51 protein-coding genes, 2 tRNA genes and 1 pseudogene (2 of these 54 only partly in view) are annotated in these 57,671 nt (G+C 65.9%); 32 read left to right on the top strand and 22 right to left on the bottom strand.

Features of this window, described 5'->3' with window-relative positions:
• The 4 genes in view from OK015_RS21950 to OK015_RS21935 are tightly spaced (at most 2 nt apart) and all read right to left on the bottom strand, a layout consistent with a single transcriptional unit that may run on beyond the window.
• Positions 1-67 carry the 5' end (the start) of an acyl-CoA dehydrogenase family protein gene (locus OK015_RS21950; RefSeq protein ID WP_268126096.1) on the bottom strand. Its footprint begins 869 nt before the window's first position, so the window shows 67 of its 936 coding nt (coding positions 1-67); it begins with the start codon at positions 65-67; the stop codon falls past the left edge of the window.
• Complete coding sequence (locus tag OK015_RS21945; protein WP_268126095.1) at positions 64-1,212, bottom strand: acyl-CoA dehydrogenase family protein; 1,149 nt, start codon at positions 1,210-1,212, stop codon at positions 64-66. Before OK015_RS21945 ends, OK015_RS21950 begins: the two co-directional genes overlap by 4 nt.
• A gap of 2 nt (positions 1,213-1,214) precedes the next feature.
• Positions 1,215-2,336, bottom strand: coding sequence for an acyl-CoA dehydrogenase family protein (locus tag OK015_RS21940; protein WP_268126094.1), 1,122 nt, complete (start codon positions 2,334-2,336; stop codon positions 1,215-1,217).
• The gene (locus OK015_RS21935; protein ID WP_268126093.1) at positions 2,333-3,397 is read right to left on the bottom strand and encodes an acyl-CoA dehydrogenase family protein; all 1,065 of its coding nucleotides are present in this window, start codon (positions 3,395-3,397) and stop codon (positions 2,333-2,335) included. Before OK015_RS21935 ends, OK015_RS21940 begins: the two co-directional genes overlap by 4 nt.
• Before the next feature lie 70 nt (positions 3,398-3,467).
• On the opposite strand from OK015_RS21935, the gene OK015_RS21930 reads away from it, so the two are divergent.
• Positions 3,468-4,352 (top strand): LLM class flavin-dependent oxidoreductase, encoded by an 885-nt coding sequence (locus tag OK015_RS21930; protein ID WP_268126092.1) that lies wholly within the window; start codon positions 3,468-3,470, stop codon positions 4,350-4,352.
• Here the strand turns inward: OK015_RS21930 and OK015_RS21925 are convergent.
• Together OK015_RS21925 and OK015_RS21920 are read right to left on the bottom strand one after the other, a co-directional pair.
• Positions 4,324-5,034, bottom strand: a complete 711-nt coding sequence (locus tag OK015_RS21925) for an SDR family oxidoreductase (RefSeq protein ID WP_268126090.1) — start codon at positions 5,032-5,034, stop codon at positions 4,324-4,326. The genes OK015_RS21930 and OK015_RS21925 overlap by 29 nt on opposite strands.
• A 16-nt stretch (positions 5,035-5,050) precedes the next feature.
• Positions 5,051-5,872, bottom strand: coding sequence for a FadR/GntR family transcriptional regulator (locus tag OK015_RS21920; RefSeq protein WP_268126088.1), 822 nt, complete (start codon positions 5,870-5,872; stop codon positions 5,051-5,053).
• Between the two features lie 130 nt (positions 5,873-6,002).
• Between OK015_RS21920 and OK015_RS21915 the strand changes: the two genes are divergently transcribed.
• Genes OK015_RS21915 through OK015_RS21905 form a run of 3 tightly spaced genes read left to right on the top strand, consistent with a single transcriptional unit; the run spans position 6,003 to position 8,760 of the window.
• Positions 6,003-8,387: a CaiB/BaiF CoA-transferase family protein gene (locus tag OK015_RS21915; protein ID WP_268126086.1), complete on the top strand. Its 2,385-nt coding sequence runs from the start codon at positions 6,003-6,005 to the stop codon at positions 8,385-8,387.
• 11 nt (positions 8,388-8,398) lie between these two features.
• Positions 8,399-8,590, top strand: coding sequence for a ferredoxin (locus OK015_RS21910; protein WP_268126085.1), 192 nt, complete (start codon positions 8,399-8,401; stop codon positions 8,588-8,590).
• A 17-nt stretch (positions 8,591-8,607) separates the two neighbouring features.
• Positions 8,608-8,760 (top strand): nuclear transport factor 2 family protein, encoded by a 153-nt coding sequence (locus tag OK015_RS21905; protein ID WP_268126084.1) that lies wholly within the window; start codon positions 8,608-8,610, stop codon positions 8,758-8,760.
• A gap of 1 nt (position 8,761) precedes the next feature.
• On the opposite strand, the gene OK015_RS21900 is transcribed toward OK015_RS21905, so the two are convergent.
• The gene (locus OK015_RS21900) at positions 8,762-10,060 is read right to left on the bottom strand and encodes a cytochrome P450 (protein ID WP_442791145.1); all 1,299 of its coding nucleotides are present in this window, start codon (positions 10,058-10,060) and stop codon (positions 8,762-8,764) included.
• A gap of 104 nt (positions 10,061-10,164) precedes the next feature.
• Here OK015_RS21900 and OK015_RS21895 point away from each other — a divergent pair, with 104 nt between their 5' ends.
• The 5 genes from OK015_RS21895 to OK015_RS21875 all read left to right on the top strand — a co-directional run bounded on the left by OK015_RS21895 (position 10,165) and on the right by OK015_RS21875 (position 14,344).
• Positions 10,165-11,274, top strand: a complete 1,110-nt coding sequence (locus OK015_RS21895) for a Rieske 2Fe-2S domain-containing protein (RefSeq protein ID WP_268126081.1) — start codon at positions 10,165-10,167, stop codon at positions 11,272-11,274.
• Between the two features lie 9 nt (positions 11,275-11,283).
• The gene (locus OK015_RS21890; protein ID WP_268126080.1) at positions 11,284-12,870 is read left to right on the top strand and encodes an AMP-binding protein; all 1,587 of its coding nucleotides are present in this window, start codon (positions 11,284-11,286) and stop codon (positions 12,868-12,870) included.
• Between the two features lie 61 nt (positions 12,871-12,931).
• Entirely contained in the window at positions 12,932-13,357 is a 426-nt protein-coding gene (locus tag OK015_RS21885; RefSeq protein WP_268126078.1) for a nuclear transport factor 2 family protein, read from the top strand.
• 70 nt (positions 13,358-13,427) lie between these two features.
• Positions 13,428-13,901, top strand: a complete 474-nt coding sequence (locus OK015_RS21880) for an FAS1-like dehydratase domain-containing protein (RefSeq protein ID WP_268132979.1) — start codon at positions 13,428-13,430, stop codon at positions 13,899-13,901.
• Positions 13,898-14,344 (top strand): MaoC family dehydratase, encoded by a 447-nt coding sequence (locus OK015_RS21875; protein WP_268126076.1) that lies wholly within the window; start codon positions 13,898-13,900, stop codon positions 14,342-14,344. The genes OK015_RS21880 and OK015_RS21875 overlap by 4 nt, the downstream gene beginning before the upstream one ends.
• 100 nt (positions 14,345-14,444) lie before the next feature.
• Here OK015_RS21875 and OK015_RS21870 read toward each other — a convergent pair whose 3' ends face one another.
• Positions 14,445-15,923, bottom strand: coding sequence for an aldehyde dehydrogenase (locus OK015_RS21870; protein WP_268126075.1), 1,479 nt, complete (start codon positions 15,921-15,923; stop codon positions 14,445-14,447).
• Positions 15,924-16,051: 128 nt separating this feature from the next.
• On the opposite strand from OK015_RS21870, the gene OK015_RS21865 reads away from it, so the two are divergent.
• Complete coding sequence (locus OK015_RS21865) at positions 16,052-17,404, top strand: lipocalin-like domain-containing protein (RefSeq protein WP_268126073.1); 1,353 nt, start codon at positions 16,052-16,054, stop codon at positions 17,402-17,404.
• Here the strand turns inward: OK015_RS21865 and OK015_RS21860 are convergent.
• A complete protein-coding gene (locus OK015_RS21860) occupies positions 17,387-18,538 on the bottom strand; it encodes an aromatic ring-hydroxylating oxygenase subunit alpha (RefSeq protein ID WP_268126071.1) in 1,152 nt (383 codons plus the stop codon). The genes OK015_RS21865 and OK015_RS21860 overlap by 18 nt on opposite strands.
• A 40-nt stretch (positions 18,539-18,578) precedes the next feature.
• Between OK015_RS21860 and OK015_RS21855 the strand changes: the two genes are divergently transcribed.
• The 5 genes from OK015_RS21855 to OK015_RS21835 all read left to right on the top strand — a co-directional run bounded on the left by OK015_RS21855 (position 18,579) and on the right by OK015_RS21835 (position 31,853).
• Complete coding sequence (locus OK015_RS21855; RefSeq protein ID WP_268126069.1) at positions 18,579-19,466, top strand: MerR family transcriptional regulator; 888 nt, start codon at positions 18,579-18,581, stop codon at positions 19,464-19,466.
• Between the two features lie 56 nt (positions 19,467-19,522).
• On the top strand, positions 19,523-20,242 hold the full coding sequence (locus OK015_RS21850; RefSeq protein WP_268126067.1) for a DUF1906 domain-containing protein: 720 nt from the start codon (positions 19,523-19,525) through the stop codon (positions 20,240-20,242).
• Between the two features lie 561 nt (positions 20,243-20,803).
• Positions 20,804-30,088, top strand: a complete 9,285-nt coding sequence (locus OK015_RS21845; protein WP_268126066.1) for a type I polyketide synthase — start codon at positions 20,804-20,806, stop codon at positions 30,086-30,088.
• Positions 30,089-30,116: 28 nt separating this feature from the next.
• Complete coding sequence (acpS, locus tag OK015_RS21840; RefSeq protein WP_066815041.1) at positions 30,117-30,509, top strand: holo-ACP synthase AcpS; 393 nt, start codon at positions 30,117-30,119, stop codon at positions 30,507-30,509.
• Positions 30,510-30,527: 18 nt separating this feature from the next.
• Positions 30,528-31,853, top strand: a complete 1,326-nt coding sequence (locus tag OK015_RS21835) for a dipeptidase (protein WP_268126064.1) — start codon at positions 30,528-30,530, stop codon at positions 31,851-31,853.
• On the opposite strand, the gene OK015_RS21830 is transcribed toward OK015_RS21835, so the two are convergent.
• Positions 31,850-32,224 (bottom strand): nuclear transport factor 2 family protein, encoded by a 375-nt coding sequence (locus OK015_RS21830; RefSeq protein WP_268126063.1) that lies wholly within the window; start codon positions 32,222-32,224, stop codon positions 31,850-31,852. The two genes, OK015_RS21835 and OK015_RS21830, sit on opposite strands and share 4 nt — an antisense overlap.
• A gap of 105 nt (positions 32,225-32,329) precedes the next feature.
• Here OK015_RS21830 and OK015_RS21825 point away from each other — a divergent pair, with 105 nt between their 5' ends.
• Positions 32,330-32,689 (top strand): DUF732 domain-containing protein, encoded by a 360-nt coding sequence (locus tag OK015_RS21825; RefSeq protein WP_268126062.1) that lies wholly within the window; start codon positions 32,330-32,332, stop codon positions 32,687-32,689.
• Between the two features lie 71 nt (positions 32,690-32,760).
• Positions 32,761-34,134: a cytochrome P450 gene (locus OK015_RS21820; RefSeq protein ID WP_268126061.1), complete on the top strand. Its 1,374-nt coding sequence runs from the start codon at positions 32,761-32,763 to the stop codon at positions 34,132-34,134.
• 6 nt (positions 34,135-34,140) lie between these two features.
• Here OK015_RS21820 and bcp read toward each other — a convergent pair whose 3' ends face one another.
• Positions 34,141-34,614: a thioredoxin-dependent thiol peroxidase gene (gene bcp, locus OK015_RS21815; protein WP_268126060.1), complete on the bottom strand. Its 474-nt coding sequence runs from the start codon at positions 34,612-34,614 to the stop codon at positions 34,141-34,143.
• 91 nt (positions 34,615-34,705) lie between these two features.
• Between bcp and OK015_RS21810 the strand changes: the two genes are divergently transcribed.
• The 5 genes from OK015_RS21810 to OK015_RS21790 all read left to right on the top strand — a co-directional run bounded on the left by OK015_RS21810 (position 34,706) and on the right by OK015_RS21790 (position 38,659).
• A complete protein-coding gene (locus OK015_RS21810) occupies positions 34,706-34,933 on the top strand; it encodes a DUF3618 domain-containing protein (protein ID WP_268126059.1) in 228 nt (75 codons plus the stop codon).
• 61 nt (positions 34,934-34,994) lie between these two features.
• Positions 34,995-35,597: a TetR/AcrR family transcriptional regulator gene (locus OK015_RS21805; protein ID WP_268126058.1), complete on the top strand. Its 603-nt coding sequence runs from the start codon at positions 34,995-34,997 to the stop codon at positions 35,595-35,597.
• Positions 35,598-35,940: 343 nt separating this feature from the next.
• Positions 35,941-36,660: an ABC transporter ATP-binding protein gene (locus OK015_RS21800; protein ID WP_268126057.1), complete on the top strand. Its 720-nt coding sequence runs from the start codon at positions 35,941-35,943 to the stop codon at positions 36,658-36,660.
• Positions 36,657-37,826, top strand: a complete 1,170-nt coding sequence (locus OK015_RS21795) for an ABC transporter substrate-binding protein (protein WP_268126056.1) — start codon at positions 36,657-36,659, stop codon at positions 37,824-37,826. Before OK015_RS21800 ends, OK015_RS21795 begins: the two co-directional genes overlap by 4 nt.
• The gene (locus OK015_RS21790) at positions 37,823-38,659 is read left to right on the top strand and encodes an ABC transporter permease (RefSeq protein WP_268126055.1); all 837 of its coding nucleotides are present in this window, start codon (positions 37,823-37,825) and stop codon (positions 38,657-38,659) included. Before OK015_RS21795 ends, OK015_RS21790 begins: the two co-directional genes overlap by 4 nt.
• An 8-nt stretch (positions 38,660-38,667) precedes the next feature.
• On the opposite strand, the gene OK015_RS21785 is transcribed toward OK015_RS21790, so the two are convergent.
• On the bottom strand, positions 38,668-40,407 hold the full coding sequence (locus OK015_RS21785; protein WP_268126054.1) for a DUF3556 domain-containing protein: 1,740 nt from the start codon (positions 40,405-40,407) through the stop codon (positions 38,668-38,670).
• Between the two features lie 122 nt (positions 40,408-40,529).
• Positions 40,530-42,521 (bottom strand): flavin-containing monooxygenase, encoded by a 1,992-nt coding sequence (locus OK015_RS21780; RefSeq protein WP_268126053.1) that lies wholly within the window; start codon positions 42,519-42,521, stop codon positions 40,530-40,532.
• A gap of 82 nt (positions 42,522-42,603) precedes the next feature.
• Here OK015_RS21780 and OK015_RS21775 point away from each other — a divergent pair.
• Positions 42,604-42,968 (top strand): annotated as a pseudogene (locus OK015_RS21775) (epoxide hydrolase N-terminal domain-containing protein); the annotation flags it as partial.
• Positions 42,969-43,040: 72 nt separating this feature from the next.
• On the opposite strand, the gene OK015_RS21770 reads toward OK015_RS21775, so the two are convergent.
• The 3 genes from OK015_RS21770 to OK015_RS21760 form a co-directional block, all read right to left on the bottom strand.
• Positions 43,041-44,861 (bottom strand): N-acyl-D-amino-acid deacylase family protein, encoded by a 1,821-nt coding sequence (locus tag OK015_RS21770; protein WP_268126052.1) that lies wholly within the window; start codon positions 44,859-44,861, stop codon positions 43,041-43,043.
• Between the two features lie 123 nt (positions 44,862-44,984).
• On the bottom strand, positions 44,985-46,064 hold the full coding sequence (locus OK015_RS21765) for an NAD(P)H-dependent amine dehydrogenase family protein (RefSeq protein WP_268126051.1): 1,080 nt from the start codon (positions 46,062-46,064) through the stop codon (positions 44,985-44,987).
• A 48-nt stretch (positions 46,065-46,112) separates the two neighbouring features.
• The gene (locus OK015_RS21760; protein WP_268126049.1) at positions 46,113-47,141 is read right to left on the bottom strand and encodes a Rieske 2Fe-2S domain-containing protein; all 1,029 of its coding nucleotides are present in this window, start codon (positions 47,139-47,141) and stop codon (positions 46,113-46,115) included.
• A 136-nt stretch (positions 47,142-47,277) separates the two neighbouring features.
• Between OK015_RS21760 and OK015_RS21755 the strand changes: the two genes are divergently transcribed.
• The gene (locus OK015_RS21755; RefSeq protein ID WP_268126047.1) at positions 47,278-47,937 is read left to right on the top strand and encodes a TetR/AcrR family transcriptional regulator; all 660 of its coding nucleotides are present in this window, start codon (positions 47,278-47,280) and stop codon (positions 47,935-47,937) included.
• Between the two features lie 50 nt (positions 47,938-47,987).
• Here OK015_RS21755 and OK015_RS21750 read toward each other — a convergent pair whose 3' ends face one another.
• Positions 47,988-48,668 (bottom strand): TetR/AcrR family transcriptional regulator, encoded by a 681-nt coding sequence (locus OK015_RS21750; RefSeq protein WP_268132978.1) that lies wholly within the window; start codon positions 48,666-48,668, stop codon positions 47,988-47,990.
• Between the two features lie 167 nt (positions 48,669-48,835).
• Here OK015_RS21750 and OK015_RS21745 point away from each other — a divergent pair, with 167 nt between their 5' ends.
• The 5 genes from OK015_RS21745 to OK015_RS21725 all read left to right on the top strand — a co-directional run bounded on the left by OK015_RS21745 (position 48,836) and on the right by OK015_RS21725 (position 51,194).
• Positions 48,836-49,285 (top strand): hypothetical protein, encoded by a 450-nt coding sequence (locus OK015_RS21745; protein ID WP_268126045.1) that lies wholly within the window; start codon positions 48,836-48,838, stop codon positions 49,283-49,285.
• Positions 49,286-49,359: 74 nt separating this feature from the next.
• Entirely contained in the window at positions 49,360-49,533 is a 174-nt protein-coding gene (locus OK015_RS21740) for a CsbD family protein (protein WP_268126044.1), read from the top strand.
• Positions 49,534-49,585: 52 nt separating this feature from the next.
• On the top strand, positions 49,586-49,765 hold the full coding sequence (locus OK015_RS21735; RefSeq protein ID WP_268126043.1) for a DUF6131 family protein: 180 nt from the start codon (positions 49,586-49,588) through the stop codon (positions 49,763-49,765).
• A gap of 123 nt (positions 49,766-49,888) precedes the next feature.
• The gene (locus OK015_RS21730; protein ID WP_268126042.1) at positions 49,889-50,299 is read left to right on the top strand and encodes a hypothetical protein; all 411 of its coding nucleotides are present in this window, start codon (positions 49,889-49,891) and stop codon (positions 50,297-50,299) included.
• 64 nt (positions 50,300-50,363) lie between these two features.
• Complete coding sequence (locus tag OK015_RS21725; protein WP_442791144.1) at positions 50,364-51,194, top strand: DUF1206 domain-containing protein; 831 nt, start codon at positions 50,364-50,366, stop codon at positions 51,192-51,194.
• A 304-nt stretch (positions 51,195-51,498) separates the two neighbouring features.
• Here the strand turns inward: OK015_RS21725 and OK015_RS21720 are convergent.
• Positions 51,499-51,571, bottom strand: a tRNA-Lys gene (locus OK015_RS21720).
• A gap of 244 nt (positions 51,572-51,815) precedes the next feature.
• On the opposite strand from OK015_RS21720, the gene OK015_RS21715 reads away from it, so the two are divergent.
• Positions 51,816-53,027 (top strand): L,D-transpeptidase, encoded by a 1,212-nt coding sequence (locus tag OK015_RS21715; RefSeq protein WP_268126041.1) that lies wholly within the window; start codon positions 51,816-51,818, stop codon positions 53,025-53,027.
• 9 nt (positions 53,028-53,036) lie between these two features.
• Here OK015_RS21715 and OK015_RS21710 read toward each other — a convergent pair whose 3' ends face one another.
• The 3 genes from OK015_RS21710 to orn form a co-directional block, all read right to left on the bottom strand.
• Positions 53,037-53,699 (bottom strand): cyclic nucleotide-binding domain-containing protein, encoded by a 663-nt coding sequence (locus tag OK015_RS21710; protein WP_268126039.1) that lies wholly within the window; start codon positions 53,697-53,699, stop codon positions 53,037-53,039.
• A gap of 403 nt (positions 53,700-54,102) precedes the next feature.
• A tRNA-His gene (locus OK015_RS21705) sits at positions 54,103-54,178 on the bottom strand.
• Between the two features lie 37 nt (positions 54,179-54,215).
• Entirely contained in the window at positions 54,216-54,863 is a 648-nt protein-coding gene (gene orn / locus OK015_RS21700) for an oligoribonuclease (protein WP_268126037.1), read from the bottom strand.
• Between the two features lie 98 nt (positions 54,864-54,961).
• Here orn and OK015_RS21695 point away from each other — a divergent pair, with 98 nt between their 5' ends.
• On the top strand, positions 54,962-56,521 hold the full coding sequence (locus OK015_RS21695; RefSeq protein ID WP_268126036.1) for a helicase HerA-like domain-containing protein: 1,560 nt from the start codon (positions 54,962-54,964) through the stop codon (positions 56,519-56,521).
• A 111-nt stretch (positions 56,522-56,632) separates the two neighbouring features.
• Here the strand turns inward: OK015_RS21695 and cmrA are convergent, their stop codons facing one another.
• Positions 56,633-57,439 (bottom strand): mycolate reductase, encoded by an 807-nt coding sequence (gene cmrA / locus OK015_RS21690; RefSeq protein ID WP_268126035.1) that lies wholly within the window; start codon positions 57,437-57,439, stop codon positions 56,633-56,635.
• A 90-nt stretch (positions 57,440-57,529) separates the two neighbouring features.
• Here cmrA and OK015_RS21685 point away from each other — a divergent pair, with 90 nt between their 5' ends.
• Positions 57,530-57,671, top strand: the 5' end (the start) of a protein-coding gene (locus tag OK015_RS21685) for an MFS transporter (RefSeq protein ID WP_268126034.1). Its footprint extends 1,196 nt past the window's final position; the window shows 142 of its 1,338 coding nt (coding positions 1-142); the start codon lies at positions 57,530-57,532; its stop codon lies beyond the right edge, outside the window.

The following is a 57,671-nucleotide window of genomic DNA, read 5'->3' as shown; positions in this document are numbered from 1 at the left end:
GTCGGTCGAACCGCTTGGCGGCGACCGCTGCGAAGTCGATAATATCCTGTGGCAGTGTGGTTTTCACCGATGCTCTCCCAGAGCGTCTCGTGCCACGAGCATGCGCTGCACCTCGATGGTGCCGGATGCCACGGTGGCCGCTTGTGCGTAGCGCCAATGGTCTTCGATCGCTCCGTGTAGTGCCGCCGAGGCGCCGCTGTCCAGCGCGGTCGGACCCAGTACGTCGAACAGCAGCTCGGCGACCTGTTGATCGCAGGTGGTGGTGGCGATACGGGCGGCGCTTGCCGCCGCCCCGGCCGCCGGGTCATCCTGCAGGGACACGGCGCGATAGGCCAGCAGCCTGGCCACCCGCAAGTCGACAAGCGCCCGAACCCAGCGGGCCCGAAGCGATTCGGGCAGCCGGTCCCAGTCCGCGCCGAGCTCGCTCTGCATTCGATGCAGCAGCGACTCACAGCGCGCGTAGCGCGCGATGCCAACGCGCTCGAACGCGAGCGCTTCGCGCATCACCCGCCAGCCGTCGCCCGGCTCACCGAGAACGTCGCCGGGGAATGCCCGCACATCGTCGAGGAACATCTCGTTGAGGTGGTGCGGACCCAGCATCGACGGTATTCCCCGCACCGTGAAACCCTGGCGGTCCATCGGAATCAGAAAGAGAGTGAGCCGCTTGTGCTTTGGGGCGTCGGGGTCGGTGCACGTCGCCAGCACGCACCACGATGCCATCTGCGCGTACGACGTCCACACCTTCTGGCCGGTGATGCGCCAGCCGTCCCCGTCCGGCACGGCGCGCGTGCGCAACGAGACGAGGTCGGTTCCGGCCTCCGGTTCGGAGAAGCCTTGGCACCAGATCACATCGCCGGACGCGATGGCCGCCAGGTGCTTTGCCTTCTGTTCCTCCGTCCCGTACCGCATCAGCGCCGGGCCGACCCAGTTGACGCCCATGTACTGCGGGCCGCGCGGCTCATGCTGGGCCCACATCTCCTCGCGCAGCACCGTCTGCTGCCAGACCGAACCACCGCCGCCGCCATGCTCTTTCGGCCAGGCCAGCGCCAGCAGCCCCTCGGCGGCCAGCAGCTTGCAGAACGTCTCGGTGGTGGCGAGGTCTTGCGGATCCTCCGTGCAGGCACCGAGGAAATCGGGCGGCACGTGGTGGGCGATCAACTCCCGCAGGCGGTGTCGCAGTTCGACGGCGTCGTCGCCGAGGTCGTAGTCCATCGTTATCCCTTCGGCAGCCCGAGCAGTCGCTCGGCGATGATGTTGCGCTGTACCTCTGACGTTCCGCCGTAGATGGTGGCGGCCAGCGCGTCCTGGCGTTCGAACAGCAGATCCGGGTCGCTGGCCGAGCGCGGCCCTTCAGCGGCTGCCGCCAGTTCCCAAACACGTTGCAAGGTAACCGATCCGAGCAGCTTCATGATGTCGGCTTCCGGGCTGGGCCGGCCGGCGAGTTCGTTGCCCAGCGCGCGGTACCCGGTGGCCCGTAGCGCTTCGGCGTCGGCGAGTAGCGACCCGAGCTCGGCGCACAGATCCTGGCCGTCCTCGGGGGCGCCCTGACTCGCCCCGCGTACCGCATCGAGCCCACGCTTGATCTCGACCCAGTTCATGATCCAGATCATCTGGCGTTCGTGGTGCAACGACGACAGTGCGACGTTCCAACCGCCGTTCACCGGGCCCAGCAGGTTTTCCGCCGGGATTTCGGCGTCGTCGAGGAAGACCTCGCAGAATGTCTCGTCGGAGATCGAGGACATCCGGATGGGTTCGATGCGCACGCCGGGGGAGTGCAGATCGAGGATCAGGCACGACATGCCACGGTGTTTCGGCGCGTCCGGATCGGTGCGTGCATAGAGTGTGCACCACCGCGATTCGTGCGCCTGCGTGGTCCAGATCTTGTGACCGTTGACCCGGAAGACGTCTCCGTCCCGCTCGGCGCGGGTGCGCAGACCGGCGAAATCCGAGCCGGCTTCCGGCTCGGACATACCCAGCGCCCACCACTCGTCGCCACGCAGCAGGGGCACCAGCAAGCGGTCGATCTGAGCCGGTGTGCCGAACTGCCGGATGCCGGGTGCCGCGACGCCCGGCCCCTGGATGTTGGGCAGCTTGGGCGCCGAGCGCACCGCCCCCTCGATCCGGATCTCCATCGCGTCGCGCAAACCCAGCGAGCGGCCGCCGTGTTCGCGCGGCCAGGTCGGCTGCAGCCAGCCCGCTTCGAAAGCGGCGCGCTGATAGTCGCGGCGCAGCGGGATGTCCCAGCGATACCTGCGGTAGTTCTCGTAGTAATCGTCGGGCAGGAAAGCGGCCAGCCAGTCGACGAACTCGGCGACCACCACGGATGGAGTGGTCATGCGGCACCTCCCGCGTAGCGGCGGCCCACCTGGTGATAGAGCGAGCGGCTGTCTCCCAACAGCGCCGCACCCTGCCACGCGTGCCGCACGTAGAGGTGCATGTCGTGCTCCCAGGTCTGCGCGAGCGCACCGTGCACCTGAACCGCGGTACGCGCACAGCCGGCCGCGGCGTCGCCGGCCGCCGCCTTGGCCAGTGCCGCGGCGGTCCAGGCATCCGCGGGTGCGGTGCTCGGGTCGGCGAGGCGAGCCGCGGCCGCGTAGGTCAGGCTCCGGGCCCGCTCCAGGCCGACATAGTTGTCGGCCAGCGCGTGCTTGATTCCCTGAAAGGCGCCGATCGCGGTGCCGAACTGACGGCGTGCCTTCGCGTGCTCGACGGACCGGTGCAGGGCCGCGCCGGCCACCCCGACCAGGTCGGCGGCGACGGCCACCAACGGTGCGGTCAGCGCTGATTCGAGGTCGACGGGCGCCGATGCCAGGGGCGCGGTGTCGATCTCGACATCGGCCACCGGTTGGGCGGGATCGGTGGACTCGCCCGCAGTGATCGTCACGCCGTCGCCGCTGCGGACGACCACGGCGACATACCCGTCGACGGACCTGGCCAACGTGACGATCAACTCTGCCCGCGACACGTTGGGGACCGCGACCGCCCGGCCGCGCACCCGTCCGTGGCGCAGCGTCATCGGTGCTCCCGCGGTCCGAGATCCCTTGGCGTGCACCGCAAGGGTGGCAACGACCCCGCCGGTGATATCGGTGAGCACCGAGTCCAGCCCGCACGCGCGCAAGACGCCCGCGGCCAGCCCGACGCTGCTGAGCAATGGAATTGGCGCCAGCGCTGCGCCGCACTCCTCGAGAACCACTGCCAGCTCGACGGGCCCGTAGTCCCCCACCCCGGGTGCGGCCAGCTCGGTCCAACCCAGGTCGACTACCGTTTTCCACAGAGTGCGCCAGCGGTCCGGATCGGTGAAGGCCTGCCGGGCGGCATCGGGAGGGCATTCGGTGCGCAAGATGCCGCGCACGGTGTCGCGCAGCGACAGCTGATCCGAAGTCAGTCCGACGTCCATAAGACCCCTAACATAATAAAGATAGTAAACTAGCGGCGCGGTGGCAATCGGGACGAGCATAGGTGGGCGGATGGTCGAGTGGTATCTGTTCCTGCCGCAGGTGCGGTTGTCCGTGGGCGATATCAGCGACCGGGCCCGTCATGCCGAGGCCAGTGGTTTCGATGGGATGGCGTTTATCGATCACCTCGAGGCGCCTGGGTTGCCCGGCGAAAGTATTTGGGAGGCAATGGCCGTCGCCACCTGGGTGGCGGCCAAGACCGAACGGCTGCGGATCGGTCATCTGGTGCTGTGCGACGCCTTCCGCCATCCAGCCGTGCTCGCCAAACAAGCTGTCACTTTGTCGGACGCCTCGGGCGGCAGGTTCGATCTGGGTCTCGGTTCGGGGTCGTGGCCCGCCGAATTCACCAGATTCGATGTCGGTCAGCAGGATCCGGTGGCCCGCGTTCAGCAGCTCGGCCGTCACCTGGCCGTGATCAGGCAGTACTGGGGCGATGAAACCAAAGAGGCCTCCGACGAGGACGGCGCGGTTCAGTTGCCGAAGCGCAACCATCCGATACCGCTGGTTCTGGGTGGCAGCGGTCCGCGACTGATGGAACTCGTTCGCAATTACGCGGATTGGTGGAACCTGCAGGCCAACCACATCGACCGGTTGCCCAAGCTGGCCCCGGCTGCGGGCAGCGCCCGGATTTCGGTTCAGCAGATGATCGGCTTCGTCCGGTCGGGCGCCGATCCCGACACGGTGCGTGAGGTGAGCACGCGCCGATTCGGCAACCTCGGGGCGGGATTGGTCTGCGGCGACGCCGACGAGCTGACCCGGCACTTCGCAAGTCTGGCCGCCCAGCGGGTCGAGCGCTTCTACGTGTGGTTCGCCGATTTCGCGAACCCGGAATCCTTACACGAGTTCGGCGAAACGGTGATCAAGGCGTTCACTGGCGCCGCCGACGGGCTTCCGTAGGCACCACCGGCGGCCGGGCGAACGGACCCCGCTGGACCGCGGCCAGCCGGATCTCCGGCAGGTCGACCGACGGGTCGACGGTGTCCAGCCAGGCGACCGCCTCGGCGACGTCGGCGACCTGGATCGCGTACATCTCGAAGGGAACATCCTGCAGCATCTCGGTTTCCACCGGGCCCGGCGTCACGATGTGCACGGCGATGCCATCCCGGTCGACTTCGAGTGCCAGGGCCCGGGCGAACGCGTTCATGCCGGCCTTAGACGCGGAGTAGGCGGTACGGGCCGGCATCGGCTCGTGGGCAGCCGACGACGAGATGAACACCAGCCGCGAGCCGGCCCGCATGCGCGGCAACGCCGCCGCGGTGACCACGAAGCAGGAATCCAGGTTGGCCGAGATGATGGTCTGCCACTGCGCAAAAGTCTGCTTGCGTGCATAGGTTCCGCCCAGCGCGCCGGCGGCGTGGACGACCAGGTCAATCGTCTCCAAAGCGCTTATCGCAGCGGCGAATCCATCCGGATCGGACGCGTCGGCCACGATGTGACGGGCGCCGATCTCCTCGGCGGCCGCGCGCAACGGGCCCTCGCGCCGGGCGGCCAGCACCACGTCGTAGCCCAGCTCGGCGAGCTTGCGGCCGCAGCCCTTTCCGATCCCGCCGCTGCCGCCGGTGACCAACGCGGTTCGCATGGAGTGAGCGGCTCCCTCAGGAGTGGCGGATATCCCGCGGGCGCGACAACGCCTGCGGCGATAGCGCGTAGATGCGTTGGGAGGGCCGACCGGCCAGCACATAGGTCTGCGTGTCGGCGAGGTGGCGGCCCGCGATGCGCCGCGCCCGATCGACGTCGCCCTCCGCGATGGTCTCGGCCAGCTTGGTGTGGGTGTTGAGCACCGCGCGTCGCTGGGCCAGCGAGGGATAGGTCCCACGCGCCGCGCTCTCGTCGGCCCACTGCTTTTCGTGGCTGGACCACAACGTCTCCAGGCTGCCGACGACCGCGATGATGGTGTGATTGCCGCAGCCCTGAACGATGAGATCGTGGAACTGGCGGCCGATTTCGGTGAACAGCCGGCCGTCGTCGAGATGCTCGGCCATGGCGTCGTTGATCTGCTTGAGTTCCGGCACCAGGGTGTCGGCCCGGTCCGGCCGCTGAGCCGCCAATGCGGCGCAGGCGGGTTCGAGCTCTTGCAACGCCATGCCCAGGTCGGCGACCTCAACGGCCTCGCTCTGCAGCAACAGCCCCAGCATGTAGGCCGCGCTGGTTTTCGCCGGTGCATGCACGACGGCGCCGCCACGGTTGCCCCGCCGGACCGAGACCAGGCCCTCGGTTTCCAGGATGCGCAGTGCTTCGCGCAGCGAGACCAGGCTGACGTTGAATTGTTCGACCAGTACTTCCTGGCGCGGCAAGAGATCGCCGTCGGCAAGGTCGCCATCGATGATCTGCCGACGTAATTCGTCGGCTACGATTTCGGCGATCCTCGGCGCCGACAGGCGGCGACGAGCATCGGGACCAATTCCCAGAGCGGGCATCCAATCCTCGCAGTCGCGGCAGGGAGAGCGGCGCGGCACCACGCGCGCATGCTCAGCTGGCTTAGCTATTTTAGCAGTAATGATATAAATAGCATCTCTGGTCGCGTGTCGATCGGAAGGGCGGAAGCAATTGAGCCAGGGGTCTGATGACCGTCCGACACCGCTGCACGAGTTGCGTGTCGTCGAGATCAGCGACCGGATAGCTGGCAGCTACTGTGGGAAGTTGCTGGTCGACGCCGGGGCGCAGGTGCGCAAAATTGAACCATCGCAAGGGGATTGGCTGCGCCGGTATTCCGCCACCTGTTCGCCGATGCCCGACGGCCAGGCGTCTCCGTTCTACAGCTACCTCAACGCCGGCAAGCGCAGCATGACCTTCGCGCCCGGCTCCGATCGGTTTCGCGCCGAATTGGCCGGCGCGGACGTGATTATCCTCACGGCCGGCCCGTCGCGGTCCGCCGCGCTGGGCATCGATCCGCGGCAGCTACTGGCCGATGCGCCGCAAGCGATCGTGGTGACGATCTCCGACTTCGGCTGGACCGGACCGTATGCCGACCGCGCGGCCAGCGAATTAACCCTACAGGCCTGGGCGGGCTCGCCCGGCTTCCGCGGCGATCCGGCCGGACCGCCCATCTCGATCGGCGGCGACCTCGGGGAGTACATGGGCGGTGTGTTCGCCGCGTTCGGTGCGCTGGCCCTGCGCCGCCGCGTCGAGCACGGCGGTCCCGGTGAGCATCTCGACCTGTCCATGCTCGAGGCGATGACCTTGATGCAGAGCAGCGAATGGCTCCATTCGCAGCTGCTGCGGGTGCCGCCGATCAGCCGCACCACCGAAGTTCCTTCGATCGAGCCGGCCAAGGACGGCTACGTCGGGATCACCATGGTCACCGGTCAGCAATGGCTCGACTTCCTGGCGATGGTCGAGTGCCCGCGGCTCGAAGAGATTGAGCAGCTGCGCTTTCAGATCGGCCGCTGGGGCTACCGCGACCTGATCCGCGAGGAGATCGGCCCGTGGCTGGCCGAACGGACCGTCGCCGAGATCGTCGAGCTTGGCCAACTGTTCCGGCTGCCGATCGCGGCACTGGGCAACGGCGCCACGATCCGCGAGGTGGAATACGCCGTCGAGCGCGGGGTGTACCTGGAAAACCCCGCCGGCTTTCACCAGCCCCGCCCACCGTGGCTGATGTCGGCGTGCGCGGCCGCAGCGCCGGGCGACACCGCCGCCCCCGGCGCCGACAACGACGAATCGGCCTGGCGCACAAGCACACCCATACAGGATCTGGGCTCTCCGACACGGCCGCTGGAAGGTGTCCGAATCGTCGACCTGACCGCCTTCTGGGCCGGGCCGGCCGCGACCCACCTGCTGGCGGCGTTCGGCGCCGAGGTGATCAAGGTGGAGTCGATTCAGCGTCCGGACGGCATTCGCTACTCCGGTGGCATGCGCAAAGACGTGGACGACTGGTGGGAGTACGGCTGGGTATTCCACGCGATGAACACCAACAAGCGGTCCGTCACTTTGGATTTGAACTCCGATGAGGGACGTGGGCTGCTCCTTAAGCTGGCGGCCGGCGCCGACATCGTGATCGAGAACTTCTCACCGCGCGTGATGGACCACTTCGGGCTGACCGCCGATGTGCTGCTCGATGTCAATCCCAAACTGGTCGTCGCCCGGATGCCCGCGTTCGGGCTGGACGGCCCGTGGCGCGACCGGGTCGGATTCGCCCCCACCATGGAGCAGCTCGCCGGGCTGGCCTGGGTGACGGGGCTGCCGGATGCGCCGCCGGTGACGCCGCGCGGCGCCTGCGACCCGCTGGCCGGCGTGCACGCCGCCTTCGCCGTGCTGGCCGCGCTGAACTTCGCCGAACGCACCGGCATCGGTCAGCAACTCGAGCTACCGATGCTCGAAACGGTGTTGAACGCCGCCGCGATACAGGCGATCGAATCCGAGGTCTTCGGAAAGACGTTGAGCCGCTGCGGCAATCGCGGTTTTGGCGGGTTGGTTCAGAATCTCTACCGGTGTGCCGGAGACGACGATTGGATCGCGATCACCGTGCGCGACGACGAGCAGTGGTTCGCGCTGGTCGAACAGATGGGGCGGCCGTCCTGGTGTGACGAGGGTCTGGGCACCGTCGCCGGCCGGCAGCGGCGAGCCGACGACATCGATCGGCGGCTGCAGGAATGGTTTGCCGGGCAGCCGCTGGAGGCGACGGTGGAGCGGCTGGCCGGCGCCGGTGTGCCCGTCGCGCCCGTGGTCTCGCCGTCGCTGGTGACCGAGAACCCCCAACTGCGCGACCGGGGTTTTTTCGAGACGCTGCAGCACTCGAGCATCGGGTCAGCGCTATATCCGTGCCCGCCGTTCGCGTTGCTGGCCGGCCGGGACCGCTGGCTGCTGCGCCCGCCGCCGCTGCTCGGCGAGCACAATGGAGAAGTACTGCGCGATTGGTGCGGGCTGACCGACGAAGAATTGGCGAACCTCGCCGCCAGCGGGGTCATCGGAACCCGTCCCAAGGGCCTATGAGGAGGCATTTCATGCGCGTGATTGTCGACGAGACCTTGTGTGAAGCCCAAGGCTTCTGTGAGTCACTCGCCCCGGACGTGTTCGAACTGGGCGACGAGGACGTGGTGCAGATCGCCGAGGGCCCGGTGTTGCCGGACCGCGAGATCGACGTCCGCGCCGCGGTGGACCAGTGCCCGAAGGCCGCGCTGCGGTTGCAGGACTGAGGAATTCCGAGTCGTCCATGCCGTCGCCGACTTCTTCGACCGGTGCGCCCTACGTCAACCGATTCGTCTCCGTGATCACGATCGAGGGCCGAAAGATCGTGCACTGGCGCGACTACCTGGATCCGTTGGCGGTGTTCGTCGCATTCGGAGACGGGCCGGCGCCGTCCTGACTCAGCGCCGCCCGGTCAGCGAGATCGGCATCTCGTCATAGATCGACATGTTGGTGGTCAGGTTCGGATACGACACCGTGGCGGGCCCGATGTCGATGCGATCGCAGCGCAGCAGTAGCTCGTCGAGCACCGCCCGCAGCTCGGCGCGGGCCAGCATCGCGCCCAGGCAGTGGTGTGGTCCGCCGCCGCCGAATGCCACGTGCGGGTTGGGTTGGCGGCCGATGTCGAAAGTGAACGGCGACGGGAAGACTTCCTCGTCGCGGTTGGCCGAACGCAGCATCGACACCACTCGGTCGCCCGCGGGGATGTGCTGGCCGTCCATTTCCACGTCGATCTTCGCGGTGCGGGTCCAATACGCCACCGGTGACGCCCAGCGCAGCACCTCCTCGACGGCACCGGGCCGCAGCGCTTCCGATTCGCGATAGCGTTCGATCTGCTCGGGATCGGCGACGAATGCCTGCAGCCCGATCGCCAGTGCGTTTTTGGTGGTGTCGCTGCCGGCGAACGCCAGCACGAAGAAGAAGAACTCGAGTTCGTTTTCGGGCAGGCTGAATTGCTCGCCGTCGTCGCCGGTGATCACCGCGGACGCCAGCGTGGACCAGATGTCGTCGGTAGGGTTGCTCCGCTTTTCGGCGGTGAGCTCCATCGCGTACTCGAAGACCGCGGCAAAGAGGTCGAGTTCTACCCGCCCGCTCAGGCGCGCCTCGGGCGCAAGCGCCTTCAGGATGCGGTCGAAGAGGTCGAAGATTCGCGGCCGATCGTCCTCGGGGATGCCGATGATGTCGCCGATCACCGTCATCGGCAACGCGTCGGCGACATCGGAGATCCAGTCCCCGCCGCCCTCGGCAAGTAGGCGGTCGATCATCCCGGCCGCTCGCGCCCGGATGCCCTCCTGCAGCTTGGCGATCGCTCGCGGATTGAACGCGCCTGCGATCAGCTTGCGGCGCTTGTTGAGGTCCGGCGGGTCCAGCGTGATGATCGTCGGGGAGGACGAGAACATGGCGACCGGCTGGATGAGCGGCCCGTCGACCGCGGTGAACGACTCGGTGTCGCGGTGCAGGCGGACCGCATGCCGGTGCTTGGTGGCGACCCAGAATTGGCGCTGGACGGTGTCGGCGACACCCGGTGTCAGGTCGTGCCGGAAAAGTGCCCTGGTGCGCCGCAAGTCGGCGAACAACTCGTCGGGAAAACCGTTACGCCACAAGGCGAAATCCGACAGGTCCACTGCAGCAGCAGTCATGCGCAACTCCGCTTGCTCACCCGCCACGCGACCACCGGCTGGCACCGCGTTGACGTTCAATGCTTAAAATAGTAAAAATAGACTTTAGTCGTCGAAACGCGGTGAGGTAAGTGCGGCCCAATTGCGCCCGACTCACGCTGGTCCAGGTGGGAAACGGAGTTCTTGTGACGAATGCGATTTCAGAGTCCGACCCGTCGGAACGTGAGTTCGGACAGTCCGGCATCGCGCTGTCCACCTATCGGTTCCCGACGGGGTGGTTCATCGTTGCCTTCGCCAGCGATGTGGCGCCCGGGCAAGTCAAGCGGCTGCACTACTTCGGTGAGGAGATGGTGCTCTTCCGCACCGCGTCCGGCAAGGTCAACGTGCTGGACGCGTACTGCCAGCACCTCGGCGCCAATATGGGCGTCGGCGGCACGGTCGAAGACGAGAACATCGTCTGTCCCTGGCACGGCTGGCAGTGGCGTGGTGATGGCAGCAACGCGTTGATCCCGTACAGCAAGATCGGTTGCAAGAACAACGTCCGCATCCGCACCTACCCGAGCATCGAGTGGTACGGGTTCATCCTGGTCTGGCATGAACGTCACGGGCGTGCGCCGTACTGGCAGCCGCCGGCGCTGCCCGAACTGGAAACCGGCGAGTACTACCCGCTGCACCCGCACAGTCGGATGCTCAACCGGGTCAAGGTGCACGCGCAGATGATCATCGAGAATGCGGCCGACCCGTACCACGTGCAGTACGTGCACAAGGCCGCCAACCCCGCCAACACCGCCTCGTTCGAGGTGGCGGGATACCACCTGCACGCCACCGTCAACGCCCACTTCGGTGGGGGCCGGGCCAAGACGTGGCTGACCCCCAACGGGCCGGTCGACGCCAAGATCATCTACGACAACTACTCGCTCGGATTGGGGCTCGTCCGGTTCCCGAGTGACCTGGTGGCCACCATTGAGGTCACCGGGCAGACGCCGGTCGACGAGGACTACACCGACTACTTCTATACCCAGGCGTCGATCCGCGAGCCGGGCGACACCGGCGACGTGCCCACCGGGCGCGCGGCGAAATTCCTGGCGCTGCAGCAAGAGGTCATCAAACAGGACTTCTTCACCTGGGAAAACATGAAATACCTGGAGAAGCCGAACTTGGCTCCCGAAGAGGCACACGACTACGCGGCCCTGCGCCGGTGGGCGCACCGCTTCTACCCGGGCACCGATCCCTCGCCCACCGACTTCGGGTACACCGCGGAAGGCGAGCCCGATCCGGCGGCCGCGAAAGCCTAAGTGGCGCTGATGCACTCGCTGCGGAGTAGGCCCCTGGGGCCCTCCGATTTCGGCGTCGATCGTTTTACCGTCCCGGCTGTGCTGGATCGCCGGGCTCAGCAGTACCCCGATCGGGTGATGATGTCGATCGCCGGTACCGAGGTGACGTTCGAGCAGATGCGGCAGCGCTCTTGCGCGGCGGCCGACGTGCTGAGCGAATTGGGGGTGGGGCGCGGCGATGACGTGGCGCTGTTCACCGGCACCTGTCCGGATTGGGTGTACTTCTGGCTGGGCGCGGCCCGCATCGGCGCGGTGAGCGCGGCGGTCAACGCCGCGAACAAGGGAGACTTCCTGCTGCACACCCTGCGGTTGTCGCGCGCCAAGGTGATCCTCACCGACCCCGAGCGCCGTGCCCGCGTTGACGAGGTCGTCGACCGGTTGGACACGGTGACCGACGTGGTGGTGCAAGACGATTCGCTCAGCGACCGGCTTATGCGCGAGGGCGCCCGCAGCGGGGCCGACGACTGCGCGGAACCCGACGAGGTGGGGGCGCTGTTCTACACGTCGGGCACCACCGGACCATCGAAAGCCGTTGCCACGAGCTGGAATTACCTGTTCTCGGTTGCCGCGACCGTCGCCTCGGCCTGGGAGTTGCGGTCGGGCGAGGCGTTGTGGACGGCGATGCCGTTGTTCCACCTGAGCGCGGCGCCGAGCGTGCTGGCCCCGATGCTGGTCGGCGCGACGACCGTGCTGGCGCAGGCTTTCCATCCCGGCCGGGTGTGGGATGACATTCGTACCCATGGCGCCGTCGGCTTCGCCGGAGCGGGCGCGATGGTGTCGATGCTGCAGAATCTTCCCCCCGATGCGCGTGACGCACAGCTGCCGCTGCGGTTCATCTCCGCCGCGCCGATCGACGCGAGCTCCTACCACGAGATCGAAAAGCGTTACGGCTGCCGCATTGTGACGATGTACGGAATGACCGAAGCTTTCCCGATCACGGTCAAAGGCGTGGCCGATACGGGGGTCCCCGGAACGTCGGGCCGGCCCAATCCCCATTTCGACGTGCGCATCGTCGACGACGACGGCAACCCGCTGCCTGCCGGCACCGTTGGCGAGATCGCTTGCCGACCCCGGCATCCGCACGTGATGAGCGAGGGCTACGTGGGTCAACATGCGCGGGTGGACCCGCACCCGGAATGGTTCCGGACCGGTGATCTCGGACGACTCGACGCCGATCAGAACCTGACATATCTGGACCGGATCAAGGATTCGCTGCGCAGGCGCGGCGAGAACATCTCCTCGGTCGAAGTGGAACGCGTCGTCATGTGCCATCCCGCGGTCGGCGAAGCCGCAGCGATCGGGGTGCCCAGCGAACTGGGCGAGGACGACATCCTGCTGGTCGTCGCGTTGCGCCCGGGGGCCGCGCTGGATTGCGCCGAGTTGCTGGACTTCTGTGCCGGCCGCATGCCGTACTTCTGCGTGCCCCGCTACGTCGAGCAGGTCAACGAACTCCCGAAGAACGCGATCGGACGGGTCCGTAAAGATTTACTGCGAGCCAAAGGTTTGACGTCAGGGGTCTGGGATCGAGAAGAATACGGATATATTGTTAAGCGGTAAGTAAAGTCCATGTTACGTAGATCGTTTCTTTTTTCCTTCGGGGAGAGGCTGGCGAGTAGAAATGACCATGACCTACCAGCAGGAACAGTTCCTGCAAGCCGCGACCGGCCGCGACGCGATCTTGAATTTGAACGCCCGGCACAATCGCGCCTACTCCGACGGCGACCGCGACAGCTGGATCGCGACGTTTCGTCATTCCGGTGCCAGCTTCGTTCGTGACGGGGAACTGTTCGCCGATCTGCGGTTGGCGTTCGACGGCGGCGAAGGACAACGCTTGGTGACCGTCGATCACGAGATCGCCGTCGAGGGTGTCCACGCGATGCAGCGATGCGTCGCCGTGCTCTTCTCCGCCGCGTTCGGCGAGACCACGCTGCGCGCCACCGGGACCTACCGGGATGAGCTGATCTACGAGCGCGGCGGCTGGTACTACACGTCGCGCAATCTCTCCTGGGATCTGGTGCCCAGCCGGCACCCGCTTGTTATGTAAGCGGCACCGATACGTGGATTCCGAGCTCAGCTATCAACTAGCCTTCGGCACATACGAGGACGCGCTGCGCATGGTCGGCGCGGCAAGCGAACCGCGGACCGCGGTGACACCGGTTAGTGGCGCGCGTATTCAGTTGTATGCCTCGATGATTCACGACGAGAATCGTTCGTACTGGGACCCGGAGTTCGCGCGGCAGCAGTGGGGAGGCCTGCTGGCCCCGCCGGGACTGTTGATGGGATGGCTGATACCTCCGCCGTGGGAGCCCGGGGGCAGGCGGCCGGCGGCATCGCTGATCTTGCGAGTACCGTTGCCGGGCACCACATTCATCAACGCCGCCAACGACGTCGAGTTCCCGGAACCCATCGTCGAAGGCGACATGCTCACCTGCGTCGAGGAATTGGTATCGGTGTCACCGCAGAAGCAGACCCGGTTGGGTGTCGGCCATTTCATCGAGACGCTGGAGACCTATCGCCGCCAGGACGGGACCGTCGTCGCCCGATCGCGGAATACGTTGTTCCGCTTCACCCCCGGAGCTCCGGAGTGACCGGCGCGGATCTGGATTGGAACGAGATCGAAATTCCCGCCGAGCTGCCCGAAGTGGTCGACGAGATCAGCTATCAGCGGGTCGTGGAGAACGCCGGCGCGACGTGGGATTATTTCCCGGGCCACTTCGATCCCGAATATGCGCAAAGTCAAGGGAACCCAACGATTTACCTCAACACCATGCATCTCGCCGGGTTCGCCGACCGTGTCGCGACCGATTGGGCCGGACCGAGCAGCCGGGTGGTGCGCCGCTCGTTGCGGCTGGCCGGTTCGGTCTACGCGGGCGACACGATGATCGGCCGGGGCCGGGCGGTGGCCAAGCGGCGGGACACGTCGGTGGACCCGGCGCGCTACCTGGTCGACATCACGATCGAAGTGACCAACCAGCATGGCGCCCTGTGCTGCCCGGTCGAGCTCACCCTGCAGTTGCCCGAAAGTGGTTGATCGCACCGCCGAACTGCAGCTGGCACGCGACAGCGATGTGCAGGCCAAACTCCTTGCGCGCCTTGGTCGTGATCCCGCATGGCGGCCGGAGCGCGCTAGCTCATAGCGGCGGCATCTGCCCTTTGGCGATTACCGTCTGGAGCTCGACATATTCGTCGAGGCCTTCCGGCCCGAACTCGCGGCCGATGCCCGAGTGCTTGAAACCGCCGAACGGGCTGCCGATGTCGAGCGTATACATGTTGATGCCGTAGGTGCCCGCGCGCACGCTGGCGGCGACTTCCAGGCCGTGGGCGATATCCGCGGTCCACACCGAACCGGCCAGGCCATAGTCGCTCTCGTTGGCGATCCGGACCGCGTCGGATTCGTCGCGATAGCGCAGCACGGTCAACACCGGGCCGAAAATCTCCTCCCGGGCGATGCGCATGTCGTTGGTCGCATCGACGAAAAGTGTTGGCCGCACATACCAGCCGCGCTCGGCCGGCCTGTCTTTCGCGGTATTGAGACCACCGAGCACGATGCGGGCGCCCTCGCTTTGTCCGGACTGGATGTACTCCTGCACTTGCCGTTGATGCCGTTGAGCGAAGAGAGGTCCGATGTCGGTCGCCTCGTCGGTCGGATCCCCGACGTTGAGATCCGACATCATCTCGGCCAGCGCGTCGACGAACTCATCATGGCGACGTTCGCTGACCAACAGGCGGGTCTGCGCGACGCAGGCCTGTCCGTTGTTCATCAGGCTGGCCGACTTCAGCCCGGCCACCGTCTTGGCGATATCGGCGTCGTCCAGGATGATCGCCGCCGACTTGCCGCCGAGTTCCAGGCTCACCCGTTTGAGCTGCTCTCCGCAGAGCGTGGCGATGCGGCGTCCGACGGCGCTGGAACCGGTGAAGGAGATCTTGTCCACGCCCCGATGGCGCACCAGTGCCTCACCGACGTCGGTACCGCCCGGCAGCACGGACACCACGCCTTCCGGCAAGCCGATCTGCTCGATCATTTCTGCCAACCACAAAGCGTCCAAAGGTGTTTCGGGTGCGGGCTTGATAATCACCGTGCAGCCGGCGATCAGGGCCGGGATGAGCTTGGGCATGATCAGGAATTGCGGCACGTTCCACGGGACAATCGCTGCGACCACCCCGACCGGCGCCCGGCGGAGGTGTACTTCGCCGAGCACACCTTGGCGGCGTTCGGCCCAGGGGAAGTCGCGGGCGGCGGCCAGCGTGAGGTGGATCATCGCGGCCGCGGCGGCGCCTTGGCCCATCCTGCTGAAGGTGCGCGGAGACCCCATCTCATCGGTGATCAGGTCGGCCATCTCGTCGACGTGGCCGGCATAGATCGCGGCGAACTCTTCAACCTTGGCCATCCGCTCGGCGTGGGTCAGTCGTGGCCACGGGCCGTGGTCGAAAGCCTGCCGCGCGGCGGCGACCGCGGCGTCGACATCTTCGGGACCGGCAACTTGGACGTGGCCGATCGGCGCCTCGGTATGGGGAGAGATCACCGCGAGCTGCTGTGGGGCCGCGGGTTTGCGCCACTGCCCGCCGATGAACAGCTCGTTGTAAGAACGATGGTCGGAATGTTCTGTCACCGGGGCACTTCCTCAAAAGATGGGACCGCGACCGCAATTTCGCTATTGACGCTAACATAGCCAAAAAAGCGGTTTGCGCCCTAGCGGTGCCTTCTGTCGAAACCAGTGTCGGCGAGACGAGGCTTGATATGACAAACGATTGGCGCCGTTATCCGTTCGAGTTGGTGCCGGGCGATTCCCAGCTCGATTTTCCCGCCGCCGAGGGCGAACACCCCGACCAAGAATCCGACACGTGGTTCATCGCAGGTCAGCTACAAGCCGTCGAGAGCGATCGGTCATTTGCCTTCCTGACGATCTTCAACAAGAACCAACCCGGCGGAACGGTCGTCGCTGACTTCTACACGATGGCGCTGTTCGACCTCGACACCGGTGATTACGGCACCTACACGGACTACGACATGCCGCCGGCCAATATGGAGCCCGGAGCGCGGCGCAAAATGACTATGACCGCGGGCCATCTCGACATCGGCTACCGGAGCAGTGCGGGCACCGCGTCGTGGACCACGTGTCGTGACGGCGACGGCGAATTGCTGCCCTATACCTATCGAATCAGCCTGGTGGGCCAGGATCATCAGGGCCGGTCCATGCGGTTGGACTTGGTCGTCACCCCGACGCGCGCGCCGACACCGGTGGGCGCATCGACCTACAACGGCAAGATCGTCTGCTTCGGTCAAGACGACACGTACTCGTATTTTCAGACCGGTATGTCGATGACCGGAACACTGCGCTGGGGCGAGACGGTCGAGCAGGTTTCCGGTAGCAGTGGACATGTCGATCGCCAGTGGTTCCCGAAGTATGCGGGCGGCGGCGGCACCGGGGGAGACCCGCGGGCCAGGTCGCACGAATGGCGCACGATCAATTTCGACAACGGCGTCGACCTGAGCATCTGGCGGCAGTTCGACCGCACGAACGGCAATGCGCTGCAACCGTTTACCGGGATAACGACGAGTCACCCGGATCCGGCCATCGCGCCGGAATGCGCCGAGGACTTCGAGGTCACCGTCAGCAGCTACGTCAAATGGCCCACTGCGGTGCGCCCGCTGCTGCGCCCGCTTGCCCCGGCCCGCTACCTTGCCGACCGGCACCGGATTACCTGTGCCACATTGCAACTGGACCTCATCGGCGAGCCGCTGGTGCCGGCGCCCGCGCACGGTCTACCGATCGAGTACATGGAAGGTCCGTACCGCTACCAGGGAACGCTGTGGGGAAAACCGGTGAGCGGCTTCGCGTTCAACGAGCGCTCGTTGGCGTTGTACCGGGACTGGGAGCTGGTCGAGGTGCTGGCCACAACTGTTGCCGACGTCGACCCGGACTTGCAGTCGGTGACCGATCAGTTGGTGCCGTTGGTGGCCGCGGGCCGTCGTGGTGCGGCAGTCGAACTGCTGACCGGAGCGCTTCCCGTGCAAAACGCCACGCTGGCAACGCTTCTCGACGATCTGATCGCCGTACTGTCCGAAGCGCAGTCAGCGCACGGCAGCTGACGCGGCGAGAGCGTCGGCCCACGCGATGTGGCGATGCTGCAGCCCCGGCTCGTTGCGGCCGAATACCAGGTGTTCGCGAGCGCCCGACGCGAGATTGGCCTGCAGCCCCTCGACCAGCCGGTAGTCCTCGTCGCGCACCGTGGCGTGCGCGTAGTCGAAAACGGCTTGCGCGCCGGCCGCCACGGACTCCTCGGAAAGGTCCAGCGGCGTCGAGTTCTGGTGCACCGTGATCGACCGGCCGGGTTCGTCGCCGGGGTAGATCCGGAACAGCTCGCCGTTGGCGATCGTCACGGACAGTACGATGTTGGGGAACAGGGCGTAGATCACCACCAGGTTGTGGAACGGGTCCCACTGCTCCTCGGGCACATTCTCCAGCTCGAGAATCGCGTTGAGCGGGAAGATCAACCGATGGTGGGGCCCGTACGAATCGAAAACCGTGCAGTTGCTGCGGGCGATGGTGGCGAAGGTCTGTCGGTGCACGGTGGCGAAATGATAGTTCTCGGCGAAGGTGTCGACGGCCAGCTTCCAGTTGATCGGAGCGTCGAGAATCTTCTCACCCAGCGGCGACCACCGGCCGATGCCCCACGAGTCGAGCTCGTCGGCCAGCGGTCCCAGGTGCGCGGCGACGTCCAGGGTGGCGCCTGGATTGAGCGCCACCCAGAGGAATCCGGCGAACTCGGCGGCCGGTAGTCGGGTCAAGGAGTCGGACTTGACGGCCGCGTCCGGGAAGCCCTCGCGGCCCGGCAGGCCGACCAGCGCGCCGGTGTTGTCGTAGGTCCAGGCGTGGTACGGACAGGTGAACCGCTTCGCGGTGCCGCACCCCGTGACTACCGGGGACTGGCGGTGCAGGCAGACATTGTCGAATGCGCGGACCGACCCGTCGGATGTTCTGGTCAGCAGGATCGATCGCCCCATCACCGTCTTGGTGCAGTAGGCGCCGGGCTCCGGGAGCTCCGAGACGTAGCCGACCAGTTGCGGGCTGGCCTCGACCAACGCCCTGTCACGGTGGTGTCGCTCGAGCGACGTGTAATCGCTCGCGTCGACCGCGTGCTGGCGCGCAGCGAGGTCGGTCGTCTTGTCGCGCGCCAACTTCAAAGCCCGTCGGGTCAGGTCGATGAGCTGGTCATGGTCCATCCTCCCAGTACAGACCTTGCGACAGTTGTAAGGTCAAGAAGTGGCTGAGCAGTTGCTGATCGGCGACGTCACGGCATTGACCGGCATCGCTTCGGGCCGGATCCGCCATTACGAGAAAATCGGGCTGCTGCGCGCGCAGCATCTGAGCAACGGCTACCGGGTCTTCGACGTCGAGCAGGTCCTCGACCTGTTACGCATCGACCTGATGCGGAGCCTCGGCGTCAGCATCAACGACATCCAACGGCTGGTCGACGGCGGTCAGACCACCTTGGCTGACCTTCTGGACGAGCACCGCGCCTTGCTGCTGCATCAGCGGGACCGGCTGGACCAATTGATCGCGGCCATCGATGCCGCCACCGATTGCGGTGCCGCGGGTGTCAACGAACAGATCCTGCGCACGCTGGCGACCACGCACCGCGACAGCATCGGAGTCATCGGGCGGCTCAGTGCCCCCCTGTCGGCGCCCCTCGCCGCGATGTATTCCGACCTTTTCGACGAGTGGAAATTGCCGGTTCCCGCGCTGTTCGGGCAGATGGTGCTGCCGCCGGCGGCGAGCACGTTGCTAGAGCAGCTCGCCGAGACGCCGGGACGACGGGTGCTGTTCGACCGGTTGCGCAGCCTCGCGGGCGATGTGATTGCGCTAGGCGATGATCTCTCGGCGGCAACAGAGCTCGCGCGTACCTGGATTGCGCATCAGCTTGCCGATCCGCTGCCCGATGACGTGGTCAGTGTGCTGCGTGGCGTGCAGCCGCTGCTGGAACACGATCCGGTGATCGTGCAGGGATTCCGGGCCTGGGCGCGATCGATCAACCCGGCGGCCGCGCTCCTCGTTGAGGAGATTGCCGCCCAGACGGCCCAGCGCGGCTTGGAAACGGTGAGTGTCATCGTGCTGCCGATGGCTAAACCTGCCCGCTCAAGATGTGATTGATATGTGACCGGTGTGACTGATGTGTCTGCTGGTGTTTGTGTCGTACCCTGGCCGATGTGTCGATTTCGCGCCGTGACGTGCTTAAATTTGCGGCGGCGAGCCCGGCCTTGGTAGGCATGGGCGTCGCGGCGTCGTCATTGTGCGCGGCGCCGGCGTCGGCATCGTTGGGCACCTTGCTGGACTACGCCGCGGGCGTGATCCCGGCCAGCCAGATCCGGGCCGCGGGTGCCGTGGGGTCGATCCGGTACGTCTCCGACCGTCGACCGGGCGGGAATTGGATGCTGGGCAAGCCGATCCAGGTCGCCGAAGCGCGCGACCTGCACAGCAACGGGCTCAAAATTGTCTCGTGCTATCAGTACGGCAAGGGCAATAGCGCCGACTGGCTGGGCGGTGCCGGCGCCGGTCTGCAGCACGCCAAGCGCGGGATGGAGTTGCACGCCGCCGCGGGTGGCCCCGCCGGCGCGCCCATTTACGCGTCGATCGACGACGACCCGTCCTACGAGCAGTACAAAAGCCAGGTAGCGCCCTACCTGCGATCCTGGGAGTCGGTGGTCGGACACGAGCGGACGGGCGTTTACGCCAACTCGAAGACGATCGACTGGGCCCTGCACGATGGTCTGGGCTCCTACTTTTGGCAGCACAACTGGGGCTCGCCCAAGGGCTTCGCCCATCCGGCGGCGAGCCTGCATCAAGTCGAGATCGATAAGCGCAGCGTGGGCGGCGTTGGGGTGGACATCAACGAAATCCTCAAGCCGCAATTCGGGCAGTGGGCCTAGCAACCGCGTGTCGCCGCAAAGATTTCTGAGCCACTAACCTATCCGGCGGCGCTTGCGCAACCCGGTTCCAGCAAACACTTGTTCGCCGTTTGCCCGGCCGAGCGGCCCGCGGCAGCCGCGAGACGGCTCGGCGGTGGCGGCGCGACGGGCGGCGCGCACTACGAATTCTTAACATAACGATTTGATAACAATGCCGCCTTGAACAGCGCAGTTATAGCTACTCGACCGTAACCACCTGCATGCAGGACGTTTGTTCTGGATACCCGTGAGGCCGGTTAATGCGGGTGTTACCCACAACACGGTTACCCGTGCGTAGAACTCACCAGTAACCGATCAGCGCAAAAAAACGACCCGAATCCTTATGACACTCTTAGTACAGCCGATGCAGTCCGCCGCGCCGCTTGGTCCACATGAGCGGCCCGCCGACAACACACCGGTCAGCCGCTTTAAGGGCTGCGATTCGAAGCGGAATCAACCTAGAGCCAGTTGAGCCCCGGCCGCCGGGCTCTCAGCGGGCCGAACGAACCGATACGTGAAGACGCACACAGGGAGATACACAAGGTGACGATCCACGAGCACGACCGGGTGTCCGCTGACCGCGACGGGAATGGCCCGCACAGCACCCATGCTCTGGTCGACCGTCTCACGGCCGGCGAGCCGTACGCCGTCGCGTTCGGCGGTCAGGGCAGCGCCTGGTTGGAGACCCTCGAAGAGCTGGTGTCCTCGGCAGGCATCGAGACCGATATCGCAACCCTGGTCGGCGAAGCGGAGCTCCTGCTCGAGCCGGTGGCGAAAGAGCTGGTCGTGGTGCGTCCGATCGGCTTCGAGCCGCTGCAATGGGTACGCGCGCTGGCGGCTGAGGACCCGGTTCCCGCGGACAAGCACCTGACGTCGGCCGCGGTGTCGATGCCCGGCGTACTGGTCACCCAGATCGCGGCCGGGCGCGCCCTGGCGCGACAGGGCATGGACTGGACCTCGCACCCGCCGGTCGCCGTGGCCGGGCACTCGCAGGGCGTGCTCGCCGTCGAGGCATTCAAGGCCTTGAAGGACGGGGCCGCTGCTCGCGACGTCGAGCTGCTGGCCCTGGCCCAGCTGATCGGTGCGGCCGGGACGCTGGTGGCCCGTCGCCGTGGCATCGCCGTGCTCGGTGACCGCCCGCCGATGGTGTCGGTCACCAACGCCGACCCCGAACGCATCGTGGCGCTGCTCGACGAGTTCTCGCAGGACGTCAGGACGGTGCTGCCCCCGGTGCTGTCCATCCGCAACGGGCGGCGTTCGGTCGTCATCACCGGCACCCCGGAGCAACTTTCCCGCTTCGAGCTGTACTGCCAGCAGATCTCCGAGAAAGAAGAGGCCGACCGCAAGAACAAGCTGCGCGGCGGCGACGTCTTCGCGCCGGTCTTCGACCCGGTGCGGGTCGAGGTGGGCTTCCACACCCCGCGGTTGGCCGACGGCATCGACATCGTCGGTGGCTGGGCCGAGAAGGTCGGTCTGGACGTCGAGCTGGCCCGGCGCCTGACCGACGCCATTTTGGTGAGCGGCGTCGACTGGGTGGAAGAGATCACCAGGGTGCACAACGCCGGCGCGCGCTGGATTCTCGACCTGGGTCCCGGCGACATCCTGACCCGCCTCACCGCGCCGGTGATCCGCGGTCTCGGCGTCGGCATTGTGCCCGCCGCAACCCGCGGCGGTCAGCGCAACCTCTTCACCGTCGGCGCGACCCCCGAGGTGGCACGCCCCTGGTCGAGCTACGCGCCGACCGCCGTGACCCTGCCCGACGGCCGGGTCAAGCTCTCGACGAAGTTCACCCGGCTGACCGGGCGCTCGCCGATCCTGCTGGCCGGCATGACCCCGACGACGGTCGACGCCAAGATCGTCGCCGCCGCGGCCAACGCCGGACACTGGGCCGAGCTGGCCGGTGGCGGGCAGGTGACCGAAGAAATCTTCGCCGCCCGCATCGAGGAGCTGTCCGGGTTGCTCGAGCCGGGCCGTACCTACCAGTTCAACACCCTGTTCCTCGACCCCTACCTGTGGAAGCTTCAGGTCGGCGGTAAGCGCCTGGTGCAAAAGGCCCGCCAATCAGGCGCCGCGATCGACGGCCTGGTGGTCAGCGCCGGCATCCCGGACCTCGAGGAAGCCGTCGAGCTGATCGACGAGCTCAACGACGTCGGCATCAGCCACGTCGTGTTCAAGCCCGGCACCATCGAGCAGATCCGCTCGGTCATCCGCATCGCGACCGAGGCGCCCACCAAAGCGGTGATCGTGCACATCGAGGGCGGCCGCGCCGGCGGTCACCACTCCTGGGAAGACCTCGACGACCTGCTGCTGGCTACCTACTCGGAGCTGCGGTCACGCTCCAACATCACCGTCTGCGTCGGCGGCGGTATCGGCACGCCCGAGCAGGCCGCCGAATACTTGTCCGGCCGTTGGTCGCAGTCCTACGGCTTCCCGTCGATGCCGATCGACGGGATCCTGGTCGGCACCGCGGCGATGGCGACACTCGAGGCGACCACGTCGCCGTCGGTCAAGCAGCTGCTGGTCGAGACCACCGGCACCGACCAGTGGATCGGCGCCGGAAAAGCCCAGGGCGGCATGGCTTCCAGCCGCAGCCAGCTGGGTGCCGACATCCACGAGATCGACAACGCCGCGTCGCGCTGCGGCCGGCTGCTCGACGAGGTCGCCGGCGACGCCGACGCTGTTGCCGAGCGCCGCGACGAAATCATCGCCGCGATGGCCGGCACCGCCAAGCCGTACTTCGGCGATGTCGCAGACATGACCTACCTGCAGTGGCTGCAGCGCTACGTCGAGCTCGCCATCGGCGAGGGCAACTCGACCGCGGACACCGCCTCGCCCGGCAGCCCGTGGCTGGCCGACACCTGGCGTGACCGCTTCCAGCAGATGCTGCAGCGCGCCGAGGCGCGACTGCATGCCCAGGACCACGGCCCGATCGAGACGCTGTTCAACGACGCGGCGCTGCTGGAAAGCCCGCAGCAGGCGATCGCGACGCTCGTCGGTCGCTACCCCGACGCCGAAACCGTCGTGTTGCACCCGGCCGACGTGCCGTTCTTCGTCACGCTGTGCAAGACGCTGGGCAAGCCGGTGAACTTCGTTCCGGTCATCGACAAGGATGTGCGCCGCTGGTGGCGCAGCGACTCGCTGTGGCAGGCCCACGACGCCCGTTACGACGCCGACCAGGTGTGCATCATCCCCGGCACGGCAGCGGTCGCCGGCATCACCCGGGTGGACGAGCCCGTCGGTGAATTGCTCGACCGCTTCGAGCAGGCCGCCATCGACGAAGTGCTGAGTGCCGGAGCCGAGGCGAAGCCCGTCAGGTCGCGCCGGCTGGGCCGCCCGGATGTGACCGGGCCACTGGCCGTCGTACTCGACGCCCCGGATGTGCTGTGGGCCGGGCGCACCACCACCAACCCGGTGCATCGCATCGCCGACCCGGCCGACTGGCTGGTCCATGACGGATCCGAGGGTCAGCGCGCCACGCATTCGTCGACCGGAGCTCGCCTGCAGGTCAAGTCCGACGGCGGGGCCGGCAACGAGCAGGTCGTGCTCAGCATCCCGATCTCCGGGGTTTGGATTGAGATCCCATTCACGCTGCACGCCAACACCATTGATGGCGGTGCGCCGGTGGTCTCGACCGACGACGCCACCGCCGCGATGCGCGCGGTCCTAGCGATCGCCGCCGGCGTGGACGGGCCGGAGTTCCTGCCCCAGGTGAGCGACGGGACGGCCACCGTGACGGTGGACTGGGACCCCGAGCGGGTCGCCGACCACACCGGGGTCACGGCCACCTTTGGCGAACGTTTGGCGCCCAGCCTGACCGCCGTGCCCGACGCCCTGGTCGGTCTGTGCTGGCCCGCGGTTTTCTCCACGATCGGCGCCGCGGTCACCGAGGCCGGTGTCCCGGTCGTCGAGGGCCTGCTGAGCCTGGTGCATTTGGACCACGCCGCGCACGTGGTCGGCAAGCTCCCCACGGAGCCGGCCCAATTGACCGTTACCGCAACGGCTTCGGCGGCGATCGACACCGACATGGGCCGGGTCGTCTCGGTCTCGGTGACGATGGCCGGTCCCGACGGTGCGGCGATCGCCACTCTCGAGGAGCGATTCGCCATCCTTGGGCGTACCGGTGCCGCCGAGCTCACCGACCCGACCCGGGCCGGAGGCGCGGTGTCGGAGAACACGACCGACACTCCGCGGCGGCGCCGCCGCGACGTGACGATGACCGCGCCGGTCGACATGCGTCCCTTCGCCGTGGTGTCCGGTGACCACAACCCGATCCACACGGACCGGGCAGCCGCGCTGCTGGCCGGACTGGAATCGCCCATCGTGCACGGCATGTGGTTGTCGGCGGCCGCACAGCACACGGTGACCGCCACCGACGGCCAGGCCCGTCCGCCGGCCCGCTTGATCGGCTGGACCGCGCGGTTCCTGGGTATGGTCCGTCCGGGTGATCAGGTCGACTTCCGGGTCGACCGCGTCGGAATCGACCAGGGCGCAGAGGTTTTGGAAGTAGCCGCGCGCATCGGATCAGACCTGGTGATGTCGGCGACCGCGCGGCTGGCCGCGCCCAAGACGGTCTATGCCTTCCCCGGCCAGGGGATTCAGCACAAGGGCATGGGCATGGAGGTGCGCGCCCGGTCCAAGGCTGCCCGCAAGGTGTGGGACGACGCGGACAAGTTCACCCGCGAGACCCTGGGCTTCTCGGTGCTGCACGTGGTGCGTGACAACCCGACCAGCCTGATCGCCAGCGGCGTGCACTACCACCACCCCGACGGTGTCCTGTATCTGACGCAGTTCACCCAGGTCGCGATGGCGACCGTGGCGGCCGCGCAGGTCGCCGAGATGCGCGAGCAGGGCGCGTTCGTCGAGGGCGCCATCGCCTGCGGTCACTCGGTCGGTGAGTACACCGCACTTGCTTGCGTGCTCGGTGTCTATCAGCTGGAAGCTCTGCTGGAGACCGTGTTTCACCGCGGGTCGAACATGCACGACATCGTGCCGCGCGACGAGATGGGCCGCTCCAACTACCGGTTGGCGGCGATCCGGCCCTCGCAGATCGACCTGCCCGACGACGAGGTGACCGACTTCGTCGCCGAAATCGCCGAGCGCACCGGGGAATTCCTGGAGATCGTGAACTTCAATCTGCGTGGCTCGCAGTACGCGATCGCCGGCACGGTGCGCGGGCTGGAGGCCCTCGAGGAAGAAGTGGAGCGGCGCCGCGAGATCAGCGGCGGCAAGCGGTCGTTCATCCTGGTGCCGGGCATCGACGTGCCGTTCCACTCCCGGGTGTTGCGGGTTGGTGTTGCCGACTTCCGCCGTTCACTGGAGCGGGTCATGCCGCGTGATGCGGATCCCGACCTGATCATCGGGCGCTACATTCCCAACCTGGTGCCGCGGCCGTTCACGCTGGATCGTGACTTCATCCAGGAGATCCGCGATTTGGTGCCGGCCGAACCGCTCGACCCGATCCTCGCCGACTACGACACCTGGCTTGCCGAGCGGCGGGGCGAGATGGCCCGCACGGTGTTCATCGAGCTGTTGGCTTGGCAGTTCGCCAGCCCGGTGCGCTGGATCGAAACCCAAGACCTGCTGTTCATCGAGGAGGCCGCCGGTGGCATGGGTGTGGAGCGGTTCGTCGAGATCGGCGTGAAGTCGGCGCCGACCGTCGCCGGGCTGGCCACCAACACCCTCAAACTGCCGGAATATGCCCACAGCACTGTGGAAGTGCTCAACGCCGAGCGCGACGCGGCGGTGCTGTTCGCCAACGACACCGACCCGGAGCCGGAGGCCGACGAGGATTCCGCCGCAGCCGTTCCGGCCGCCGACGGTGCGCCGCAAGCCGCAACGGCTCCTGACGGCGCCGCGCCCGCACCGGTGGCCGCGCCCACCGCTCCGTCTGGTGCCCCACGTCCCGATGACATCGGGTTCGACGCGGCCGACGCGACGCTCGCGCTGATCGCGCTGTCGGCCAAGATGCGCATCGACCAGATCGAGGAGCTGGACTCCATCGAATCCATCACCGACGGCGCGTCGTCGCGGCGCAACCAGCTGCTGGTGGACCTGGGTTCGGAGTTGAACCTGGGCGCCATCGACGGTGCCGCCGAGGCCGACCTGGCCGGACTGCGGGCGCAGGTGACAAAGCTGGCGCGTACCTACAAGCCCTATGGCCCAGTGCTTTCCGACGCGATCAACGACCAGCTGCGCACCGTCCTCGGGCCGTCCGGCAAGCGGCCGGCCGCCATCACCGAGCGGGTCACGAAGACCTGGGAGCTCGGCGAGGGCTGGGCCAAGCACGTCACGGTCGAGGTCGCGCTGGGAACTCGCGAGGGCACCAGCGTCCGTGGTGGTGCGATGGGGCACCTGCACGAGGGCGCCCTGGCCGACGCCGCCTCCGTCGACAAGGTCATCGACGCCGCTGTCGCTTCGGTGGCGGCCCGGCGCGGTATTTCGGTGGCGCTGCCGTCCGCGGGCGGTGGTGGCGGGGCAACCATCGACGCCGCCGCGCTTTCCGAATTCACCGACCAGATCACCGGCCGTGACGGCGTGCTCGCCTCGGCGGCCCGTCTGATGCTGGGGCAGTTGGGGCTGGACGATTCGGTCGGCGCCGCACCGGTAGCCACCGATGCCGAGCTGATCGACCTGGTCACCGCCGAATTAGGTTCGGAATGGCCACGTTTGGTGGCGCCGGTGTTCGAGGCCAAGAAGGCGGTCGTGTTCGACGACCGCTGGGCCAGCGCCCGCGAGGACCTGGTCAAGCTGTGGCTGACCGACGAGGGCGACATCGACGCCGACTGGGTGCGGTTGTCCGAACGCTTCGAGGGCGCCGGCCACGTCGTCGCCACCCAGGCCACCTGGTGGCAGGGCAGGGCGCTGGCGGCGGGCCGTCAGATCCACGCCTCGCTGTACGGCCGGATCGCCGCGGGCGCCGAGAACCCGGAGCCCGGTCCCTACCACAGCGAAGTCGCCGTGGTCACCGGGGCTTCGAAGGGTTCGATCGCGGCATCGGTGGTGGCGCGACTGCTCGATGGCGGTGCCACCGTCATCGCGACGACGTCCAAGCTCGACGAGGACCGGTTGGCGTTCTACCGCACGCTGTACCGCGACCACGCTCGGTTCGGTGCGTCGCTGTGGGTGGTCGCGGCCAACATGGCCTCCTATTCCGACATCGACGCCTTGGTCGAATGGGTCGGTGCCGAGCAGAGCGAAAGCCTTGGGCCGCAGTCGATTCACATCAAGGATGCGCAAACCCCGACACTGCTGTTCCCGTTCGCGGCACCGCGGGTGGTCGGCGATCTGTCGGAGGCCGGTTCGCGCGCCGAGATGGAGATGAAGGTTCTGCTCTGGGCCGTGCAGCGGCTGATCGGCGGTCTGTCGAAGATCGGCGCCGAACGCGACATCGCGTCGCGGTTGCACGTGGTACTGCCCGGCTCGCCCAACCGTGGAATGTTCGGCGGTGACGGCGCTTACGGCGAGGCCAAGTCTGCGCTGGACGCCCTGGTGAGCCGTTGGCACGCCGAGTCCTCGTGGGCGGCCCGAGTCAGCTTGGCGCACGCCCTGATCGGCTGGACCCGTGGGACCGGGCTGATGGGCCACAACGACGCCATCGTCACCGCCGTCGAGGAGGCCGGTGTCACCACCTACTCCACCGACCAGATGGCCGCGATGCTGCTGGCCCTGTGCGATGTGGAATCCAAGGTGGCCGCGGCCAGCGAGCCGATCAAGGCGGACCTGACCGGCGGCCTCGGCGAGATCGAACTCGACATGGCCGAGTTGGCCGCCAAGGCGCGCGAGCAGGCCACTGCCGCAAGCGAAGAGGCGGACGACGAGAGCGGCCGGGGTAACCCGGGAACCGTTGCCGCGTTACCGTCGCCGCCGCGCGGGTACACCCCGGCACCCCCGCCGGAATGGGCCGACCTCGACGTCGACCCGGCCGATCTGGTGGTGATCGTCGGCGGCGCCGAGCTCGGCCCGTACGGATCGTCGCGCACCCGCTTCGAGATGGAGGTCGACAGCGAACTGTCGGCCGCCGGGGTTCTCGAGCTGGCGTGGACCACTGGGCTGATTCGCTGGGAGGATGACCCCCAACCGGGTTGGTACGACACGCAATCCGGTGATCTGATCGACGAGGCTGAACTGGTCGAGCGCTACCACGACGTTGTCGTCGAGCGCTGTGGCATCCGGGAGTTCGTCGACGACGGCTCGATCGATCCCGACCACGCGTCGCCGTTACTTGTGTCGGTGTTCCTGGAGAAGGACTTCGCGTTCGTCGTCTCCTCCGAGGCCGACGCCCGCGCCTTCGCCGAGTTCGACCCCGAGCACACGGTGATCCGGCCGGTGCCGGATTCGAGTGACTGGCAGGTCATCCGCAAGGCGGGCACCGAGATTCGGGTGCCGCGAAAGAACAAGCTGTCGCGTGTGGTTGGCGGCCAGGTCCCGACCGGGTTCGATCCGACGGTGTGGGGCATCAGCGCCGACATGGCCAGTTCCATTGACCGGCTTGCGGTGTGGAACATCGTTGCGACCGTCGACGCATTCCTGTCCGCCGGGTTCAGCCCCGCCGAAGTGATGCGCTACGTGCACCCGAGCCTGGTGGCCAACACCATGGGCACCGGTATGGGTGGCGGCAGCTCGATGCAGACGATGTACCACGGCAACCTGCTGGGCCGTAACAAGCCGAACGACATCTTCCAGGAAGTTCTGCCGAATATCGTTGCCGCGCATGTGGTTCAGTCCTACATCGGCAGTTACGGCTCGATGATCCACCCGGTCGCGGCGTGCGCGACGGCCGCGGTGTCGGTCGAGGAGGGCATGGATAAGATCCGGCTCGGCAAGGCTGAAATGGTCGTTGCCGGCGGGATCGACGACCTGACGCTGGAAGGCATCATCGGCTTCGGCGACATGGCGGCCACCGCCGACACCGGAATGATGCGCGGCCGGGGTATTCACGACTCGAAGTTCTCCCGCCCCAACGACCGCCGGCGGCTCGGCTTCGTCGAAGCCCAGGGTGGCGGCACGATCCTGCTGGCGCGTGGCGACCTGGCGCTCAAGATGGGCCTGCCGGTGCTCGCGGTGGTGGGCTTTGCGCAGTCGTACGGCGACGGGGTGCACACCTCGATCCCGGCCCCGGGCCTGGGCGCGCTGGGCGCGGGTCGCGGCGGCAAGGATGCGCCGCTGGCACGCGAATTGGCCAAGCTGGGCGTGGGCGCCGATGACATCGCGGTGATCTCCAAGCACGACACGTCGACGCTGGCCAACGATCCCAACGAGACCGAGCTGCACGAGCGGCTGGCCGACTCGCTGGGCCGCTCCGCGGGCGCTCCGCTATTCATCGTGTCGCAGAAGAGCCTGACCGGGCACGCCAAGGGCGGCGCGGCGGTCTTCCAGATGATGGGCTTGTGCCAGATGTTGCGCGACGGTGTCATCCCGCCCAACCGCAGTCTGGATTGCGTCGACGACGAACTGTCCGGCTCGGCCCACTTCGTCTGGGTGCGCGACACCCTGCGGCTCGGCGGGAAGTTCCCCCTCAAGGCCGGGCTGCTGACCAGCCTCGGGTTCGGCCACGTGTCCGGGCTAGTCGCGCTGGTGCACCCGCAGGCGTTCATCGCGTCGCTGGACCCCGAGCAGCGGGAGGACTACCAGCGGCGGGCGAACGCACGCCTGGTGGCCGGTCAGCGCCGGCTGGTGTCGGCCATCGCCGGCGGCGAGCCGTTGTACCAGCGGCCGCCGGACCGTCGCTTCGACCACAGTGCGCCGGAGAAGCGCCAGGAAGCTTCGATGCTGCTGAATCCGGTCGCGCGACTCGGCGCCGACGACGCCTACCGGGTGTCTGCGGAATGACTCCGCCGATGCGTTAGCCTGGCCAGCCATGGGCATCGTCGGTGTGGGGATAGACCTCGTCTCCATTCCTGATTTCGCCGAGCAGGTCGACCAGCCGGGAACTGTCTTCTCCGAGACGTTTACGCCCGGTGAGCGTCGCGACGCCTCGGATAAAAGTTCGTCGGCGGCGCGTCACCTGGCGGCGCGTTGGGCCGCGAAGGAGGCCGTGATCAAGGCCTGGTCGGGATCACGGTTCGCCCAGCGCCCGGTGCTGCCGGAGGACATCCACCGCGACATCGAAGTCGTCACCGACATGTGGGGACGACCGCGGGTCCGGCTGACCGGGGACATCGCCAAGCATCTGGCCGACGTCACGATCCACGTGTCGCTGACCCACGAAGGGGATACCGCGGCTGCGGTCGCCATCCTCGAGACGCCCTGAGGGCCTAGCCTCGAGGATATGAGCGATCTGGTTGAGCGCGTACGCGATGTCTTGCCGTCGGTGCGCCGCGATCTCGAGGACCTGGTGCGGATCGAGTCGGTCTGGGCCGACCCCGGCCGCCGCGACGAGGTTCATCGCAGCGCGCAGGCCGTAGCGGATCTGTTGTCGCAGGCGGGTTTTGGCGATGTGCGCATCGTCAGCGAGGGCGGCGCCCCGGCGGTCATCGCGCAGCATCCGGCACCCGCCGGTGCACCTACCGTGCTGCTGTACGCCCACCACGATGTGCAACCCGAAGGCGACCGCGATCAGTGGGTGTCGCCGCCGTTTGAGCCGACCGAGCGCAACGGGCGGCTGTACGGGCGCGGCAGCGCCGACGACAAGGCCGGTATCGCAACGCATTTGGCCGCGTTCCGGGCGCATGGTGGCCAACCGCCGGTGGGTGTCACGGTCTTCGTCGAAGGGGAAGAGGAATCCGGGTCGCCGTCGCTGGGCCGGCTGCTGGCCGCCCATCGCGATGCACTCGCCGCCGACGTCATCGTCATCGCCGACTCGGACAACTGGAGCACCGAAATCCCGGCGCTGACGGTCACGCTGCGCGGCTTGGTCGACTGCGTGGTCGAGGTCGCCACGCTCGACCACGGGCTGCACTCCGGCATTTGGGGCGGTGTGGTGCCCGACGCGCTGAGCGTTCTGGTGCGATTGCTGGCCAGCCTGCACGACGACAACGGCAACGTAGCCGTGGGGGGTCTGCACGAAAGTACCGCCGCCGCTGTGGAATACCCGCCCGAGCGGGTGCGCGCCGACTCCGGGCTGCTGGACGGGGTGTCCGAGATCGGCTCGGGGTCGGCGCCGCAGCGACTGTGGGCCAAACCCGCGATCACCGTGATCGGGATCGACACCACACCGATCGAGAAGGCGTCGAACACGCTGATCCCGCGCGCGGCCGCCAAGATCAGCATGCGGGTCGCGCCCGGCGGCGACGCCGCGGCGCACCTGGACGCGTTGACCGCCCACCTACAGCGGCACACGCCGTGGGGCGCTCAGGTCAGCGTCACCCGCGGCGACATCGGCGAGCCCTACGCCATCGATGCCAGCGGCGTGGTCTACGACGCGGCGCGGGCGGCGTTTCGGCAGGCGTGGGGGACCGATGCGATCGACATGGGCATGGGCGGATCGATCCCGTTCATCGCCGAATTCGCCGAGGCGTTCCCGGAGGCGAAGATCCTCGTCACCGGCGTGGAAGACCCGGCAACCCAAGCCCACAGCATCAACGAGAGCCTGCATCTGGGCGTGCTGGAACGCGCCGCGATCACCGAGGCGCTGCTGCTGGCCAACCTGGCCTAGGCCGACAACTTCGGATTGAGGAAGACGTACAGGGCAGCGATTTTGCTATCCCGAACGACGACAACATCGAGGCCGGTGTACTCGGCCGGCTCGCCCTTCGGGCCCGAGCCCCACGCAAGAATTCCCCCGTTGTGTAGGGCCTGCGGCTCGCCATGGTGTGTGTAGACAAAGTGGGGATGGGTCGCGCGTAGTTCACCGGCGAAGGCGTCGACTGCGTCGTGTCCTACCAGAACCGCGTCCGGAACATAGACCACGCAATCGTCTGTGTAGAACTCTTCGATGGCCGCGCGCCGACGCGCCGGGTCGCCCTCCCCGAAGACCTCCTGAAGGTTCCGCTGGAGAAGTTCGATAATTCGCTCAGTTGCCGTCATATCGTGCGCAACCGGACTACGGTCCGTTTCTATTCCGGTTGCCCAAGCGCGGCAATCGCCGAGGCGCTGCTGTTGGCCATCCCGGGCTGATGGAAGATACGACCTATGGCGCGACGTCCTAGGCCGAACATCGGTTGGCTCGGCACGGGGTTAGTGGTTGGCGCATTACTGGGTGGCGCAATCGCCGTGGCCGGCCCCGCGCACGCGGGGGCCGATGAGTTCCTCTACGACATCAACAGCGTCGGCATCGGTAACCGCGACGACCCGCACAACTTCGACCTGGTGGGGTTTGGCAACGCCATCTGCTGGCGCCTCTACACCGGCGAGGCACCCGCCCAGGTCGCCGATTCGGTGTTCGCCAACTCTCGTACCGGTAAGCAGGCGGACCTCACCCACGAGCAATCCGACGCCGCGGTCCGCTTTGCCCATGCCGACCTCTGCCCGGACGCGGAGCCGAAGTCCTAGACGTCCAGGTCGCGCCAACCGCATACTGCTCATAGAGGCAGCGCAGCCATTCGTCCGCAGGAGACGCCACCGTGAGCACGGAAGACACCCTGACCGGCAGAGCCGACACAGCCGGCAAGATCAACCGTTACCACTTCGATCGCCACACCCCGGAGTACCGCGAGCGGTTCACCGCGATCACCGAAGAGATGCATGCCAGGTGCCCGGTGGCGTGGACCGACACCTACGACGGGCATTGGGTGGCCGCGGGCAGCAGGGAAGTCTTCGAGCTCGCTCGATGCCCGCAGGTTTCCAACGACCACGACGTCACCGGCCAACGCCCCGCTTACCAGGGCATCACCATTCCCACGACGCCGCAGGGCGCCGGCATCCGTGGCGGCATGCTCGAGATGGACGAACCCGAGCACTCCGCGTACCGCAGCGTCCTCAACCCCTACCTGTCGCCGGCCGCCGTCAAGCGCTGGGTGCCATTTGTCGACGAGATCGTGCGGGCGAGCATCGACGAAAAGATCGAATCCGGGCGGATCGACTTCGTCGACGATCTCGCGAACATCACCCCCGCGGTGCTGACTCTGGCGATGATGGGCGTTCCGCTGAAGAAGTGGACGCTCTACTGCGAGCCGGCCCACGCCAGCGTGTACACACCCGCCGATTCCCCCGAATTCCCGGCCGTGATGGAGCAGTCGGTGGCGATGGGGATGGACCTGTTCAACCACCTCCTCGAGATCCGCGAGAACCCGCGCCCGGGCCTGGTCGACGCGATGGCGAAACTACGGATCGACGGCGAACCCGCCCCCGACCTCGAACTGGTCGGAATGCTCGGCTTGATCATCGGTGGGGGTTTCGACACGACGACGGCGCTGACCGCCCACGCACTGGAATGGCTGGGCGAAAATGCCGAGCAGCGCGAATTGCTGAGGCGGGAATCGGACACGCTGCTCGACTCCGCGACCGAGGAATTTCTGCGTTACTTCACGCCGGCCCCGGGGGACGGTCGCACGATCGCCGCCGATCTCGAAATCGCGGGCACGAAGTTCAAGGAGGGCGAGCGCCTGTGGCTATCCTGGGCGATGGCCAACCGCGATCCCTCGGTGTTCCCCGATCCCCATCGACTGGACCTCGGCCGAAAGAACAACCGGCACTTCAGCTTCGGGCTCGGCATCCACCGCTGCATCGGTTCCAATGTCGCGCGGGTGGTGTTCAAGTCGATGCTCACGGCGGTGCTCGACCGGATGCCCGATTACCGCTGCGATCCCGACGGCACCGTGCACTATCGGACCATCGGCGTGATCCAGGGCATGCAGCACCTGCCGGCCAGCTTCACGCCCGGCAAGCGGCTCGGACCGGGGATCGACGAGACGCTGGAGAAGCTGCAGCGGGTCTGCGACGAACAGGGGATTGCGCGGCCGATCACCGAATACAAGGACGCCGCCGTCATCGCTTAGACGTCTCTAGACGTCTAAATCGCGCCGAAGCTTGGCGACGTGGCCCGTGGCCTTGACGTTGTATTGCGCGGCGGCGATCTTGCCCTTCTCGTCGACCAGGAAGGTGGAGCGGATGACGCCGGTAACCGTCTTGCCGTACATCTGCTTCTCGCCATAGGCGCCGTAAGCGGCGAGCACCTTGCGGTCGGGGTCGGACAGCAGCGGGAACGTCAGCTTCTCCGCGTCGCGGAACTTCGCCAGCTTCTCGGGCTTGTCGGGGGAGATGCCGACGACGTCGATGCCCGCACCGTTGAGTTCGGCCAGGTTGTCGCGGAAGTCGCAGGCCTGTTTGGTGCATCCCGGCGTCGAGGCCGCCGGGTAGAAGTAGACGACGACCTGGCGGCCCTGGTAGTCGGCCAGCGATACCTTCTTGCCGTCGGCGTCGGGCAGGCTGAAGGTGGGCGCTTTGTCGCCAGCGGCCAGCCGCGTGGTCTCAGTCAAGGTACATCCCTTTCGGTTCATCCAGGCGTCGGCATTAGGGTAGTTCCTCAGGCGCACCAGGCGGACTACGGAGGACTTGGAGGGCAGCACAGTGGCGGACCGGGACCCCGAAGCCATCAAGCAGGAGATCGATGTGGCCCGCGATCAGCTGGCGGCCACCGTCGATTCGCTTGCCGAGCGTGCCAATCCTCGCCGCCTCGCCGACGACATCAAGATCCGGGTGATCGGGTTTGTGACCAAACCCGCGGTGGCCGCCACGATCGCAGGAGTCGTGGCCCTGGTCGTCGTGGTGGTGGTCCGCCGGGTCAGGAACCGCTGACGCGACCGCCCGACCAGACAGACAGCTCTGTCTAGGGCCCGAGCTCTGCTAGCGTCGCGGTATGGACAGCCTTGCCGCGGAGGCCGCCACCACCAGCACGCAACGGCCGCGCTCGGCGTCCCCCACCGACCGGCTACTCGTAGTCGCGACAAAACTATTTGCCACGCACGGGATTCGGGCGGTCGGCATCGAGCGGATCCTGCGCGAATCGGGTTGCGCGAAAGCCAGCCTCTACGACTCATACGGTTCCAAAGCGGGTTTGGTGGCGGCTTATCTGACACAGTTGGATCGCGCCGACCGGGATCGGTGGGAGAAGGCGACCGAAACCGCGGCCGGCCCCATCGAAAAAGCCTTGGCGTTCTTCGATCTCGCGATCGCCAAAGGACTCGAGGGTGAGTTTCCCGGTTGCTTGTATTCCAATGTCGCCACCGAGTTTCCCGGCGTGCGCTTCGAACCCGTCGACGGGCACCGCCGTTGGGTTCGATCATCGCTGACCGAGCTGATGAACTGCGCCGGTGCACCGCAGCCGGATGTGACCGCCCAGCAGATCCAGCTGCTCTACGACGGCGCGCTGGCGGGCTCCAAACTCGAGGAATCGGTGGAGCCGATCCGGCTGGGCCGCAGTCTGGCGGCCGACTTGATCGATCGCGCCTGCCGGCGATAACACCCGGCCGGGCCGGTTCGGATCAGCGCGATCCAATCGCGGCGGGCGTCATTTCCCACACACGCGGGTCACTGGGCGCGGCTCCGTGCCGTCGACGCCCACCCGATCGGCTCCCGCCGACCGACTGAATCAACCAGTGCAGCAACAGGATTCGTGGATACGTAAGCAGCTTGTCGGGCGATGGCGACGACACCGGGGCACCGCGGGTGCCGCGCCGTGGATGCAGACGTACGCGTTGCGCGAAGACAGCTCACATAGACAGAGCGGTCTGTCTATGGCAGCGTCGCCCTCGTGCCTGCCCTGCGGGGTGTGAGGCGTTCCGGGCTTCCCGAAAGGACATGACGTGGCAACTGGCACAGTGCGGATAGTCAGTGGCCACAAGAGTTTTGGGGCCACCGGCCCCGCGCTCGCCGGCATCGATCTGACCATCGACGACGGGGACTTCCTGGCCATACTTGGACGCAGCGGCAGCGGCAAGTCCACTCTGTTGCGGGTCATCGCCGGACTGGAAAAGCTGACCTCCGGAACGGTCGAGTGGTCTACCGGTAACGGCGTGGCCCGGCCGCACACGGGTGTCGTCTTTCAACAACCGCTCCTGATGCCTTGGTTGACCGCCCGGGAAAACGTGCTTTTCGCGGGACGATTCGCCGCGAACCGGGTGTCGTTCGAACCCGAATACGCCCAGGAACTGCTGCGTCGTTTCGACCTGGAGCGGGTGGCGGACCAATATCCCGACCAGTTGTCCGGCGGGCAGGCGCAGCGCGTTTCGATCATCCGCGCGGTGGCCACCCGGGCCCGGCTGCTGCTGCTGGACGAGCCGTTCAGCGCTCTGGATCCCGCCATTCGCGGTGATCTACGGACGTGGCTGGCTGATCTTGCCGTCGAGCTCGGGATCACCGTCGTGCTGGTCACCCACGACGTCGACGAGGCGCTGCAATTGGCCAGCCGGGTAGTGCTGCTTGGTCCCGACGGGCGGATCCGTCGGGAATGGCAACCCGGCGCCAGCGCCGACGAGGAACTCCGACGGGAGATTCTCGACCACTACCGCCTGGTCGAACAATGACCCCCCTGCTCTCCCGCCGGTCGCTGCTGGCCGGGACAGTCGGGCTGGCGGCGGCCGGCGGCGTGGCCGGCATCGCCGACCTCGCGCACGCCGCGAGCATCGACCGGACCAATACCAGCGGACAGCTGCGCATCGGATACCTGCCCATCACCGACGCCGCGCCGCTGTTGATCGCGCATGCCGCCGGGCTCTACCAGCCCGGCGTGGTCAGCTCGGCCAAACCGGTGCTGTTCCGCAGCTGGGCGTCGCTGGCCGAAGCGTTCGTCACCCGTCAGGTCGACGCCGTGCACATGCTGATGCCGATGGCCATCCAGCTGCGCTTCTTTTTGGGCAGCGCCGTCCGGGTGTTGGCCTGGAACCACACCAACGGCTCGGCGCTGACCGTCGCTCCGAACATCGGCGACTTCGGGCAACTAGCGGGAACGCAAGTGGCCATACCGTTTTGGTGGTCGATCCACAACATCATTCTTCAGGAACTGCTGCGTGCCCATGACCTGGTGCCGGTCGTACGCCGCAGTGCGTCGCGGAGTGCCCGGACGGTCGAGCTGATCGTCATGAGTCCCTCCGACATGGTGCCCGCGCTGGCCAACCGTTCCATTAGCGGTTATGTCGTGGCTGATCCGTTCAACGCGATGGCTCAGATACGCAAGATCGGCCGCATCCAAACCTTTCTGGGCGACGTGTGGCGCGACCACGCCTGCTGTGTGGTCCTGGCCCACGAGGATCTCATCGAGAACCGGCCACAGGCGGCGGCTTCCCTGGTCAATTCGATTGTGCTTGCGCAGCAACGCATTAACGACAACCGGCCGGCCGCCGCGGCGGCATTGTCGAGTGGAGCCTATCTGCCCCAGCCGCTACCGGCCATCAAGACCGCACTCACCTACAACCCGAAGGACTATCGGCTCGCACACCCGGATTGGCAGCCACAGCGGTTGGGTTACCAGCCGTTCCCGTTTCCGAGTTTTACCCGACGGCTCGTGGCGGCAATGCACGACACGGTCGTCGACGGCGACCGGCGGTTCCTGGATGGGCTCGACCCCGCGACCGCGCACTCGCAGCTGGTGTACGACAGGTTCGTGCGGGCGGCGCTGGATGCGCACGGCGGTGCCGCCAGCTTCGGCATTCCTTCCGACCTGACCCGAGTTGAAGAGGTACAACCGCTATGACCACACAGGGAGTCGATCCCGTCGACACCTCGGTGCCGGGCGAGGTAGTCATACCGGCGACGACGTCCGCACCGAAGTGGCCGTTTCTGCGACGCTGGTGGCCACCCGCGCTGGCCATCGGTTCCGCGGTTGCGCTCTGGTGGCTCGTCACCGCCGTGCTTGCGTCTCCGCAGTCTTTGCTGCACCAGACGACACCGGGCCAGGTGGCCAAATCCCTGGTCGATCTGTACAAGCGCGGCGTGCTGCTGGCCGATACCGAGGTCAGCCTGTGGCGGTTGCTCGTTGGGTTGCTGGTGGCGGCGGTCATCGGGATTCCCGCCGGATTGCTGATCGGGCTGAGCGATCTTGCCGATCGTGCCACTCGTCCCGTCGTTCAATTTCTGCGGATGATCTCGCCGCTGTCGTGGGCTCCGATATCGGTGGCGATCTTCGGAATCGGCAATGAGCCGGTCATTTTTCTGATCGCCGCGGCGGCGGTGTGGCCGATCCTGATCAACACCGCGGCCGGCGTGCACAGCGTCGACCGCGGTTATCTGGAGGTCGCGAAGTCGTTCGGGGCAACCCGCACCGAGCAGCTGACGGTCGTGGTGCTGCCCGCCATCCGCGGGCACCTGCAAACCGGCTTACGGGTCGCACTGGGAATCGCGTGGGTTGTGCTGGTGCCGGCCGAAATGCTCGGTGTGCGTTCTGGTTTGGGCTATCAGATCCTCAATGCGCGCGACCAACTCGCCTACGGTCAAGTGGTGGCGGTGATTGTCGTCATCGGCGTCATCGGGTACGTGCTGGATCTGGGCGCGCGGCGGCTGCTGTCGTCGGGGCGCGGTGACCGCTGAACGGGTTGTCAGCCCGTGCCGGCGGCGGCGCTGCGCTCGACGTGCACGGGGAGGTCGTCCGCCCACGGCTGAGTGGTGACCATGTCGTCGACGTCGACGTACCCGCGCTCGAATTCGCCCGTCGCCGCATCCACGAGCCGATACTCCTGCCGCTGCTTGTGGATGGGCTGCGCGTCGAGGATCACGACCCGCACGTCGCCCGGCTCGAATCCGCACCGCTGCTGTAGCGCCTCGACGAGGCACTCGTTGTGCAGGTGCCCGTCGCCGAAGTTCCACCCCAGCACCATCGCGCAGAGGACCTCGCCCTCGCAGAGGTTGTAGTCGTCCTCGTCGTAGCCGGCCAGCGCGCGGTGCACCAGCGTGAGCAGCGCGCGCCCGTGGGTGTTCATGCCGCGGAACGCCAGCGCCAGGTGCAGGGGGATCAGCGTTTCCTCCTTGCTGCCGTACAACCGCTCGAGCTGCAGGTGCTGCATCGGGCCCAGCGCACGGGAGCCGGTGCGGAACTTCTCGTCCATCGCCGGCTTGACGCACCACACCGTGGTATCCCAGTTGCCGGCGTAGTAGCGCATGCCGGGCAGGAACGAAACCTTGCGCGGGTACAGGTTTCCCAGCACCACGACCGACGCGATCACGACCAACAGCACGACGGGCCAGGGACCGCTCAGATCCGACAGCCCAATCGAAGCGTGCGACACGAACAGCCACAGCACACCGAAGATCATGAACACGTTCCACTCCAGCGGCACGCCCATCGGGAAGGCCAGCAGGATGTTCAGGTGAAATACGATCATCACGAACGCGGCGACCGCCGTCGGCCAGCCGCCAGGTGAGAACAGCAGCGCCAACGGCACCAGACCTTCGATCGCCGTGGAGAAATGGGCGATGAAACCCGCCAATGCGCTGGGCCGCAGATCATCCGGAAAGCGCTTGAAAAGCGACCGCTTGAGCACACCCGAGGGCAAAAACGGGTTGTTGGCCAGCATTGTCGAGATCACGAACGGGAAGTGCTTGGTGAGCTTCGATGCGGCTGCGCCGAGCCAGATCGCCATGAAGACCAGCTTGGCGCCGATGACGATGTCGGCCCCGGAGAACAAGAACACCAACGCCAGCGGACCGTACACCTCGGCGCGCGCGGCCAGGAAGATCACCTTGTCCCGCAAGCTGATCACCGCCAAGACGGAGAGGATCGCGACGGTCTGCCACTGCGGCAACACGCCAATCACCGTGCCCAGGGCAGGAATTGGGCCGGAGCCGTCGGACACCAGTGCCATCGCGAGCAAAACGAGCAGCGCGCCATAAACCGATGCGTCGAACGGCGTCCTGTTGTTGCCTTCGGTCAGCGGGACCCGGTCGGGCCAGGGTGGCAGCCGGATGGTGCCGGGCCGCAGCCAGTACAGGATCGATCCCATCGGCGGAAAATAACGTCCGGCCAACGGCCCGAAACAACAACCGAGGCCGACGACTTCGAACAGCATGGTGAACAGAACGGCCTTTTGGAACACGATCGGCTCCGACCACCAGGCGCCGACGTCGGTGAAGCCGCCGATGCCCGTTGTGCACCAGCCGAAGAACCAGCCCCCGAGGATGTAGAGCGCGATCTTCACCCCGTACATCACGTGCATCACCAGGGGAATGCCGAATCCGTTCTCGGCGATGTGGCGCGTCATCGGGATGATCCGCTCGGCGCGGGTGCCCTTGCTCCACTCGGCCACGTCGACGACGGGCAGGTTGGGCTGAATGAACCCCATTGCAGCTCCTTTGACGCGGCTATTTCACAGGGGTGCCAATCATCAGCCAGGCACCGAGGAAAAACTACTCCCGGCAACCACAGGATGGGACAGAAATTGCGACGCCGACAAAGTCGACCCGCTCATCGGGCATCCTGCTTGTGGGAAGCGCCCGCGCGCCGCAATTCATAGTCGTCGGGATTGGGACGGTTGGTCCACGTCCAATAGTCGAAAATGCGGAACCCGTACAACGTGGGGACGTGGCCCGCGACGTTCTTGTAGTAGCTGCTGGAGACCGCCGGGTGGGTGTACACCATTTCCTTGAGCCGTTGCCGGCTGCGGCGGTTGTAGTCCTTGCACACCTGTTCCCGCGGCGTGGCCGAGCCGAAACCGCCCGCGAGCACCATGTCGATACACCCCATGATGTAACGCATCTGGCACTCCGAGTTGTAGATAATGCTGGCCCCGTTCACGGCGTTCGTGCCCGGACCGAACATGCAGAAGAAGTTCGGGAAGCCCGGCACGGTGACGCCCAAATAGGCGTACGCGGAATCGCCCCAGGCCGTGTTGAGCTCGATGCCGTTGCGGCCGCGGACATTGATGGGTCCGAGTTGGTGATTGACGTCGAACCCGGTGGCCCACACCAGCACATCGGCGCGTCGATGTACTCCGTCGACGGTCCGCACTCCATCGGCGGTGATCTCGGCGATGCCGTCGGTGATCAGATCGACATCGTCACGCTGCAGCGTGGTGAGCCAGGTTCCGTTGTCCTGCAATGTCCGCTTGCCCATCGGGGGATACTTCGGGGTGACCTTGGCCAACAGCTCTTCGTCGGTGCAGAAGACGCGCATCCACGCGATGAACATCTCGCGAATCGCGTGGTTCGACTCGCTGCACGAGAGTCCGCCGTTGTCCCACTTCGGGTCGATCTTCACCTGCTCGTCGAGCGCGTCGGCGATCGGCCACCACGACACGAACCGCAGCCATCGTGCGTAGTAGGGCAGATGGCGGATCGCCCACCGCGCACCGTCGGGGATGGCGTCGTGGTAGATGGGGTTGGGCGCCATCCATTGTGGCGTGCGCTGGTAGACGTCGACGTGTTGAGTCGAGTCGGCGATTGCGGGCACCAGCTGGAATCCGCTGGCGCCGGCGCCGATGACCGCGACCCGCTTGCCCGCCAGATCGACATCGTCGCGCCAATCCGCGGTATGAAAGGACGGTCCGCGAAAGTCTTTGGTGCCCTTGATATCCGGAATGACAGCATTGCTGAACTGGCCGACCGCGCAGATCAGGGCCCGTGCGGTCAGCGTCTCGACCCGGCGGTCCGCCCCGCGGATCGTCACCCGCCAGGTTGCCGATTCCTCGTCCCAGTCCGCGCCGGTCACCTCGGTGTTGAACCGCACGTCGGGCGTGATGTCGTAGCGGGTCGCCACGTCATTGAGGTACTGCAGGATCTCGGGCTGTTCGGAGTAGTAGTGCGTCCAGTGGTCGAGTGGCTCAAACGAATACGCGTAGTATTGGTTGGCGATGTCCACGCGGCAACCCGGATAGCGGTTGGCCAGCCATGTTCCGCCCACACCCGGTTGCTTTTCGATGATCGTGTACGGCACGCCCGCAGCCTTGAGCTTGATCCCGGCCAGCAGACCGGCCTCACCGCATCCGATGACGACGACGGGGAAGTCGGCACGCTGCTCGGGTGTGGACTGCAGTACCGGCCCGCACTGATCGGCATCACTGAATCGCAAGTCGGCGGCCACGTAGTCGACGTACTCCTCGGTGACCTGGCCGGCCGACATCACGTCGAACATCACCCGCATCTGGTCGGCATCCGGGACGAACGGCGGGGGACAGCCCCGGTCGCGGTAGTCGCGAATCACGTCGAAGGCGTGGTTGCGCACCAACTTCTTGTCGGGTTCGCTCATGGCGCCCTGCAGGTCCATCGCGACGAGCATGAATGGCCGCGGAAGCTCCTCGAGCAGACCCATGTCGCCAGTCATGTGAACCATCGACATCAGCAGCGCTGGAACACTCGCCTGTTCGACCGCATCTCGAATGACGTCGTTGGAGTCCGCGAACGGTAGCCCGAGGAGTCGGCTCAGATCCGTCGATGCGGATGTCGAGGCAGGTAGGACCACAATTCCTCCGCATGACTAGACAGATCGTCGACAATGTCTAGTCGTAGGCTAGCATCGTGTCGAATCCACGTGAAGGAGGCTGATGGGCACCGGTCACGGGCTGACCCCCTACAAGATCGATGTCGCAGACGGCGAGTTGGACGATCTGCGTCGCCGCCTCCAATCCGCCAGGTGGCCAGACGAACTCGCCGGCGCCGGATGGGATTACGGAACGGACCAGTCGCGCTACGGTCGCTCGTGGACCGCTGGTGCGACGGCTATGACTGGCGGGCCACCGAGGCCGAGCTCAACGGCTGGGGATCGTTCATCACCACCGCCGCCGGACAGCGGGTGCACCTGCTGCACGTTCTTTCGGTTGACGAGGACGCCATTCCATTGGTGTTGGTTCACGGGTGGCCCGGTTCGATCATCGAGTTCCTCGATGTTCTTCCGCTGCTGCGTGAACGGTTCCACGTCGTCGTTTTCTCCATGCCGGGCTACGGCTTCTCGGGGCCGAGAACAAGGGATCTGCTGAATCTCTTATGTACGAATACCGTTCGCGTTGGCGTGGTGATCGATCACGCTGGGCTCCGCCGAGCGCGCGGCCACCGCAGGCGATCGCCGGCCGGCGCGCAGGAAGCTGCCGGTACGCACCTTCCCGAGGATGTCGGTGGGTTCGCCGTTGGCCACGACCTGCCGTCCGCTGATGAACACCGCAACGACGGTGGCGTCGTTGCGGTTCACCATGCGAGACAATCCCCCGTATTGCTCGACGCGCTCCTCGGCGTACTTCTCCAGGGAGTCGTCGAGGCGCTCGGGATCGATGATCGACAGGTCCGCCCGGTCACCGATGCGCAGGTGGCCGGCGTCGATCCCGTACCAGTCGGCGATTTCACCGCTGAGGCGGTGTACGGCGTGTTCGACTGTCATGAAAGGCGTTCCGGCATTCTCTGCGTCCCGCACGTGCTTGAGTAGCCGTAGGCCCATGTTGTAGAAGGCCATATTCCGCAGGTGCGCACCGGCATCCGAGAACCCCAACTGGGTGAAGGGGTCCTTGGCGAACTTCTTGAGCACCTCGGGTCGGTGGTTGGAGATCGTGGTGAACCAGCGGAGTTTGGCGCCGTGCTCGAGCACCAGATCGAGGAACGCGTCGACTGGGTGCACCCCTCCGCGATCAATGCCGACCTCGCCGAACGACTTTCCGATGACGGACGGGTCCGGGCAGTCCGTGATGATCGCGTCGAAGAAGTCGCGGTGCCACACCCGAATTCCGAACTTCTGGTCGTAGTCTTTGCGGAACCGCCGTCGGTAAGCCTCATCACGCATCAACTCGTCGCGTTCCAGACAGTCCGCCAGATGCATGGCTTCCTGCCCCGACCCGAACTCCTCGAAGATGACGAAGTCGATCCCGTCGGCGTAGACGGTGAACGGTACTGGGAGATGCTGGAAGCGGAAATCGGCGCCGAGCCCGTTGACGGCCGTGGCGAGTCCCTTGAGGAAGTAGAACGCGACAGGATTCGACTTGGCGTCGGCCGCGGCCAGCAATGTGGTCTTCAATGGCCGGCGAAACAACCCGATCGATTGCAGTGCCTGGACGACCATCCTCAGCGGCATGCTGATGTCGGGAGCTGATTGCAAGATGCGGCCCCGCGCGCGCACCAGGTTCTGGAGCCGACGGTTCTCTCGCCACTTGGCGTAGGTGGACGGCAGGGTGCGCGACCGGCAGAGCTGACCGTCGAGTTTGTCGAATTTCAGCTGGTTGGTGGACAACCCGATGAAGCCGGCATCGAGTGCCTCGGTCAGCATCTGCTCCATTCGCGCCACCTCGGCGCGGGTCGGCTTGATGTCGTCGTCAGTGGAACGCTCGAGTCCCATCGTGACGGTGCGGATGTCCGAATGCCCGATGAAGGAACACAGGTTCGGGCCGAGCGGCAGGTTCTCGATTGCTTTGATGTACTGCTGGCCACTGCTCCATGTCTTGTGCGCGCCGATCGACTTGATCACGTGCTGGCGGGGGATCGCCTCGACTCGGCCGAACAGGTCGCCGGCTTCTTCAGCGTCGACATGGATCGTCGATATCGAGCACGACCCGGTTGCCACCGTCGTCACACCGTGGCGAACCGACTCTGCCAACCCCGGGCCTTCCAAGACCTCGATGTCATAGTGCGTGTGAATGTCGAGGAACCCTGGGACAACCCACTTCCCTGATGCGTCAATGACATTGCGGCAACCGGTTTCGTCGAGGTCCTCGGCCGAGACCGCGGCGACGTGTCCGGCGGAAATGCCGATGTTGCGGACGGCCGAGGGTGCTCCGGTCCCGTCAAACCACCGTCCATTGCGGATGATCGTGTCGTATGACATACCCGTTCCTCGCCGTCTGGATCGGCAGCCGCGTCGTGGCGCGCTGCTCGCCTTTTCCGCCTGACCATACGCTCTGGATGCAAGTGGATGGTGACAGGCTACCCCATCTCACAGGGGAGACGGCTAGACCTTGAAGCGGCCGGCGAAGCCACGCAGCGGCAGGTCGGCGCTTGTCACCAGTCCCGGCGGGGCGGCGACGACCGACTTGATGGCATTGAGGGCCGGCAGGCCGGTGACGGTCATGCCGATGGAGGCGAAGTTGTCGGGATTGGACAGGTCGACACCGGGCTTCGGAAAGACCATGTGCTTGTTGTAGATGCAGGGGTCGCCCTTGATCTGAGTGATGTAGCAGCCCTTGATGTCCCAGCTGGGGTCGGTGTGCGGGGTCATTTGCCACTCGAGGTGCGTCTCCACCTTGGGCACGCCGTTGACCATGCCCTGGTACTTGATGTAGTTGCCGCCGAGAGAGCCCTTCGGCATCCGGTACCAACCCAGGTCGACGTCTTTGGTGCACGCGCCGAGTTCGTAGCTGAACTTGACCTCGTCGAGTTTGATGTCGAAGCAGTCGGCCATCATCAGCACGCTGTCAGCGAAGACCTCTGTGTACTTCCTCAGCTTGCCCGGGATCGATGGATCGTCGACAGGCAGGCCGTAGCCGACCTCGATCCAGGTGTCCTTGCTGTGGTGACACGACACGTCGACGGATTCGATGGTGGTGACGTTCTCGATTTCGGCGACGTCGGCGGAGCACACGACGCCGAGGATCTGGTTCAGGCCGGGGTTCATGCCCGTGCCGTAGAAGGTGGAGCCGCCCTTTGCGCAGGCCTCGGCGAGCAGCTCGGTTACCTTCTTGCCGGAGTGGTGCGGGTGGTTGACGTCGCGGTGAAAGCCGGTGATCCAGTCGGCGGTGGTCACGATGTTGATCCCGGCTTCGAGGACCGGGACGTAGAGGTCCTCGTCGGGAAAGACGCCATGGAAGGTGAGCACGTCGGGTTTGGCCGCGATGATCTCCTCGATCGTGCCGGTCGCCTTCACCCCGATCGCCGGTAGCCCGACGATCTCACCGGCGTCGCGGCCGATCTTCTCCGGCGAATAACAGTGCAGGCCAACCAGTTCCAAATCGGTGCGGTTGCCGAGCCGCTTGATCATCTCGGAGCCGACGTTGCCGGTGGCTACCTGGAAGACACGGACTGGAGCGTTCATTCGATGCGGCCTTTCGGTTGATGTTGTAGCCCGCTCGTTCGGCAGGACTCAGCGAGCCTCGGCGGCCATGGATTGCAGTTCGGCGGCACTGCCGCCTCGTCCGTCGGGATAGAACTGTCGGGCCCACTCGCGGATCGCGGTGAAGCCTTCGAACTCGGAGGCGGACAGCGCGGGCGGATCCGAATACCGTTGGTGTGACCAGATATAGACGTCCTGCTTGAACTGCCGGATCACTTCTCGGCCAAACTCCTCGGCCTTTGTTTGGTGCCGAGGCGTGTCTTTGCCGGGCACCCGGCCGATGTACACCGTGAAGCGCACGTCGGAGGTGTGTTCGTCGACCGGGGTGGTCGCCGAGATGGTCCGGTTGTCGATCATGCCGGAACTCTTGGTCACCGCGATGCCGATTCCGCCGTTGATCGCTTCCACCCCGCTGTCGATGTCGTCGATCGATTGGTTTTCGTCACCCTCGAAGGTGATGGTGAAGTCGACATAGGACACCGGCTGGGCGAAGTCATGGCGCATGAACACCGGCACGATCGGTGTCTTGTGCACGAACTTGAAATGGGCTACGTCGACACCGTTTTCCATCACGTACTGAGGATGCAGCTCTTGACTCGGCTCGTACAGAGTCTGGCGGGGGTAGTAGTCGGCCAGGCTGCTGCCGTCGTCGAAACTGCCGAAGATGTCGGGCACATCGAAGAACGGCTCGCGACCCTCGACGTCATGCCAGATGTAGGCCGACTCATTGCGTTCCACCACCGGGTAGGTACGCATCCTGCGTCCGCGGTTGGGTCGCTTCTCGTAGGGGATGCAGACGTTGCGGCCCTCATGGTTCCACTGCCAGCCGTGGAAGGCGCACTCGATGGCCTCGCCCTCGACATGGCCGCCGAAACCCAGATGAGCGCCCAGATGTTCGCAATAGGCGTCCATCACCGTCAGCCGTCCCGACTGAGCCCGCCAGGCCACCATCTCCTGGCCGAAGTAGTGCATCTTGTGCACGTCGCCGACGGAGATCTCGTCGGACCACGCGACCTGGAACCAACCGGTCGGCTTCATCGACAGCGGCGGTTTCGCCATCCGAACTCCTCTAACGGGCGTGTTGGGCTGCACGTGACACGTCGTCTGGTGAAGAAGCATAGTGCCCGCTACGGGGAATTCAAAGAGGGCTCTGTGAATCATTGAAATGCGTGGTTGAGCCGTTATTATCTGGGTGATGACCGGTTCGGATGTTCAACCGCAGCGCACCAACCGGCGCGGTGATGCGTCCCGCGAGAACATGTTGGAGGCGGCCCTGAAGGCACTGGCTACCGGCGATCCCGCAGCGGTGTCGGCGAATCGAATCGCCAAGCAGATCGGGGCCACCTGGGGTGTGGTGAAGTACCAGTTCGGCGATGCCGACGGCCTGTGGGCCGCGGTGCTACATCGGACCGCCGAGCATCGGGCGGACGTCTTCGCGCCCGCCAACCCCACAGCGCCACTGCGACAACGAGTCGCCGCCATCATCGACACTCTCTACGACGGCCTGACGGCCACCGACTCGCGGGCGATCGAAAATCTGCGCGCCGCGCTTCCTCGCGACCCCGCGGAGCTCGAGCGCCTATACCCGCGCACGTCCGCGGAACTCCAGTCGTGGGGGCGGGGTTGGCTCGCAACGTGTCAAAGTGCTTTCGCTGACTTGAACGTCGACCCCGAAAGGGTCCGCGCCGTCGCCACATTCATTCCGGGAGCGATGCGCGGCATCGCCTCAGAGCGTCAGCTCGGCAGCTATTACGACCTCGACCTGGCGCGCCAGGGGCTCACCAATGCGATTGTGGCGTACCTGGAGTCGCCCACTTCGAGCCGCCTGGCTGCTGGGCGCCCGGCGCGAGGATGACCGCTCCGCACATGATTAGCCGAGCCGATGATGTGCTGCGCCCACGGATGTCATCGCTCTGGCCCCGCTGCCCCCGCTTCGGCTAGCCCGTTGAGGAGCAAGTCGAGGCCTCGGTCGAGTTCGGCGGCGCCGTCGTACGAAGCGAGGACGCCTGCGAGGGCCCGTAGGTGGGGGAACTCGGTGATCGAGAGCCGGTGCAGACCGAGCCGCAGAACGTGATCCGTTTCTTCGGGTCGTTCGACGATCTCCTGCAGTTCATTAACGATGTGACCGTGCAGGTAGGCGAAGAGAACCCGGTAGATGTGCAGGGCGTCCTCACCGGCAAACCCGGCGGCGATGAGCAGCGTGAGGACGTCTTCGAGCGGCCGGAGTGTTCCGGGCGGTCGTTGTCCAAGTGGGGTGGCTAGCGGCCGGGTCACCAACAACGGCACGACGTTGGGATGCGCGAGTGCGAGGCGCCGGAAGTCGTGGGCGACGGTGCGCAGCTGCGCGGCCCAGTCGGGGTCTGTGGTGTCCACCGCGAGCTGGGTGAGGACGAGTTCGGCGACGCCGTCGAGGACGGCGGCCTTGTTGGGGAGGTGCCGGTAAAGCACCGTCGAGTCGCGGTTTACCGCGTCGCTGAGACGGCGCATGGACAGGCCGTCTACACCGTCGCGGTCGACGATGTCTAACGCGGTCTGCAGGATGAGCCCCCGGGTGATTTGGCGTCCATCCGAGGAGCCGGCCGTCACGGAAGGGCCTGCACCGCCAACGGCGGAATCGGGCCCGGTTGGTTCTGTCACCTGAGCAACACCTCCTATCCGTCGTCACTGTAGACCGATGGTGTACGTCAACACTGTTGACAAACAGTCGACCTGGGTGTGTAGTAGGAGTTCTAGCACTGGATTGAGGCTTCACCATGATGGTCATCGTCGGATTAGTTGTTCTGCTGGCCGCCGTGATCGTCGGGACCGTTGGGGTGCTGGGCAATGCCGGGGGCACTCATCCGGTCGCGGAGAACTTTTCCGTGCTCGGGTATCACGTCACCGGGTCGACTGGCACGTTGTTCTTGTCTGGAATCGTGGTCGGCGCCGTGGGGGTGCTGGGTTTGAGTGTGTTGTTGGCCGGCGCCCGGCGCAGTGCCATCCGTGGGCGCGATGCCCGACGCGACCTGGCACGCTCTCAGCGCGAGACCGCATTTGTGAACCGTGACCGCGCCCAACTACTTGAACGCCAACCCGCCACGCACACCGTTGCGACGTCGGATCCGACAGCGGCTAGTTCCGCCGGGGAAAAGGTTTCCCTGTTCGGCCGCTGGGCGCGTCGTCGGCAAACCATCGACCACGGGCACTTCGACGTAGCCCCGTAGATAGCCCGCGTCGCTGGTTGTCGCTCAGTTCGCCGTCGCGGTCTGGGATCACCGAAGAAATGAAGGAATCCGCCATGAGCATCGCTAAGAAGCTCGCCCACAAAGCCGAAGCCGCCAAAGGCGCCACCAAGAAGTATTTCGGCCGCGCCACCGGCAATACCCGCCTGCGCACCGAGGGCCGCGCCGATCAGGCCAAGGGCAACGCCAAACAGGCAGGGGCAAAAATCAAAGACGTTTTCAAACGCTGACCCCTCGCCACCCCGTATTTCTGCACAACCCTTCGAAACTAGGTAGACACTGATGATCGTTCTCGGAATTGTCCTGATCGTCCTCGGGCTGATCCTCCCCAGCCTCGTCCCCACCTTCGCCTTCGCCCATATCGTCTTGGTCGTAGGGGTCATCCTGCTCGTCGTCGGCCTGATACTGCTGGTGGCGGGACGGTCGGGACACGCGGTCGGCGGACGCCGCCACTACTACTAACCCGCTGCACGTCGGCCCCGCATCGGGGTCGACGGCTCATCATTACTCGCCGCGCGGGCCAGACGAACTCCGGCTGGCCGCAACGCGACCATCGACATCGCTTCACCAACATAAGGAGCCGATATGGCTACCAGCACAATCGTTTTGATCGTCATCGCCGCGGTCGTGGCCATCCTGCTCATCGCAGGACTCACCTGGGTGGCACGCAACAAACGCAACCAACAGCGCCACGTCGAAGCAGACAAGATCCGCCAGGACGCCCACCAGGAAACACTGCAGGTCAGACAACGCGAAGCCCTCGCCGATGAGACCGCCGCCAAAGCCCGCGCCGCCCAAGCCGAAGCCGACGTCAAAGCGGCTCAAGCCTCCGGTCTGCAACAACAAGCTGCCGTGCACCGCGGTGAAGCGGTCACCTCGCGCGAGCACCTCAACGAGCAATGGGACCGCGCAGATTCGCTGGACCCGGCATCCCCGGCGTCCGACACCAGCGGGGTCGCCCACGACGAACCGCGACCCACAGCCGGGTCCCGTTGAGCCCGGCGCGCCTCGCCACCGCGGCTGACCCCCTGCTCAGCGACACCAACACCGGCGCTGGAGCGTGTCCACACACCCACGATCCGGCGGGGATCTGACGAGCGCCGCGATACAGATCGCCCAGAACGGCATCTTCGAGCGCACCGCCCGAGCCGGGTATGTCGTCAGCGGTGTGCTCCACGTCATCATCGGCTACCTCGCCATCCGGATCGCTCTGGGTAGCGGCGGCGGCAGCGCCGATCAATCCGGAGCGTTAGCTGCGTTATCCACCAAACCGGGCGGCTTCGTCGCGCTCTGGGCTGCCGTAATCGCGCTACTGACCATGGCGTTGTGGCGGCTCGCCGAAACAGCGCTCGGCCGTTCCACCGACCCGAAAACCCAGGGCACCATGTCCGAAATTCTGGACCGAGCGAAGGCCTTTTCGCTGGCCGTCGTCTATTTCGGATTCGCCTACTCCACCCTCGGATTCGCCCGGAATGCAGGGAAATCCACCGGCGACCAGAATTCCGGGCTCAGTGCCCGGCTCATGCACACCGCCATCGGCACTGTCGTGCTGATCGTCGGCGGCCTCATCATCGTCGCCGTCGGCGGATATCACATCTACAAGGGAGCCAGCCGTAGCTTTCTCGACGATCTCAACGGCACCCCCAGCGACCTCGTGCGGCGACTCGGCCTGATCGGGTACATCGCCAAGGGCCTCGTCATCATCGGCGCCGGCGTACTGGTCATCATCGCCGCAAGTCTTTCCGAGCCCGCCAAAGCCACAGGACTCGACGGCGCGCTGAAAACACTCGGCGCTCAGCCCTACGGAGCGACACTCCTGATTCTCGCCAGCCTGGGAATCATCACCTACGGTCTCTACAGCTTCGCCATGGCCCGATACGCAAAAATGTAAGTGGACTCGACCAGTCTTCTATGGACACCCCGCGAATGCCCATGTGGGTCGCACCACCAAAGTGCGCGTTCCCCGCACCCAACGGCGTGCATTTGCACGCTTCCACACGGGCCAGCGCGCGACGAGACCACACGGGTTTTGTGTCGAAGGAGTACGTAATCGCCGCTTGGCACTCGGACTCAGTCGGGAAGCCGCCGCTGTGCGCTGCGGTAATGATGCGGGCTCACTTGTGAGCCCGAACGTGCGTACCCATATATACAGTCAGAGCCATATGCAGTCAGAGCGTGGAAAACGCTCTGAGCTGTGCGCCGTCAGGGTTTCGAACCCCGGACCCGCTGATTAAGAGTCAGCTGCTCTACCAACTGAGCTAACGGCGCCTGGTCAGCCGAGATTGCGTTGCGACAATAACAGGCATCCTGTCGCTGCGCGAAATCGCTGGACCTCCCAGTGTAGAGCCTGCGCGGCGGGCGACTGTCCTGCGTTTTGCGGACGCAGCCGATCCTGCCTTTTGGTCACGGGCCGGATAAAGCCTGTGAGTTGTCATGACTACGGGTCGTAACCCATTAGAATATTTCCAACTATTCTCCGGTCAGCGGTGACCAGAACATAATCGGGATTGTCATGGAAGGTCACTTGATGACGCCTTTGCGCAGACGTCGATCGTGGCTGGCTGCTGGGTTGGTCATCTTTGCCGTGATCGGTGTCGCGTGCAGCGGTAACCACGCGGCCGCGCCGCCGAAGGTGATCTTCGACAAGGGCACACCATTTGCCGATCTGCTGGTCCCCAAGCTCACCTCCTCGGTGTCGGACGGTGCCGTCGGTGTCACCGTCGATGCGCCGGTCACCGTCAACGTCGCCGATGGCGTGCTGGCGTCGGTCACGATGGTCAACGACAACGGCAGGGCGATCAACGGCCAACTCAGTTCCGACGGACTGCGCTGGTCGACCACCGAGCAGCTCGGCTACAACCGGCACTACACGCTGAACGTGAAGGCGCTTGGGCTCGGCGGTGCGGCGAGCCGCCAGATGAGCTTCTCGACCAGTTCGCCCGCGCACCTGACGATGCCCTACGTCGCTCCGGGCGACGGCGAGGTCGTCGGCATCGGCGAGCCGGTGGCAATTCGGTTCGACGAGAACATCGCGGACCGAGCCGCGGCGCAAAAGGCGATCAAAATCACCACCAACCCACCCGTCGAGGGTGCGTTCTACTGGCTGAACAACCGCGAAGTACGTTGGCGCCCAGAGCATTTCTGGAAGTCAGGAACGGCCGTCGACGTCGCGGTCAACACCTATGGCGTCGATTTGGGCGACGGGATGTTCGGCGAAGACAACGTCAAGACCCACTTCACCATAGGTGACGAGGTCATCTCGACCGCCGATGACAACACCAAGATGGTGACCGTCCGGGTCAACGGCGAAGTCGTGAAGACCATGCCGACCTCGATGGGCAAGGACAGCACCCCAACGGCCAACGGCTTCTACATCATCGGTGGCCGGTACCGACACATCATCATGGACTCCTCGACGTACGGGGTTCCGGTCAACTCGCCCAACGGGTATCGCACCGAGGTCGACTGGGCCACGCAGATGTCCTACAGTGGCGTGTTCGTGCACTCCGCGCCGTGGTCGGTCGGTGCGCAAGGCCATACCAACACCAGCCACGGCTGCCTGAACGTGAGCCCGAGCAATGCCGAGTGGTTCTACGACCACAGCAAGAGCGGCGACATCGTCGAGGTCGTCAACACCGTCGGGCCCACGTTGCCCGGCGCCGAGGGCCTGGGCGACTGGAACATCCCCTGGCCGCAGTGGAAAGCGGGCAACGCCAACACCTGACGTCGAGCCTCACTGCCCGGGGACGAGGCCGATGCTGCCGGCGTGCTCGAGCCGCTGGTCGGCGACCGCCCTCATCGCGTCCTGGGTGGTCGAATTTCCGGTGCTGGCGCTCAGGAAATCTGCCCGGCGCAGCCGCCAGAGTGCGCCCGCCTGTACGCACCGCACCGTGGCGGTGCGCGCAGCATCGAACAGCAACGCGATCTCCCCGACGTGGTCACTGTCGTGCAGCGTTCGTACGTGCCGGCCGTCAACCATGGCTTCGAAGACGCCGGAGCCGATCAGGAACATGTCCTCGGCGGACTCGCCCTGCCGGACAATGACATCGCCCTCGGCAACTGCAACTGCGATCAGGGCCGAGGCAAGCTGGTCGGCGGTCGCGACAGACAACGGCCGCAGCGCTGCCACGCTCCTGATGGCGTCGAGTTTTTCGCGCGGCATCGGTGAGCGCCGTTCCACCCGCATGACGCGCCACAGGCCGTAGATCGCGCCGAGGAGCGCCAAGCCGGCCGCCATCCACATCGTCCCGCGCACTCCGATCGCGGTGTTGACCTCGGCGGCGCAGAAACCGGCAACGCCGACGACCGCGACACATGTGCCACGACACCGGCGGGGATCGACGATTCCGCTCTGGCGATATTCGCATTGGACAGGGCATTGCGACAGGCCGCCCACCGACTTGCTCGTGCCGGCGCCTCGGCAATCCGGTCAGCATAGCGCTGCGGTGACGCTCGCTCGTTGCGGCGCAATAGATTACGACAGAGTTGGCGGCTGCGCCCCTATGCTATTCGCCTTGTACTTCAGGCCGGCCACGGCCACTCCGTCCCGAAGCAATGGGGGGGACAGGACGCCAAGCGATCTTGAAAGACATGGCGTTGGCAATCACCAACGTCGGGATCTCGCCGTCCGCGAGTGCCGGGGCGGTCGGGATCGCTGTCCGCACCGCAAGGCCACTGCGCCACAACGCAATAGGAAATCGGGTTCGACGACGGGCGCGGGTCCATTCCGGTGCCGGGTCGAGCCTGCAACAGGCCCCGAGAACAAAAAGGTCAGAGGGCAGATAGGCCCTCTGACCTTGTGGGGTGAGTGACGGGACTCGAACCCGCGACATTCAGGATCACAACCTGACGCTCTACCAACTGAACTACACCCACCATGGCTGCGCGCGTAGACGCGCAGCGACTGTCGATACTAGCGGTTCGGTGGCTCGACGGCCGAATCAGTTGCCTCCGGTGCGCCGTCGTTGCCCTCTATTTCGGCGGCCACCGCGGCGATTTCGCTGGTAGAAGGCCCCGGGGGCGATACAAACGCGGTACGGCGGTAGAACTGCAGTTCGCGGATCGACTCGCGGATGTCGGCCAGCGCCCGGTGTGTGACCCCCTTGGCCGGCTGGCCAAAGTAAATGCGGGGATACCAGCGGCGGCAGAGCTCCTTGATCGAGCTGACGTCGATCATCCGGTAATGCAGAAACGAATCCAGGGCGGGCATATCGCGCGCGATGAACGAACGATCGGTGGCGATCGAATTGCCCGCGAGCGGCGCCGTCTTGGGCTGCTTGACGTGCTTGCCGATGTAATCGAGCACCATCGCCTCGGCGGTGGCCAGGTCGACGGTGGATGCCCGCACCTCGTTGATCAGCCCGGAGCGGGTGTGCATCTCGGTGACCACGTCGATCATCGACGACAGGGCAGCATCGTCGGCGTGGATCACCACGTCGACGCCGTCGCCGAGAATGTTCAGATCGGCGTCGGTGACCAGGGCTGCGATCTCGATCAACTTGTCCGACCTCAGATCCAACCCGGTCATCTCGCAGTCGATCCACACCAATTCGTCGCGCACAGCGCTCAGCGTATGCCCACGTGAGCCTCTGCCTCCGCCTCACCCTGGGAAGTAGTGTTGGGCGTTGCAACTTTCTCCGAGAGGTGGGGCGGAGCGCGATGACCACTGAATCAGCGGCGGGCGGACCCGCGCAGCGGATCGCCAGCGGCTATGCCGTCGAAGGCCAGGCGCTGGAATTGGGCACCGTCGTCGTCGACGGCGACGCCGATCCAACCGCGCAGATCCGCATCCCGCTGGCCACCGTCAACCGGCACGGTCTGGTGGCCGGAGCCACCGGAACCGGCAAGACCAAGACCCTGCAGCTGATCGCCGAGCAGCTCAGTGCCGCAGGCGTCTCGGTGTTGATGGCCGACGTGAAGGGTGACTTGTCGGGTCTGTCCCGGCCGGGGGAGGCCAACGACAGGACTGCGGTGCGTGCCAAAGACACGGGCGACAGTTGGGTGGCGACGGGATTCCCGGTGGAGTTCTTGTCGCTGGGCACCGAGGGGATCGGGGTACCCATACGGGCGACGGTTGCCAGTTTCGGCCCGGTCTTGTTGTCAAAGGTGTTGGGGCTCAACGCGACCCAAGAGTCGACCCTGGGTTTGATCTTCCACTGGGCAACGGAAAACAACCAACCGCTGATTACGTTGGACCAGTTGCGCGCCGCGATCAGCCACCTGACCAGCGACGAGGGCAAAGCGGACCTGAAATCCCTTGGCGGGGTGTCGTCGACGACCGCAGGCGTCATCTTGCGATCCCTGGTGAACCTCGAATCCGAGGGTGGTGACACGTTCTTCGGCGAGCCGAAGCTCGACCCCCAGGATCTGCTGCGTGTCGACGACCGGGGCCACGGCATCATCTCGCTACTCGAGTTCACTGGTCAGTCGTTGCGTCCGGTCATCTTCTCCACCTTCCTGATGTGGGTACTGGCAGATCTGTTTGCCGTTCTGCCCGAGGTCGGTGACGTCGACAAGCCCAAGCTGGTCTTCTTTTTCGACGAGGCGCACCTGCTGTTCACCGACGCGTCGAAGGCATTCCTCGAGCAGGTCGAGCAGACCGTCAAGCTGATCCGATCCAAGGGCGTCGGGGTCTTCTTCTGCACGCAGTTGCCCACCGATCTGCCCAACGATGTGCTCTCCCAGCTCGGCGCGCGGGTGCAGCACGCCTTGCGCGCGTTCACCCCCGATGACCAGAAGGCGCTGTCCAAGACCGTCCGCACGTATCCCAAAACCGATGTCTACGACCTGCAGTCGGCGTTGACCTCGCTGGGGATCGGCGAGGCCGTCGTCACGGTGCTGTCCGAGAAGGGCGCACCCACGCCGGTGGCCTGGACTCGCATGCGGGTGCCCCGGTCGCTGATGGGCGCCGTCGGCACCGACGCGATCACTGCCGCGGCCAAATCCAGTCCACTGCAAGCCAAATACGGCCAGACGATTCAGCAGCCATCGCAACCTCAAGTGCCCGCATCCCTACCAGAGCAACGGCACGCGGAACCCGACAATCCGTCGTTGCCAACGGACTTCGACATCCCGCCGATGCCGGAGCCCTTCGAGCCGAAGGGCCCGGCCATGTGGGAGGAAGTGCTGAAGAATCCGACCGTGAAAAGCGGTATCAACACCGCGATACGCGAAGCGGTGAAAGGCATCTTCGGCACGGGCCGCGGCCGCCGTAAATAGCACTGGGCGTCGCGAGCGTAACGTCACTGCGAACAATGCCGCGCGATTTTCGCAGCCAGGTTACGCTCGCAGCGGGCAGCCGCCGCCAGGCTACGCTCGCGGGCGGGCGAGTTACCCGCCGCCGAGCTTCTTGTAGAAGCTGCCCACGATCGGCGCCACGATCGCGCGCGGGGCATATCCGCTGCCGACCGACATGGCCTTGGACGTCAAGCCCGGAACGACGCGCATCTTGTTGCGCTCCAACGCATTCAGCGAGACTTGCGCGGTGTGCTCGGTGGAGATCCACAGGAAGTCCGGCACCAGCCGTTCGACCAGTGACCTCTCCGCGTCATCGGGCAGGTCGGTGCGCACCGGGCCCGGTGCCAGCAGCGTGACGTGCACACCTGAGCGGCGCAGTTCACCGCGCAACGATTCACTGAAGGTGTTGACGAACGCTTTCGAGGCGGCATAGGTCGCGTTGTAGGGGATCGGCGAATTGCCCGCCGCCGAACCGGAAATCAAGATGCCGCCGGCACCGCGTCCGACCATCCCCGGCACCACCGCCAACGTAAGGTCGTGCACCGCTACGGCATTCAGTTGCACCTGAGCCTTTTCGACCGCCGGGTCGAGGCCGGAGATCGGGCCGAAAGTCCCGGTGCCCGCGTTGGCGCACAGGATCGAGATGTTGCGGGTGGCCAATTCGTCGCACAGTTCGGCGCGTTCCGACGGGTCGGCGAGGTCGGCGGCCCGCACTTCGACGGTGACGCCGTACTTCTCGGCTAGCCGTGCGGCAAGGTCCTTGAGTTTGTCTTCGCGTCGCGCGGTGACGATGAGGTGGTGTCCGCGCGCGGCCAATTCCGTGGCCAGCGCTTCGCCGATGTTTTGCGAAGCTCCGGTGACAACGGCGCGTGCATCGGGGCTGGGAGCGGGTACCGGCATGCGGCAATCGTAGACAGCCGCTAAACCCTTTCCGACAACGGCCGCGACCGCGCGCGGCGTCTTGCCGGCTCAACAAATAGAGTGCCGGGCATGGGTCAGCCGGGGGTGGGCGGGATCGTGCGATCCCGGGTGGTGGCATGGGCGCTGTGGGATTGCGGGTCAACGGGTCTGAACGCGATCGTGGCGACATTCGTGTTCTCCGTCTACCTGACGAGCAGTGTGGGCGTGGGCA

It is taken from the genome of Mycobacterium sp. Aquia_216 (genome assembly GCF_026723865.1).
Classification (GTDB): Bacteria; Actinomycetota; Actinomycetes; order Mycobacteriales; family Mycobacteriaceae; genus Mycobacterium.
Note: the sequence above shows the minus strand (reverse complement) of the source record. Positions and strands in the feature narration are given on the sequence as shown.

Bases quoted from the DNA above. Each gene is read 5' to 3' on its own strand.
- OK015_RS21905 (WP_268126084.1), top strand. From the start codon at position 8,608: ATGCCGTCGCCGACTTCTTCGACCGGTGCGCCCTACGTCAACCGATTC.
- OK015_RS21765 (WP_268126051.1), bottom strand. From the start codon at position 46,064: ATGAACGCTCCAGTCCGTGTCTTCCAGGTAGCCACCGGCAACGTCGGC.
- OK015_RS21865 (WP_268126073.1), top strand. From the start codon at position 16,052: ATGACAAACGATTGGCGCCGTTATCCGTTCGAGTTGGTGCCGGGCGAT.
- OK015_RS21830 (WP_268126063.1), bottom strand. From the start codon at position 32,224: ATGACGGCAACTGAGCGAATTATCGAACTTCTCCAGCGGAACCTTCAG.
- OK015_RS21805 (WP_268126058.1), top strand. From the start codon at position 34,995: ATGGACAGCCTTGCCGCGGAGGCCGCCACCACCAGCACGCAACGGCCG.
- OK015_RS21910 (WP_268126085.1), top strand. From the start codon at position 8,399: ATGCGCGTGATTGTCGACGAGACCTTGTGTGAAGCCCAAGGCTTCTGT.
- OK015_RS21885 (WP_268126078.1), top strand. From the start codon at position 12,932: ATGACCATGACCTACCAGCAGGAACAGTTCCTGCAAGCCGCGACCGGC.
- OK015_RS21795 (WP_268126056.1), top strand. From the start codon at position 36,657: ATGACCCCCCTGCTCTCCCGCCGGTCGCTGCTGGCCGGGACAGTCGGG.
- OK015_RS21770 (WP_268126052.1), bottom strand. From the start codon at position 44,861: ATGTCATACGACACGATCATCCGCAATGGACGGTGGTTTGACGGGACC.
- OK015_RS21920 (WP_268126088.1), bottom strand. From the start codon at position 5,872: ATGCCCGCTCTGGGAATTGGTCCCGATGCTCGTCGCCGCCTGTCGGCG.
- OK015_RS21890 (WP_268126080.1), top strand. From the start codon at position 11,284: ATGCACTCGCTGCGGAGTAGGCCCCTGGGGCCCTCCGATTTCGGCGTC.
- OK015_RS21730 (WP_268126042.1), top strand. From the start codon at position 49,889: ATGGCTACCAGCACAATCGTTTTGATCGTCATCGCCGCGGTCGTGGCC.
- OK015_RS21945 (WP_268126095.1), bottom strand. From the start codon at position 1,212: ATGGACTACGACCTCGGCGACGACGCCGTCGAACTGCGACACCGCCTG.
- OK015_RS21715 (WP_268126041.1), top strand. From the start codon at position 51,816: ATGGAAGGTCACTTGATGACGCCTTTGCGCAGACGTCGATCGTGGCTG.
- cmrA (WP_268126035.1), bottom strand. From the start codon at position 57,439: ATGCCGGTACCCGCTCCCAGCCCCGATGCACGCGCCGTTGTCACCGGA.
- OK015_RS21740 (WP_268126044.1), top strand. From the start codon at position 49,360: ATGAGCATCGCTAAGAAGCTCGCCCACAAAGCCGAAGCCGCCAAAGGC.
- OK015_RS21880 (WP_268132979.1), top strand. From the start codon at position 13,428: ATGGTCGGCGCGGCAAGCGAACCGCGGACCGCGGTGACACCGGTTAGT.
- OK015_RS21940 (WP_268126094.1), bottom strand. From the start codon at position 2,336: ATGACCACTCCATCCGTGGTGGTCGCCGAGTTCGTCGACTGGCTGGCC.
- OK015_RS21735 (WP_268126043.1), top strand. From the start codon at position 49,586: ATGATCGTTCTCGGAATTGTCCTGATCGTCCTCGGGCTGATCCTCCCC.
- OK015_RS21745 (WP_268126045.1), top strand. From the start codon at position 48,836: ATGATGGTCATCGTCGGATTAGTTGTTCTGCTGGCCGCCGTGATCGTC.
- OK015_RS21835 (WP_268126064.1), top strand. From the start codon at position 30,528: ATGAGCGATCTGGTTGAGCGCGTACGCGATGTCTTGCCGTCGGTGCGC.
- OK015_RS21790 (WP_268126055.1), top strand. From the start codon at position 37,823: ATGACCACACAGGGAGTCGATCCCGTCGACACCTCGGTGCCGGGCGAG.
- OK015_RS21930 (WP_268126092.1), top strand. From the start codon at position 3,468: ATGGTCGAGTGGTATCTGTTCCTGCCGCAGGTGCGGTTGTCCGTGGGC.
- OK015_RS21825 (WP_268126062.1), top strand. From the start codon at position 32,330: ATGGCGCGACGTCCTAGGCCGAACATCGGTTGGCTCGGCACGGGGTTA.
- OK015_RS21925 (WP_268126090.1), bottom strand. From the start codon at position 5,034: ATGCGAACCGCGTTGGTCACCGGCGGCAGCGGCGGGATCGGAAAGGGC.
- OK015_RS21785 (WP_268126054.1), bottom strand. From the start codon at position 40,407: ATGGGGTTCATTCAGCCCAACCTGCCCGTCGTCGACGTGGCCGAGTGG.
- OK015_RS21760 (WP_268126049.1), bottom strand. From the start codon at position 47,141: ATGGCGAAACCGCCGCTGTCGATGAAGCCGACCGGTTGGTTCCAGGTC.
- OK015_RS21755 (WP_268126047.1), top strand. From the start codon at position 47,278: ATGACCGGTTCGGATGTTCAACCGCAGCGCACCAACCGGCGCGGTGAT.
- OK015_RS21935 (WP_268126093.1), bottom strand. From the start codon at position 3,397: ATGGACGTCGGACTGACTTCGGATCAGCTGTCGCTGCGCGACACCGTG.
- OK015_RS21860 (WP_268126071.1), bottom strand. From the start codon at position 18,538: ATGGACCATGACCAGCTCATCGACCTGACCCGACGGGCTTTGAAGTTG.
- OK015_RS21695 (WP_268126036.1), top strand. From the start codon at position 54,962: ATGACCACTGAATCAGCGGCGGGCGGACCCGCGCAGCGGATCGCCAGC.
- acpS (WP_066815041.1), top strand. From the start codon at position 30,117: ATGGGCATCGTCGGTGTGGGGATAGACCTCGTCTCCATTCCTGATTTC.